This is a genomic window from Methylobacterium sp. WL7, assembly GCF_008040085.1.
Lineage (GTDB): Bacteria > Pseudomonadota > Alphaproteobacteria > Rhizobiales > Beijerinckiaceae > Methylobacterium > Methylobacterium mesophilicum.
The window spans coordinates 1-47,624 of sequence record NZ_VRVG01000031.1; the positions used below are offsets into that span (position 1 = coordinate 1).

The 47,624-nt window shown below is 69.3% G+C and carries 47 protein-coding genes and 1 pseudogene; 23 read left to right on the forward strand and 25 right to left on the reverse strand.

Features of this window, described 5'->3' with window-relative positions; genetic code table 11:
• Positions 1–218 precede the first annotated feature (218 nt).
• From FV233_RS10765 to ilvA, 3 genes and pseudogenes are all read left to right on the forward strand, one after another.
• Positions 219–1,277, forward strand: a complete 1,059-nt coding sequence (locus tag FV233_RS10765; RefSeq protein ID WP_147897476.1) for an AbrB family transcriptional regulator — start codon at positions 219–221, stop codon at positions 1,275–1,277.
• Positions 1,274–1,621 carry a diacylglycerol kinase gene (locus FV233_RS10770; RefSeq protein WP_147854338.1) on the forward strand — a complete coding sequence of 116 codons (348 nt, stop codon included), beginning with the start codon at positions 1,274–1,276 and terminating at the stop codon, positions 1,619–1,621. Before FV233_RS10765 ends, FV233_RS10770 begins: the two co-directional genes overlap by 4 nt.
• A gap of 69 nt (positions 1,622–1,690) precedes the next feature.
• A pseudogene (gene ilvA / locus FV233_RS10775) lies at positions 1,691–3,223 on the forward strand (threonine ammonia-lyase, biosynthetic); the annotation flags it as partial.
• 3 nt (positions 3,224–3,226) lie between these two features.
• Here the strand turns inward: ilvA and FV233_RS10780 are convergent.
• The 3 genes from FV233_RS10780 to FV233_RS10790 form a co-directional block, all read right to left on the reverse strand.
• Positions 3,227–3,886, reverse strand: a complete 660-nt coding sequence (locus FV233_RS10780; protein ID WP_147897478.1) for an MgtC/SapB family protein — start codon at positions 3,884–3,886, stop codon at positions 3,227–3,229.
• Between the two features lie 224 nt (positions 3,887–4,110).
• On the reverse strand, positions 4,111–5,049 hold the full coding sequence (locus FV233_RS10785) for an EcsC family protein (protein ID WP_147897479.1): 939 nt from the start codon (positions 5,047–5,049) through the stop codon (positions 4,111–4,113).
• Positions 5,050–5,074: 25 nt separating this feature from the next.
• Positions 5,075–6,457 carry an AmpG family muropeptide MFS transporter gene (locus FV233_RS10790; protein ID WP_147856174.1) on the reverse strand — a complete coding sequence of 461 codons (1,383 nt, stop codon included), beginning with the start codon at positions 6,455–6,457 and terminating at the stop codon, positions 5,075–5,077.
• A gap of 240 nt (positions 6,458–6,697) precedes the next feature.
• Between FV233_RS10790 and FV233_RS10795 the strand changes: the two genes are divergently transcribed.
• On the forward strand, positions 6,698–7,738 hold the full coding sequence (locus tag FV233_RS10795; RefSeq protein ID WP_147856177.1) for a histidine kinase dimerization/phosphoacceptor domain -containing protein: 1,041 nt from the start codon (positions 6,698–6,700) through the stop codon (positions 7,736–7,738).
• 154 nt (positions 7,739–7,892) lie between these two features.
• Positions 7,893–8,336: a response regulator gene (locus FV233_RS10800; RefSeq protein ID WP_147897480.1), complete on the forward strand. Its 444-nt coding sequence runs from the start codon at positions 7,893–7,895 to the stop codon at positions 8,334–8,336.
• Positions 8,337–8,512: 176 nt separating this feature from the next.
• Here the strand turns inward: FV233_RS10800 and mutS are convergent, their stop codons facing one another.
• The 4 genes from mutS to FV233_RS10825 form a co-directional block, all read right to left on the reverse strand.
• Positions 8,513–11,227 (reverse strand): DNA mismatch repair protein MutS, encoded by a 2,715-nt coding sequence (mutS, locus tag FV233_RS10805; protein ID WP_147897481.1) that lies wholly within the window; start codon positions 11,225–11,227, stop codon positions 8,513–8,515.
• Between the two features lie 149 nt (positions 11,228–11,376).
• A complete protein-coding gene (locus tag FV233_RS10810) occupies positions 11,377–11,667 on the reverse strand; it encodes a hypothetical protein (RefSeq protein WP_147897482.1) in 291 nt (96 codons plus the stop codon).
• A 333-nt stretch (positions 11,668–12,000) separates the two neighbouring features.
• Positions 12,001–12,861 (reverse strand): alpha/beta hydrolase, encoded by an 861-nt coding sequence (locus FV233_RS10815; protein ID WP_147897483.1) that lies wholly within the window; start codon positions 12,859–12,861, stop codon positions 12,001–12,003.
• 402 nt (positions 12,862–13,263) lie between these two features.
• A complete protein-coding gene (locus FV233_RS10825; RefSeq protein WP_147897485.1) occupies positions 13,264–14,997 on the reverse strand; it encodes a patatin-like phospholipase family protein in 1,734 nt (577 codons plus the stop codon).
• 199 nt (positions 14,998–15,196) lie between these two features.
• On the opposite strand from FV233_RS10825, the gene FV233_RS10830 reads away from it, so the two are divergent.
• The 4 genes from FV233_RS10830 (at position 15,197) to mmsB (ending at position 20,303) form a co-directional block, all read left to right on the forward strand.
• On the forward strand, positions 15,197–15,949 hold the full coding sequence (locus FV233_RS10830) for an SDR family oxidoreductase (protein ID WP_147897486.1): 753 nt from the start codon (positions 15,197–15,199) through the stop codon (positions 15,947–15,949).
• A 420-nt stretch (positions 15,950–16,369) separates the two neighbouring features.
• Positions 16,370–17,443 carry a multiple monosaccharide ABC transporter substrate-binding protein gene (chvE, locus tag FV233_RS10835; RefSeq protein ID WP_147897487.1) on the forward strand — a complete coding sequence of 358 codons (1,074 nt, stop codon included), beginning with the start codon at positions 16,370–16,372 and terminating at the stop codon, positions 17,441–17,443.
• Between the two features lie 98 nt (positions 17,444–17,541).
• Positions 17,542–19,077: a multiple monosaccharide ABC transporter ATP-binding protein gene (gene mmsA, locus FV233_RS10840; RefSeq protein WP_147897488.1), complete on the forward strand. Its 1,536-nt coding sequence runs from the start codon at positions 17,542–17,544 to the stop codon at positions 19,075–19,077.
• Positions 19,074–20,303, forward strand: a complete 1,230-nt coding sequence (mmsB, locus tag FV233_RS10845; protein ID WP_147897489.1) for a multiple monosaccharide ABC transporter permease — start codon at positions 19,074–19,076, stop codon at positions 20,301–20,303. Before mmsA ends, mmsB begins: the two co-directional genes overlap by 4 nt.
• Before the next feature lie 32 nt (positions 20,304–20,335).
• Here the strand turns inward: mmsB and FV233_RS10850 are convergent, their stop codons facing one another.
• Both FV233_RS10850 and FV233_RS10855 read right to left on the reverse strand, forming a co-directional pair.
• Positions 20,336–20,683, reverse strand: a complete 348-nt coding sequence (locus tag FV233_RS10850) for a hypothetical protein (RefSeq protein WP_147897490.1) — start codon at positions 20,681–20,683, stop codon at positions 20,336–20,338.
• 101 nt (positions 20,684–20,784) lie between these two features.
• Complete coding sequence (locus FV233_RS10855) at positions 20,785–21,756, reverse strand: polyprenyl synthetase family protein (RefSeq protein WP_238260303.1); 972 nt, start codon at positions 21,754–21,756, stop codon at positions 20,785–20,787.
• A gap of 144 nt (positions 21,757–21,900) precedes the next feature.
• On the opposite strand from FV233_RS10855, the gene mtgA reads away from it, so the two are divergent.
• Positions 21,901–22,563: a monofunctional biosynthetic peptidoglycan transglycosylase gene (gene mtgA, locus FV233_RS10860; RefSeq protein WP_147897491.1), complete on the forward strand. Its 663-nt coding sequence runs from the start codon at positions 21,901–21,903 to the stop codon at positions 22,561–22,563.
• A gap of 5 nt (positions 22,564–22,568) precedes the next feature.
• Here mtgA and FV233_RS10865 read toward each other — a convergent pair whose 3' ends face one another.
• The 3 genes from FV233_RS10865 to vapB are packed head-to-tail and all read right to left on the reverse strand — an operon-like array spanning position 22,569 to position 23,786.
• Complete coding sequence (locus FV233_RS10865) at positions 22,569–23,123, reverse strand: hypothetical protein (protein ID WP_147897492.1); 555 nt, start codon at positions 23,121–23,123, stop codon at positions 22,569–22,571.
• 7 nt (positions 23,124–23,130) lie between these two features.
• Positions 23,131–23,553 (reverse strand): tRNA(fMet)-specific endonuclease VapC, encoded by a 423-nt coding sequence (gene vapC / locus FV233_RS10870; RefSeq protein ID WP_147897493.1) that lies wholly within the window; start codon positions 23,551–23,553, stop codon positions 23,131–23,133.
• Positions 23,553–23,786: a type II toxin-antitoxin system VapB family antitoxin gene (vapB, locus tag FV233_RS10875; RefSeq protein ID WP_147854048.1), complete on the reverse strand. Its 234-nt coding sequence runs from the start codon at positions 23,784–23,786 to the stop codon at positions 23,553–23,555. Before vapB ends, vapC begins: the two co-directional genes overlap by 1 nt.
• Before the next feature lie 162 nt (positions 23,787–23,948).
• On the opposite strand from vapB, the gene FV233_RS10880 reads away from it, so the two are divergent.
• Positions 23,949–24,569 (forward strand): hypothetical protein, encoded by a 621-nt coding sequence (locus FV233_RS10880; RefSeq protein ID WP_147897494.1) that lies wholly within the window; start codon positions 23,949–23,951, stop codon positions 24,567–24,569.
• Positions 24,570–24,590: 21 nt separating this feature from the next.
• On the opposite strand, the gene FV233_RS10885 is transcribed toward FV233_RS10880, so the two are convergent.
• Positions 24,591–25,829 (reverse strand): argininosuccinate synthase, encoded by a 1,239-nt coding sequence (locus FV233_RS10885; protein WP_147897495.1) that lies wholly within the window; start codon positions 25,827–25,829, stop codon positions 24,591–24,593.
• A 202-nt stretch (positions 25,830–26,031) separates the two neighbouring features.
• Here FV233_RS10885 and FV233_RS10890 point away from each other — a divergent pair, with 202 nt between their 5' ends.
• The 7 genes from FV233_RS10890 to FV233_RS10920 all read left to right on the forward strand — a co-directional run bounded on the left by FV233_RS10890 (position 26,032) and on the right by FV233_RS10920 (position 32,926).
• Positions 26,032–26,658: a 2-hydroxychromene-2-carboxylate isomerase gene (locus FV233_RS10890; RefSeq protein ID WP_147897496.1), complete on the forward strand. Its 627-nt coding sequence runs from the start codon at positions 26,032–26,034 to the stop codon at positions 26,656–26,658.
• Between the two features lie 93 nt (positions 26,659–26,751).
• Positions 26,752–27,444, forward strand: a complete 693-nt coding sequence (locus FV233_RS10895; protein ID WP_147897497.1) for a DsbA family protein — start codon at positions 26,752–26,754, stop codon at positions 27,442–27,444.
• A gap of 216 nt (positions 27,445–27,660) precedes the next feature.
• Positions 27,661–28,233: a F0F1 ATP synthase subunit delta gene (locus tag FV233_RS10900; RefSeq protein WP_147854043.1), complete on the forward strand. Its 573-nt coding sequence runs from the start codon at positions 27,661–27,663 to the stop codon at positions 28,231–28,233.
• Between the two features lie 55 nt (positions 28,234–28,288).
• A complete protein-coding gene (gene atpA / locus FV233_RS10905; protein WP_147854042.1) occupies positions 28,289–29,824 on the forward strand; it encodes a F0F1 ATP synthase subunit alpha in 1,536 nt (511 codons plus the stop codon).
• Positions 29,825–29,986: 162 nt separating this feature from the next.
• Positions 29,987–30,877: a F0F1 ATP synthase subunit gamma gene (locus FV233_RS10910; RefSeq protein WP_147897498.1), complete on the forward strand. Its 891-nt coding sequence runs from the start codon at positions 29,987–29,989 to the stop codon at positions 30,875–30,877.
• A 42-nt stretch (positions 30,878–30,919) separates the two neighbouring features.
• The gene (gene atpD / locus FV233_RS10915) at positions 30,920–32,380 is read left to right on the forward strand and encodes a F0F1 ATP synthase subunit beta (RefSeq protein ID WP_147897499.1); all 1,461 of its coding nucleotides are present in this window, start codon (positions 30,920–30,922) and stop codon (positions 32,378–32,380) included.
• 144 nt (positions 32,381–32,524) lie between these two features.
• Positions 32,525–32,926 (forward strand): F0F1 ATP synthase subunit epsilon, encoded by a 402-nt coding sequence (locus FV233_RS10920; protein WP_147854039.1) that lies wholly within the window; start codon positions 32,525–32,527, stop codon positions 32,924–32,926.
• On the opposite strand, the gene FV233_RS10925 is transcribed toward FV233_RS10920, so the two are convergent.
• The 7 genes from FV233_RS10925 to hrpB all read right to left on the reverse strand — a co-directional run bounded on the left by FV233_RS10925 (position 32,916) and on the right by hrpB (position 40,140).
• Positions 32,916–34,175: a CCA tRNA nucleotidyltransferase gene (locus FV233_RS10925; RefSeq protein ID WP_147897500.1), complete on the reverse strand. Its 1,260-nt coding sequence runs from the start codon at positions 34,173–34,175 to the stop codon at positions 32,916–32,918. The genes FV233_RS10920 and FV233_RS10925 overlap by 11 nt on opposite strands.
• Entirely contained in the window at positions 34,172–34,429 is a 258-nt protein-coding gene (locus FV233_RS10930; protein WP_147897501.1) for a DUF6111 family protein, read from the reverse strand. Before FV233_RS10930 ends, FV233_RS10925 begins: the two co-directional genes overlap by 4 nt.
• Before the next feature lie 14 nt (positions 34,430–34,443).
• Entirely contained in the window at positions 34,444–35,103 is a 660-nt protein-coding gene (locus FV233_RS10935) for a CoA pyrophosphatase (protein ID WP_147897502.1), read from the reverse strand.
• Positions 35,100–35,684 carry a DUF1285 domain-containing protein gene (locus FV233_RS10940; RefSeq protein WP_147897503.1) on the reverse strand — a complete coding sequence of 195 codons (585 nt, stop codon included), beginning with the start codon at positions 35,682–35,684 and terminating at the stop codon, positions 35,100–35,102. The genes FV233_RS10935 and FV233_RS10940 overlap by 4 nt, the downstream gene beginning before the upstream one ends.
• A 235-nt stretch (positions 35,685–35,919) precedes the next feature.
• Complete coding sequence (locus FV233_RS10945) at positions 35,920–37,071, reverse strand: SMP-30/gluconolactonase/LRE family protein (RefSeq protein ID WP_238260330.1); 1,152 nt, start codon at positions 37,069–37,071, stop codon at positions 35,920–35,922.
• A gap of 139 nt (positions 37,072–37,210) precedes the next feature.
• A complete protein-coding gene (locus FV233_RS10950; RefSeq protein WP_147854033.1) occupies positions 37,211–37,636 on the reverse strand; it encodes a PaaI family thioesterase in 426 nt (141 codons plus the stop codon).
• A gap of 47 nt (positions 37,637–37,683) precedes the next feature.
• Complete coding sequence (gene hrpB, locus FV233_RS10955) at positions 37,684–40,140, reverse strand: ATP-dependent helicase HrpB (RefSeq protein WP_147897505.1); 2,457 nt, start codon at positions 40,138–40,140, stop codon at positions 37,684–37,686.
• 153 nt (positions 40,141–40,293) lie between these two features.
• Between hrpB and FV233_RS10960 the strand changes: the two genes are divergently transcribed.
• The 4 genes from FV233_RS10960 (at position 40,294) to FV233_RS10975 (ending at position 42,747) form a co-directional block, all read left to right on the forward strand.
• Complete coding sequence (locus tag FV233_RS10960) at positions 40,294–40,920, forward strand: carboxymuconolactone decarboxylase family protein (RefSeq protein WP_147897506.1); 627 nt, start codon at positions 40,294–40,296, stop codon at positions 40,918–40,920.
• A 149-nt stretch (positions 40,921–41,069) separates the two neighbouring features.
• Positions 41,070–41,303 (forward strand): hypothetical protein, encoded by a 234-nt coding sequence (locus tag FV233_RS10965; RefSeq protein ID WP_147854958.1) that lies wholly within the window; start codon positions 41,070–41,072, stop codon positions 41,301–41,303.
• Between the two features lie 107 nt (positions 41,304–41,410).
• Entirely contained in the window at positions 41,411–41,797 is a 387-nt protein-coding gene (locus FV233_RS10970; protein WP_238260306.1) for a hypothetical protein, read from the forward strand.
• A gap of 233 nt (positions 41,798–42,030) precedes the next feature.
• On the forward strand, positions 42,031–42,747 hold the full coding sequence (locus tag FV233_RS10975; protein WP_147897507.1) for a YoaK family protein: 717 nt from the start codon (positions 42,031–42,033) through the stop codon (positions 42,745–42,747).
• Between the two features lie 19 nt (positions 42,748–42,766).
• Here FV233_RS10975 and FV233_RS10980 read toward each other — a convergent pair whose 3' ends face one another.
• The 5 genes from FV233_RS10980 to FV233_RS11000 form a co-directional block, all read right to left on the reverse strand.
• Positions 42,767–43,015, reverse strand: a complete 249-nt coding sequence (locus FV233_RS10980) for a flagellar protein (protein ID WP_147897508.1) — start codon at positions 43,013–43,015, stop codon at positions 42,767–42,769.
• Between the two features lie 163 nt (positions 43,016–43,178).
• Positions 43,179–43,559, reverse strand: coding sequence for a hypothetical protein (locus FV233_RS10985; protein ID WP_147897509.1), 381 nt, complete (start codon positions 43,557–43,559; stop codon positions 43,179–43,181).
• Positions 43,560–43,562: 3 nt separating this feature from the next.
• On the reverse strand, positions 43,563–43,793 hold the full coding sequence (locus FV233_RS10990) for a hypothetical protein (RefSeq protein WP_147854962.1): 231 nt from the start codon (positions 43,791–43,793) through the stop codon (positions 43,563–43,565).
• Positions 43,794–43,896: 103 nt separating this feature from the next.
• Positions 43,897–45,486 carry a glucan biosynthesis protein gene (locus FV233_RS10995; protein WP_147897510.1) on the reverse strand — a complete coding sequence of 530 codons (1,590 nt, stop codon included), beginning with the start codon at positions 45,484–45,486 and terminating at the stop codon, positions 43,897–43,899.
• 94 nt (positions 45,487–45,580) lie between these two features.
• Positions 45,581–46,246: an SCO family protein gene (locus FV233_RS11000; protein ID WP_147897511.1), complete on the reverse strand. Its 666-nt coding sequence runs from the start codon at positions 46,244–46,246 to the stop codon at positions 45,581–45,583.
• A gap of 257 nt (positions 46,247–46,503) precedes the next feature.
• Here FV233_RS11000 and FV233_RS11005 point away from each other — a divergent pair, with 257 nt between their 5' ends.
• Complete coding sequence (locus tag FV233_RS11005; RefSeq protein ID WP_147897512.1) at positions 46,504–47,406, forward strand: MBL fold metallo-hydrolase; 903 nt, start codon at positions 46,504–46,506, stop codon at positions 47,404–47,406.
• The last annotated feature ends 218 nt before the right edge of the window (positions 47,407–47,624 follow it).

Here is a 47,624-nt window from a genome sequence, read left to right on the forward strand (position 1 = left end):
GATTGGGGGGATTGGGTGGGATTGGCTGGCTGGTGAGCCCTACGCGCTCGACATAGCTTCGCCTTGAGAGAAACGTATTCGTGCAACCCTGCATGAACACCGGACGTCGCCAGCCCCGACATCGACATTCCAGAAAATCTTTGCCGTGACAGGGCCTAGATTGCAGTGTAGCGCGCCTCCGCCCGGCAATCCGTGCGGGTGAATCCCCACCGGTCGCCTTGCCCTCCTCCCGCACCCTCGGCCTCTGGGCCGCCCTCGCCGTCGCGTCGGCGGCCGTCTCGATCGGTCTGCTGTATGCGGGGTTCCCCGCCGCGCTCCTGCTCGGGCCGATGATCGCGGCGATCGCCTTCGGGGTCGGTGGCTCCCGCCTGCATGTGCCGCGCTTCGCCTTCAACGCCGCACAGGCGATGATCGGCTGCCTCGTGGCCCATGCGGTCACCGGGCAGATCGCCCAGACCCTGTTCGAGGACGGGCCGCTGATCGTCGCCGTGGTGCTGGTCACCGTGGCGGCGAGCGGATTCGTGGGCTGGATCCTGACGCGGCTGCGGGTCCTGCCCGGGACCACGGCGGCCTGGGGTTCCTCCCCCGGCGGCGCCTCCGCCATGGTGGCGATGGCCGAGGATTTCGGCGCCGATCCGCGGCTGGTGGCCTTCATGCAGTATGTGCGGGTCGCCGCCGTGGTGTTCTCGGCCTCGCTGGCCGCCCGGTTCCTGATGGAGGCGCCGGTCCCGGGCGCCGCCGCCGGGGCGGCCGAGGTGACCGGATTGCTCTCGCTGCTGGCGACTCTGGCGGTCGCATTGGTCGGGGCCGGCGCGGCCCTGGCCCTGCGGGTCCCGGCCGGAGCGCAGATCGGCCCGATGGTGCTCGGCAGTCTCCTACATGCCAGCGGCCTGGTGCGGATGTCCCTGCCGGCACCGATCCTCGAACTCGCCTATGCCTGCATCGGCATCTATGTCGGCCTGCGCTTCACCCGCGAGACCCTGCGGCTGACCTTTTCCGCCCTGCCCGGCATCCTGGCGGCGACATTCTCGGTGATCGCCCTGTGCGCCGCCTGGGGCTGGGGCCTGACCTTCCTTCTGCCGATCGACCTACTCACCGCGGTGCTGGCCACCAGCCCGGGCGGGCTCGATTCCGTGGCGATCATCGCGGTCGGCTCGAAGGCGGACGTGTCTTTCGTGCTGGCGGTGCAGACCCTGCGCCTGTTCGTGGTGCTGCTGACCGGGCCGCTGCTGGCCAAGTGGATCAGCCGGTCGGTCCCGGAGGGCGCCGCCCGATGAACGCCCTCGTCCTCGCCTTCCTCAATTCCTGGCGCGGTCTGCGCCACGGCGCCCGCACCGAGCGGGCGGTGCGGCAGGAGCTGGTGCTGCTGGCGCTCGGCGTGCCGGTGGCCCTGCTGCTGGGCGCGACCCTCTGGGTCCGGGTCGCCCTGATGGTGAGCCTGCTGCTGATGCTGGCCGCCGAGTTCCTCAACACCGCCGTGGAGAAGCTCTGCGACCACGTCCACCCCGGCCACCACCCGATGATCGGCACCGTCAAGGACTTGGCCTCCGCCGGGACCTTCATGGCGCAGATGGCGGCCTTGCTGGTGTGGGTGGCGGCGCTCGTGGAGCGGGTGGGTTAGCAGGCGCCGCCCCCGCTCGCATCTCGCGGCGCGAAGGTCTATCTCCGGCCAACCGCGTCCCGCGCCCCAAGTCCCAAGAAAATGACCGACTACATCCGTAAGATCCTGACCGCCCGCGTCTACGACGTGGCGATCGAGAGCCCGCTCGATCCGATGCCGCGGATGACGCAGCGGCTCGGCCGGCCCGTGCTGCTCAAGCGCGAGGACCTGCAGCCGGTCTTCTCGTTCAAGCTGCGGGGCGCCTACAACAAGATGTCGGGGCTGACCCCGGACCAGATCGCCCGGGGCGTCGTCTGCGCTTCGGCGGGCAACCATGCGCAGGGCGTGGCGCTGGCTGCGGCCAAGCTCGGGGCCCGGGCGGTGATCGTGATGCCGCGCACCACCCCGTCGATCAAGGTCGATGCTTGCCGAGCCCGCGGCGCCGAGGTGCTGCTGCACGGCGACGCCTTCGACGAGGCCCTGGCCCAGGCCAAGATCCTGGAGGCCGAGCAGGGCCTGACCTTCCTGCACCCGTTCGACGATCCCGAGGTGATCGCCGGCCAGGGGACCATCGGCAAGGAGATCCTGGAGCAGCATACCGGGCCGATCGAGGCGATCTTCGTGCCGGTGGGCGGCGGCGGGCTGGCGGCCGGGATCGCGACCTTCGTGAAGTACCTGCGGCCGGGCACCAAGGTGATCGGCGTCGAGCCGGAGGATGCCGCCTGCATGGCGGCTGCGCTCGCCGCCGGCACCCGGGTCAGCCTGCCCTCGGTCGGGCTGTTCGCCGACGGCGTCGCCGTGCGCCAGGCCGGCGAGGAGACCTTCCGGCTCTGCCGGGAGCATCTCGACGAAGTCATCACGGTGGACACCGACGCCATGTGCGCGGCCGTCAAGGACATCTTCGACGATACGCGCGCCGTTTCCGAGCCGTCAGGCGCCCTGAGCCTGGCCGGGGCCAAGCTCTACGCCGAGCGCGAGGGCGGAAACGGCACCCTGATCGCGATCTCGTCGGGGGCGAACCTCAACTTCGACCGTCTGCGCCACATCGCCGAGCGGGCGGAGATCGGCGAGCAGCGCGAGGTCCTGCTCGGCGTCTCCATCCCGGAGCAGCCCGGCGCCTACCGGGCGTTTATAAGGGCGCTCGGGCCGCGGGCGATCACCGAGTTCAACTACCGCCACGCACCGGGCTCTGAGGCGCAGATCTTCGTGGGCATCAACATCGCCGGCGGCAAGCGCGAGAAGCAGGGGCTGATCGGCGACCTGCGTGAGGCCGGCTACCGCGTGCTCGACATGAGCGACAATGAGATGGCCAAGGTCCATGTCCGCTACATGGTCGGCGGCCGGGCGGTGGGCGTCGCGCACGAGCGGCTGTTCCGCTTCCAGTTCCCGGAGCGGCCGGGGGCACTGATGAAGTTCCTGGACGCGCTGGGGCCCGGCTTCGACATCACCCTGTTTCACTACCGCAACCACGGCGCCGATTACGGCCGGGTGCTCGCCGGCATCGCGGTGCCGCCGGCCGAGCGTGCCCGGTTCGATGCGGCGATCGAGGCGTTGGGTTACCCGGCCACAGACGAGACCGAGAACCCGGCCTACCGGCTGTTCCTCGACGGCGAGGCGGCCTGACCGTCAGCCGTCGACGGTATCGACCGAGACCACGTCCGCCGTCGCGCGCAGTTTCGTGGCGATCGCCTCGAAGCTCGTGCGCGACAGCCGGACGAAGGTGACGGTGACTTCGTCGAGATTCAGGTCGGAGGCCGGGCGGGTGGTGAACTGGCGAACCCGCGAGGCGCGCTCGCCCGTGACCTCATGGAGCGTGTCGATCGACATCGTGCCCCTGCGGACGGTCATGCGCAGGGTCTGCGACCGCATCCGCTCGCGCCAGCGCTCCTCGAACGGCTTGATCCCGGCCAGGATGCCGACCACCAGGGCCGTCGTGGCCAGAGCCGGCACGTAGAGCCCGCTGCCCACCGCCAGGCCAATGGCGGCCACGCCCCACAGGCTCGCCGCCGTGGTGAGCCCCTTCACGACCTCGCCGCGCAGCAGGATCGTGCCTGCCCCGAGGAAGCCGATGCCGGACACCACCTGCGCGGCCATGCGCGAGGGATCGAGCACGATGTCCTTGGTGCCGAGCACGTCGCTGAAGCCGAAGGCCGAGACGATCATGATCAGGCAGGAGCCGACGCAGACCAGCATGTGCGTCCGCAGGCCCGCCGCCCAGAGCAGCCGCTCGCGCTCCAGCCCGATGACGCTGCCGGCGAGCGCCGCCAAAGCGAGCCGGGCCACCATCTCCGCGTTGCTGATCAGAATCGCCTCCGTCTACCCGCCTCGCGCGGAAAGTTTCTGGAGAATCTGGCAGGGCGGATCAAGGCGGGTCCCGGGGTTCGATCGAGGTTCGATCGCGCACCCTGTCTTTCCGGACTCCGCTTCGCGGCGCCCCGGAATGACGACGCGGTTCGTTACGACGACATCGATCCTGCCGACCGCAAGGTTATTTCGCGATCTTCTCGCACTCAGGCGACCCCGAGCGCCGCCTTCTCGACTTCGTACGCCGCCCGCACGGCGGCCGCACCGTAGGCCCGCTCCAGCCGCCGGACCGTGAAATGCGCCCGGGCGGTCGACTGGAAGTGGCTCATGAAGGCGGTGTTCACCGCGGCGCCGCCGAAGGCGCCCAGCACGGGGACGGCCTGAGCCGCGACCTTCTGCGAGACCACGAGGCCGAACCGGGCCGCGATCTGCGCCGTGAACCGGATCAGGGCAGGAGCCGACTGGTCGAGCAGGGTCTTGCTTCCGGCGTAGCGGGCCGCCTCCGCCAGGGTCTTGGCCAGGGCCGCCCGGACCGCGAAGTAGCCGCTCTCGGTCAGTGCCGAGCCCGCCTGGGTCTCGGCCGCGGTGCGACCGCCCAACGCGAAGACCTGTACGCAGGCGAGCGCACCTTCCGGCGTTTCCAGGTCCTCGCCCTCGTCGCGGGCGATCTCGGCGATGGAGCGCAGCATCAAGGTGGTCGAGACCGGCAGCTCGACGGCCAGGGTCGCCAGCCCGAACGCGCCGCCCAACGCCCCGGACAGGGCCGCGAACGCCTTGTGCTTGGTGTCGCCCGAGCCGAGCAGACGGGTCAGCCGGCTGTCCGCCTTGGCGACGCCCGCTTCGATCTCGGTCCCGGCCGCGGGCACGACGTCCCTGCGCGGCAGCGTCGCCAGGGCGACTCGCAGGGCCCCACGCATCGCCGCCTCGGTGGAGCGGCCGACCGCCTCCGTCACCGGGGCGGGCAGCGAGCGGCCGATGATGTCGAGCGGAGCGCCGGCCGCCGAGGACAGGCGGGCGGCGAGGCTCGGCCGCTCCAGCACCGCCACGGCCCGGCGCAGGGCGGCGAGGTCCGCATCGCTCAAAGCGATTTCGGGGATCTGCGCCGGCATCGTCGCGTCGGCGCGAGTGAGGTCGCTCGTGCTCATCCGTAAATTCCTGGATCTGATCGCATCACGCGGTGCCGGAAGCCCGCGCCGTGGAAGGAAGGTCGGGCGCCGGGATGCGGTTCCCCGCCTCCTCGGCCGCCCGCGCCGCGGCTTCGTCCTGTCGCTGCCCACGCCGTCCGACCGCGAGGCAGAGGATCAGCACCGGGATCCCGACCAGGGAGGTCATCACGAAGAAAGCCGGATAGCCGATCGCCGCCACGACGAAGCCGGACGAGCCCGCGATCAGCTTGCCCGGCAGGGCGTAGAGTGAGGAGAACAGCGCGTACTGCGTCGCCGCGTAGGCCGGGCTGGTGAGGCTCGACATGTAGGCGATCAGCACGATGCCGGCGAAGGAGCCGCAGAAGTTCTCGATCGAGATCGCCACCGTCAGGCGCCAGATCTCGGGGGCGCCGGCCGACAGCCAGGCGAAGGACAGGTGCGAGGATGCAGCCAGGAAGGCGCCGAGCAGCAATGTCGGGAACAGGCCGAGCCGCGCCAGGGCCCAGCCGCCGGCGAAGCCGCCCGCGATGCCGACCCAGATGCCGTACAGCTTGGTGACGGTGGCGATCTCTTTCAGATCGAAGCCCAGCGTCCGGTAGAGGGGGCTCGCCATCACGCCCGACAGGAAGTCCGGCAGGCGGTAGAGCGCGACCAGCAGCAGGATGCCCCACAGCGCCCCGCCGAAGCGGCCGTGCAGCTCGGTCAGCGGCTCCAGCACGGCCCGGCGCATCGACCAGAACCGGGAATGCCCGGTGGCGTCGGCCTGCACCCGCGCGGGCGCGTCGAAGGCCGGTGCCAGCAGCGCCGCGATCATCCCGACCAGCATCAGGGCCGCCATGATCAGGTAGGCCAGCGTCCAGCCCCCGGAGGACGCGATGAACAGGGCCCCGGCGCCGGCCGCGATCAGCCCGAGCCGGTAGCCGAGGTTCGAGGTCGCCGCCAGGATGCCCTGGAAGTCGCTTCCGGCGGCGTCGATGCGCCAGCCGTCTACCACCACGTCCTGGCTCGCCGCGCAGAACGCCACCAGGAAGGCCCCGAAGCCGAGCAGCGCCAGGTTGGTCTTCGGGTCCGAGAAGGCCATCAGGATCAGGCACAGGGCGACAGCCGCCTGCGTGGTCACCATCCAGGCCCGCCGCCGGCCGAGCAGCTTGCTCAAGCCCGGCACGTTCAAACGGTCGATCGCCGGGGCCCACAGGAACTTCAGCGAGTACGGCAGCGCGACGTAGCTGAACAGGCCGATCGCCCGCACGTCGATATCCGAAAAGGCGAGCCGGAGCGTGAAGGTCCCGAGCACCAACAGGAGCGGGAGCCCGGAGGAAAACCCGAGCGCCAGCATCAGCAGGATTCGGCGATCCTCGACGATGTCGCGCAGGTGAAAGCGGCGCGCAGCCTGTGGCGGGTTGGCCATGGCATGGAACTCCTGAGCCTTAATGGCCTTGATCCCGCGAAATCGTGGCAGCCTTGCGCCGTTCGGGTCTTGGCTGAATCGGGGGGCCGTGCGCCTAAATCATGGTCGATGCCTGCTTAACGTGGTCTCCACGTCCTGCATGCGCGGGGCGTGATCGGTGCCGCCGCATCGCAGAGCCAGGTCGATCGAGTGTGGAATGATGCGTTGAGTGCCCGCCCCGAGCCCAGTCCGCCCCATGCGATGCTGGTCGATGCCTTTGCCCGTTCGCCATCCCCGATGGTGATCACGGACGCGCGCGCGCCGGACAACCCGATCTCCTGGGTCAACGACGCGTTCGTCGAACTGAGCGGTTTCGCCGTCCACGAACTCGTCGGACGCAATTGCCGCATGTTGCAGGGGCCGGGAACCGACAAGGCGGAGGTCGCCCGGATCCGCGCCGCCGTCGAAGCCGGCGATTCGATCAACTCCGAGCTGTTGAACTACCGTAAGGACGGCACGCCCTACTGGAGCGCGATGACGATCACGCCGGTCCACGACGCGGCCGGCCTCGCGTATTTCTACGCGGCGCAATCCGACATGACCCACACCCGCGAGCGCGAGTTCACCATGCGGGTGAACAACGACGAGTTGGAGCGCTTGGTCGCGGCCCGCACCCACGATCTGAGCGCCGCCCTGGAGCAGAAGACCGCCCTGCTCCACGAGGTCGATCACCGGGTGAAGAACAATCTTCAGGTGATCTCCTCGCTGATGCTGCTCAAGGCCCGGCGTACTCCGGAGGGGGAGGCCCGGGACGCACTCCAGGGCATGGCCGAGCGGATCGGTGCGCTCTCGACCGCGCACCGGATGCTCTACTCCGAGGGCGACTGCACCCACTTCAACCTCGGCGACTTCGCGGCCGAGTTCCTGTCCGACGTGAATGCCGGTCTCGATCACGGGACGCGACGGGTCGAGGCCGAGGTCGAGCCGATCTCGGTGGCGGCGGCCATGGCGGCACCGCTCGCCCTGCTCATCCATGAATTGACCGCGAACGCCCTGCGCCATGCCTTCCCGGATGCGCGCGAGGGCCGCGTCTCGATCACCGCCCGCCGCACCGAGGCCGGGATGCGCCTGACGATCCGCGACGACGGCGTCGGCATCGCGGCGGCGGCCCCGAACCCCGCCGGCTTCGGTCGCAATCTCGTGGAGATGGTGGTGCGCCAGCTGCGGGGCACCATCGCCTGGGCCGATGCCGGACCCGGCACCCATGTCGAGATCGATATCCCGCTCCTGGCGCCGGCTTGAGTCTTCGGCTCAAAGGCTTCAAGCTCAGCGCCCCTGAACACCATCCCGAAAGCCGGTGCCGGCTCTCGGACCACGTCGAGCCTCGATGAAGAACCTGGAGCCTTCCCGGATCTGCGATCCGCAAGTGGGCCCTGCAACGGGATGGGGACAGCGCATGAGGGGCGGGAACGCCGGCACGGACGCTGCGCTCCGCATCCTCGTGGTCGAGGACGAGGTGCTGATCGCCCTCGAACTCGAATGCCTGCTGGACGATCTCGGGCACGTCACCGTCGGCATCGCCGGGAGTTCGACCGAAGCCATCGCGCTGGGGCGCTCGGCCACCCCGGACGTCGCCTTCGTGGATATCCACCTGGTCGACGGCCCCACCGGCGTCGAGGTTGCCCGGGCGCTCTCGGCGGATCCGCGGATCACTGTGGTGTTCATGACCGCCAATGCGAAGCGCATCCCGGACGACTTCGCGGGCGCCATCGGGGTGATCGCCAAGCCCTATTCGGAGCGTGTCGTCGCCAGCATCTTGGACTGGGTCGCCGACCGCAGGGCCGGCCGCGCGCCGGAGCATGGCGCGCCGGACGGCTTTCATTTCGCGCCGGCGCCGTAATTTTTTGGAGACCCCATTCTCCCGTCAAACGCCCTCATCGTGAGGTGCCGGAGCGAAGCGGAGGCCTCGAAGGTATCTTCCTGGGATCGCGCGGGCGGCTGGAGGGCTCCTCGTGGCTGCTGCGCAGCACCTCACGATGCGGAGGGGGGTGGTGGGAGACGCCGGTTACACCGCGATCACCGCTTCTCCGCCCGCTCGCGTTTGAGCCGATAGAGCGCGTCCAGCGCCTCCCGGGGCGTCAGCGCGTCCGGATCGATGGTGTCGAGCAGCGTGCCGATCGGATCCTCGGCCGGCGGCTCAGGCGGCGGTGGCGGGGCGAGCGCCGCGAACAGGGGCAGGTCGTCGATCTTGGCCCGGGCCGGACGCCCGCGCTCGGCCTTCTCCAGGCTCTTCAGGATCGCCCCGGCCCGGGTGACCACGCTGGCCGGCAGCCCGGCGAGCCGCGCCACCTGGAGGCCGTAGCTGCGCTCGGCGATGCCGGGCACCACCTCGTGCAGGAAGACCACGCCGTCGCGGTGCTCGGCCACCTTCAGGGTCGCGTTGTCGAGCCGTGCCAGCCGGTCGCCGAGCGCGGTCAGCTCGTGGAAATGCGTGGCGAACAACGCCCGGCAGGCATTGGCCTCGTGGAGATGCTCCAGGCAGGCCCAGGCGATCGACAGCCCGTCGAAGGTCGCGGTGCCGCGGCCGATCTCGTCCAGGATCACCAGGGAGCGCCGGCTCGCCTGATTGAGGATCGCGGCGGTCTCGACCATCTCGACCATGAAGGTCGATTGCCCGCGCGCCAGGTCGTCTGCGGCGCCCACCCGCGAGAACAGGCGGTCGACCCGCCCGATCCGCGCCGACGCCGCCGGGACGAACGCGCCCATCTGAGCCAGGACGGCGATCAGGGCGTTCTGGCGCAGGAAGGTCGACTTTCCGCCCATGTTCGGGCCGGTGATCAGACGGATCCGGCCGCGCGTCTCGCCCGACAGGTCGCAATCGTTGGCGATGAACGGTTCGCCCGCCCGACGCAGGGCGGCCTCAACCACCGGGTGACGACCGCCGACAATCGCGAAGGCCAGGGAATCGTCCACCTCGGGCCGCCGCCAGTCCAGCTCGACCGCGAGTTCCGCGTTGCTGGCCGCGACGTCGAGAGACGCCAGAGCTTCGGCGACGCGCGCAGTCTGCGAAGAGAGTTCGACGATACGGCCGGCCAATTCTTCGAAGATCGCGGATTCGAGCGCCAGCGCGCGGTCCGAAGCGCCGGAGATCCTACGCTCCAGGTCGCCCAGTTCGACGCTCGTGAAGCGCATGGCATCGACCATGGTCTGGCGATGCACGAACTCCCGCTGAAGGCCCTTGAGGCAGGCCTCCCCCACCGATTGCGGAACCTCGATGAAATAACCGAGCAGGTTGTTGTGCTTGATCCGCAGCGTCCGGCAACCGGTCTCCTCGGCGTAGCGGGCCTGGAGTGCCGCCACGACCTTGCGCGAGTCCTGGCCGAGCAGCCGGGCCTCGTCCACCTCCGCGGAAAACCCCGCCCTGACGAAGCCACCGTCCCGCCGGGACAGGGGCAGCTCGTCGGCCAACGCGGCCTGCAGCGACGTCGTCAGGGCCGGATCGGCCGCCGCCAGGGCCTCGGCGATCTCGGCGAGTTCCGTTGTGGCCGCGGCGGCCTGCGTCAACACCGCCCCGAGCCCGGCGGCGGCCGTCAGCCCGTCCCGGATCGCGGCGAGATCGCGGGGGCCGCTGCGCCCCAACCCGACCCGGGAGAGCGCCCGCGCCAGATCGGGGGCCCGGGCCAGCGTCTCGCGGATCGCCTTCCGGAGGCCGTGGTCCTCGGCAAGATACGCGACGGTCTCGTGCCGGCGCGCGATCCGCTCGAGGTCGGTGAGCGGCCCAGCCAGGCGCTCGGCCAGCAGGCGGGCGCCGTTGGCGGTGACGGTCCGATCGATCGTGTCGAGCAGGCTGCCGGTACGCTCGCCCGAGAGCGTTCGGGTCAGCTCCAGGTTGGCGCGGGTGGCGGCGTCGATGGCGAGCGTCGACCCGGCCTCCTCGCGGCTCGGCACCGAGAGGGGCGCCCGGGCGGCGAGTTGCGTGCGGGCGATGTACAGGAGACCGGTCCCGGCGGCCTGGATCTCGGCCCGGGTGAAGCTGCCGAAGCCGTCCAGGGTCGAGACGCCATATTGCTCGCGCACCCGTCGCTCGGCCGCGGCGGGCTCCAGTTCCGCCTGGGCCAGGGGGACGATCGCGGCCCGGCTCTCCTGCCAGATCCGCGCCAGCGCCTGATCCGCGTAGATCGCCTCCGACAGGACGATCTCCCGGGGATCGTGCCGGGCGATGGCGCCAGCGAGATCGCCACCCGAGACCTCGCTCAGGGAGAAGCGGCCGGTGGAGATGTCGATGGCGGCGAGGCCGTACGCCGTGGCCCCCTCCCCAGTCTTGCGTCGGCCGATCGCCAGCAGGAGGTTGGCGCTGGCCGGATCGAGCAGGCGATCCTCCGTGATCGTGCCCGGCGTGACGAGGCGGACCACCTCGCGGCGCACCACCGATTTCGGGCCGCGCCGCTTGGCTTCGGCGGGATCTTCGGTCTGCTCGCAGACCGCGACCCGGTTGCCCAGCGCGATCAGGCGGCTGAGGTAGTCGTCGGCGCGGTCGACCGGCACGCCGCACATCGGGATCTCGGCGCCACCGTGCCGGCCTCGCTTGGTCAGCACGATCCCGAGGGCCCGCGAGGCGATTTCGGCGTCGCCGAAGAACAGCTCGTAGAAATCCCCCATCCGGTAGAACAGGAGGCAGTCGGGGTTGGCCGCCTTGATCTCGATGTACTGCGCCATCATCGGCGTAGCGCCGGCCGGATCGAGGCTGGCGGCAGGCGGCGTGTCGGGGAGGCGGACGGCGGTACGAGCCATGGCGCCTCTTAGCAGAGTGCGTCTGCCGAATCAGGCCGTCCCGGGCGATGCGCCTGGGGAGAAGCCATCATCGCCGTGGATGCCGTCGCGCGGAACAAAAAACCCGGCGCTTCACGCGCCGGGCGGTGGTTCGGGTTGCGTGGACTAACTCAGTAGCGCGGGCCGTTCGTGGTGCTGCCCAGGTTCTGCTGATAGCCGCGCAGGGCCGGATTCTTCGCGTTCGGATTACCGTGGCGCATCGTGTTCATGCGGCGCATCCGGCGATGGTGGCGCGTGGTGTGATGACGGTGCATCCGGTGATGATGCATCGCGACGGTGTCGATCATGTCATGCCCGGCCAAGCCCGATTGCGGCATCGCGGGGGCGGCCTGCACGGCCGCCGTCCCCGCGACCAGGCCGCCGAGGACCAAGCTGGCAGTCAGCAGTGAACGAAAAGACATTTGTAAAATACTCCATCCGACTTCAAGAAGGCACTGCACAATGTTTCGCGCCTCGGGAGGTTCCCGAGACTCATTCATAAAAAGTTGTGTGCAAACCAGGAACAGATCGGATTAACCCGACATCCAGTCCGTGTCGGGGAGAGTGTCGACTTTAAGAGATGATGAAATTACGCAGCTACAACTTCTAAGACGGAAGCATCGCTCAACCGAAGGGGTCGTGCACCGAGATTAGGCGTGGCAGGCACGATACCGCATCGGACGCATGGTTACCTGGCGAGTTGCCGTCAGCACACGGTCGTACCGGACAACGAGCGGGTTCGCCCCGGCGACCGTTCAAGCGAGAAACTGGCGCAACGCGGTGTTGACGGCCGCGGGCTCTTCGTGGGCGAGCCAGTGCGTGGCATTCGGGAACCACGCGATCCGCCCGTCCTCGCAGAGATCCAGGCTCGCCTCCGCGAGGCCGGATTGCAGGGCGGTGTCCTGTTTTCCCCAAAGGATCAGGGTCGGCACGCGGACCCGCGGCGGCGCCGTCCGCGGCAACTGCGCCAGGGCACGGTACCAGTTCAGCATGGCGGTCATCGCGCCCGGTTGCAGCCAGGCCTCGACATAGCGATCGAGGTCCGAAGGCGCGAAGGCCCCGGGCCGGCTCGTGCGGGTCAGCGCCTGCCGCAAGGCACGGCACCGATCCGCCGTCAGCAGCCGCTCGGGCAGCACGGGGATCTGGAACAGGCCGACATAGGAACTGCGCAGCCACTGACCCGGGTGGCGGCGGATGTACGACCCGACGATGCCCGGATGCGGCGCGTTGATGATCGCGAGCCGGTCGATCCGGTCGGGATACTGGCTTGCGACCCACCAGGCGACCAGCCCGCCCCAATCGTGGCCGACGAGGCGGATCGTCCGGAAGCCGCAGGCGTCGGCCAGGGCGATCGCGTCACCGGCCAGCCGATCGAGGTGGTAGGCGGCGATGCCGTGCGGCTTGTCGCTCAGGCCGTAGCCGCGCTGATCGGGCACAACGAGCCGCAACCCGGCCTCTGAGAGCGCTCCGATCTGATGGCGCCAGCCGTACCAGAACTCGGGGAACCCGTGCAGGAGGATGGTCGGCGGACCCCCCTGCGGGCCGGCCTCGGCCACGTGCAGAGTTACCTCCGGCAGGTCGATCCTGCGCAACGCAACGCCCACCACCTCGCTCATACGATCCCGTGCTCCGTCATGTCCGACGGCTCACGCGGCGTGTTGGCCGCGCATCCGTCCCGTCAGAAGCCTAGGGCGGAACAGGCGCCCGCCTCGGTCGCCAACTGATCCCTGAGCCGATCCGGAGATGTCCGCGTCCAGAGACAGAGCAGGACGAAGGCGGCACCGTGCAGCAAGGATCCCGAGGCGGGGACATAGGGCGAGCCGTCGCCATCCCGTAGGCTTGGCGCGCGCTCGGTATCGGCCCGATTGCGGGGTGTTGCAGAATGGGTGGTCATCGTCTTCAAGCCCAGAGCGTCTTCGTCTCAGGGAAGATCGTCGGCGGAGGCGTCTGGTTACCCCCTGCCCGTCGCCACGGTGCGCTGGCACACGCGCGACCGCTCTGCCCGATCCGGCGAACAATCAGCGCATCGGATCGAGCCACTGCGCCAGGTGTCCGGCCTCGATGTTCGCGCGGGTGTCCCGGTAACCGAGTTCGGCGGATTCCCGGAAGCTCGACCATGCGCGCAGGTCGATGCCGGCGAGCGGCGGCCTGAGCAGGGCCGTGGCATGGGCCGCCGCCATCATGGTCTGCGCGTCGCTCGATACGGTGGCCGCCCGCAGCAGGAGCGGCGCCAGGCTCGGCATCGCCGCCGGCGAGCCGATCAGCCGGCGCAGGAGCCGGCCGCGCCAGCCCCGGATGGGCATGTCCTGGAACGCGCGGTCGCTGCCGACATCGACGGCCAGGACCGGGCCGCGCTCCAGTTCGGCGGCGACGTCCGCGGGCACGTTGTTCATCATGCCCCCGTCGACCAGCACGCCCGCGTCGCACAGCACCGGGGGCAGCAGCCCCGGGATCGCGATGCTCGCCCGCAGCGCCTTGGGCAGGTCGCCGGCGCGGTGGATCATCGCCCGCCCGGTCGTCAGGTTCGACGACACGCAGAAGAACGGCAGCCACAGGTCCTCGATCCGCGCGCCGCCGTAGCGCTCGGCGAGACCCGCATCGACCTTGGCGCCCCGGGTCAGGGCGTGGATGGGCAGCGTGTAATCGTTGATCAGACTGCGGCCGGCGAACGAGGCCTCGGTCTGCGCCTCGATCTCGGCGAGGCTCCACCCCATGGCGAGGCTGGCGGCGATGATCGCCCCCATGCTGGTCCCGCCCACGAAGTCCGGCAGGCAGCCGGCTTCCTCCAAGGCCCGGAGCACGCCGAGATGGGCGAAGGCGCGCGCGCCGCCGCCGCCGAGCACCAGTCCCCGCCCGACCCCGCTGGCCAGCCGCGCCAGCCGCCGGATATCGTGGTTCCGGCCGGGGCGGACCTGCACCCGCATCGCGACCGGCAGGCCGGCGACGTCCGGGTGCAAGGCCTTCGGGCGCGATGCCTCGGGATCCTGGCGCACCACCAGGTCCATGCGGATCCAGTCCGACCGCACCCGTTCCAGATAGGCGGTCACGCCAGGGCGCGGCGGCGCGCCGGGCTGGGCGAGCAACAGAACATGGTCGCCGAGGCGCTGGCTCAGCCGCGACCACGCGTCGCCGATGTCCCGTGCGACGAAGACCGTCCGCGCATGCCGGGCCTCGAAGGCGTGGACCCATGCCTCGTCGGCCCCATCCGGCAACCGGCTCAGGCAAGCGGTCTCCCCCGGCAGGATCGCATCGAGGGCGGCGGCGAAGTCGTGGGCGAGCGGTTCCGGATCCGGGCCGTCCGTCACCGCCAGCACCACGAAGGTGCGCGGCGCGTGATGCACCGAATGGCCCTCGTAGAGCGTGCGCAGGCGCTCGGCGAGCATGCGGGCGAAGTAGAGGAGCGTGTGCGGATGCTCCGTGATCACGGTCTCGAAGGCGGCGCGGGTCAGGCACAGGAACTGCGAATCTCGCAGCGCCATCACGGTGGCCGCACGCGGCGCCTCGGACAGGAGCGCCATCTCGCCGAAGGTCTCGGGCGGGCGCAGCCGGGCGATCCGGGTGAAGATCCCGTGGCGGTCGCGGGTCGAGACGCCGACCGCGCCGGAAACCAGGGTATAGAGTGCGTCGCCGGCATCGCCCTGCCCGAACAGGGTCCGGCCGGCCGGCACCGCCATCGAGACCATGCGGGCCCGGACGGCCGAGACCGCCGCCGCGTCGAGGCCGGCCAGGAACGGGATCTCGGGTGCGCTCATCCCTGCTCCGTCGCGGCTGCGTTCGCACCCGCTTCCCGATAAGCCCGCATCCCGCCGCTCCCAATCCCGCGTCCCGCCACGATCCACCATAGCGTGTTGCCGGTCGCTACGGTCCCCATGCAACTGAAACGGATCGCCCTTCGCGCCGCCGCGGCGGTCCGGTACAGCCAGGGCAACGTCATGGAACAGGGAGGCGGCGATGTCGGTGGCTGGTCGGATCGCGATCGTGACCGGAGCGGGGACGGGGGTCGGCAAGGCTTCGGCCCTGGCGCTCGCCGGATCCGGGTGGACCGTCGTGCTCTCCGGGCGGCGGCAGGCGCCGCTCGACGAAGTCGCGGCGCAGATCGAGCCCGGCCGCGCCCTCGTGGTGCCCACCGATGTGACCGACCCGGATTCGATCGCCAACCTGTTCGCGCAGACCAAGGACCGGTTCGGCCGTCTCGACCTGCTGTTCAACAATGCCGGGATCGGTGCGCCGGCGGTGCCGCTGGAGGATCTGCCGCTCGAGACCTGGCGCCAGGTGATCGACACCAACCTCACGGCGTTGTTCCTGTGCACCCAGCACGCTTTCCGGATCATGCGCGACCAGGATCCCCGGGGCGGCCGGATCATCAACAACGGCTCGATCTCGGCCCATGCCCCGCGGCCGAACTCGATCGCTTACACGGCGACGAAGCACGCCGTCACCGGCCTGACCAAGGCGACCTCGCTGGACGGGCGCGCCCACGACATCGCCTGCGGCCAGATCGATATCGGCAACGCCGACACCCCGATGGGCGGCAAGATGAAGGCCGGCGTCGCGCAGGCCGACGGCTCCACGCGGCCTGAGGCGGTGATGGACCCTGACCATGTCGGCGACGCGGTGCTGATGATGGCGAACCTCCCCCTGGAGGCGAACGTCCAGTTCATGACCGTGATGGCGACCAAGATGCCGTTCGTCGGCCGCGGCTGAAGTCCCGGGCCGGCGCCCGACGGCCCGGCCCGACCCGCACGGCACAACCGCCTCCGACAGCATCCACGCTTTTTCCGTGTGCTCGGCGCGGCGGCGATTAACGCCCGGATTTATAACTCATACAAATCGCTCAACAAAAACGGCCGGGGTGCGAACTCGGCCGCGCACGGGGCGAGGGCCCTCGTAAGCCGTGCGCTGCAATCGTCAGCTCTATCGCCGGACGATCGAGCCGGCAGTGCCGGCGTGGAAGACTAACGATCGTCCCGCAGCTCCGGGATCGGGTCGCCAAGGACGTTCTTGCGTAGAACCGGCCGTATCGCGCCGGTCTGTCGATGACGTCCACCAATCAAGAAAAGCATTCGCACACTGCGACGGGTGCCGATTCGGCGCGCGGGACGACGATACGACCGGGGGGACTTGATGATCACCAAGCAGTCATTCTTGAGGCTTGCGCTCGCCGCCACGCTGCTGGCCGGCGTCGCCGTGCCGGAGGCGCTCGCCGCCAGCGGCGACCTGATCGGCGTCGCCATGCCGACCAAGTCGTCCCAGCGCTGGATCGACGACGGCAACAACATCGTGAAGCAGCTGTCCGCCAAGGGCTACAAGCCGGACCTGCAATACGCCGACGACGACATCCCGAATCAGCTCGCCCAGATCGAGAACATGCTCACCAAGGGGGCGAAGGTCCTGGTGGTCGCATCCATCGACGGGACGACGCTCAGCGATGTGCTGTCGAAGGCCAAGGAGGCCGGCGTCAAGGTCATCGCCTACGACCGCTTGATCAAGGGAACCCCGAACGTCGACTTCTACGCCACCTTCGATAACTTCCAGGTGGGCGTGCAGCAGGCCAACTCGATCGTCGACGCGCTCGGGCTCAAGGACGGCAAGGGGCCGTTCAACATCGAGCTGTTCGGCGGCTCGCCGGACGACAACAACGCCTACTTCTTCTACGACGGCGCCCTGTCGGTGCTGAAGCCGTATCTCGACGCGAAGAAGCTGGTCGTGCGCTCCGGCCAGGCTGGAATGGACAAGGTCTCGACCCTGCGCTGGGACCCGGCCACCGCGCAGGCGCGCATGGATAACCTGCTCTCGGCCTATTACGGCAGCGCCAAGCTCGACGCGGTCCTGTCGCCCTACGACGGCATCTCGATCGGCATCATCTCGTCGCTCAAGGGCGTCGGCTACGGCTCCGGCAGCCTGAAGATGCCGGTGGTCAGCGGCCAGGATGCCGAGCTGCAATCGGTCAAGTCCATCATCGCCGGCGAGCAATACTCGACCGTGTTCAAGGATACGCGCGACCTGGCCAAGGTGACGGTGGCGATGATCGACGACATCGAGAACGGCCGGCAGCCGGAGGTGAACGACACCAAGACCTACAACAACGGCGAGAAGATCGTCCCGTCCTTCCTGCTGAAACCGGTCGTCGTCACCAAGGACAACTGGAAGCCGGCCCTGGTGGACACGGGCTACTACACGCTCGACCAGCTGAAGTAACCGCGACGGGGCCCCGTTCCGGTCCCGATCGATCCTGGCCGATGCCGGCACCCCGGCATCGGCTGCCGATATCTGAACGACGAGCCGGAATTGGTCGCATGCAGCCCGTCCTCGAAATGCGAGGGATTACGAAGACATTTCCCGGCGTCAAGGCGCTCTCCGACGTCAACCTGACGATCCGGCCCGCCGAAATTCATGCCCTGGTCGGGGAGAACGGTGCCGGCAAGTCGACGCTCATGAAGGTCCTGAGCGGCGTCTACCCGCACGGAACCTACGAGGGCGAGATCCATTACGAGGGCCGCCTCAGCGCGTTTCGGGACATCTCGGACAGCGAGCGCGTCGGGATCGTTATCATCCATCAGGAACTCGCGCTGGTTCCGTTCCTGTCGATCGCCGAGAACATCTTCCTCGGCAACGAGCCGGCCCGGTTCGGGATCATCGACCGGGACCGGATGTTCACCCGGGCGGTCGAGCTCCTGAGGACGGTGGGGCTGGAGGAGAACCCCGATACGCTGGTCACCCATCTCGGGGTCGGCAAGCAGCAGCTGGTGGAGATCGCCAAGGCGCTCTCGAAGAAGGTCAAGCTGCTCATCCTCGACGAGCCGACCGCGAGCCTGAGCGAGAAGGACAGCGACGCGCTCCTGCGCCTGCTCGTCAGCTTCCGGGAGCAGGGCATCGCGTCGATCCTGATCTCCCACAAGCTCAACGAGATCTCCAAGGTCGCCGACCGGATCACCGTTCTGCGCGACGGTACCACGGTCGAGACGCTGGATTGTCGCGACGGCACCGTCGACGAGGACCGGATCATCCGGGGCATGGTCGGCCGCGAGATGGCGAACCGGTATCCGGCCCGCGAGCCGCGGCTCGGCGACGTGATGCTGGAGGTGCGCGACTGGACGGTGCACCACGCCGTCCACGCCGACCGGGCCGTGGTGCGCAACGTCAACCTCACCGTCCGCAAGGGCGAGATCGTCGGGATCGCCGGGCTGATGGGCTCGGGCCGCACCGAACTCGCCATGAGCCTGTTCGGCCGCGCCTACGGCCAGGGCATCTCGGGCCGCGTCCGGATCGAGGGCCGGGACGTCGACGTCTCGACCATCGGCAAGGCGATCGCGGCGGGCATCGCCTACGTCACCGAGGACCGCAAGCAGCTCGGCCTCGTGCTCGACGAGACCATCACCAAGAACACGACGCTGGCGAACCTGCCGGGCGTGTCCACGGCCTCGGTGATCGACGAGGACAGGGAACGCGGCGTCGCCACCGATTACCGCACCAAGATGCGGATCCGCTCCTTCGGGGTCGCGCAGCAGACCGTGAACCTGTCCGGCGGCAACCAGCAGAAGGTCGTGCTGAGCAAGTGGCTGTTCACGCACCCCAAGGTGCTGATCCTGGACGAGCCGACACGGGGCATCGACGTTGGCGCCAAGTACGAAATCTACGCGATCATCAACGAGTTGGCCGAGGGCGGCCGGGGCGTCCTGATGATCTCGTCGGAGATGCCGGAACTGCTCGGCATGTGCGACCGCATCTACGTGATGAACGAGGGGCGCTTCGTGGGCGAGTTCCAGCGCTCGGAGGCGAGCCAGGAGGCGATCATGCGCGCGATCATGCGCTCGAAGGAACTGAACGGATGACCGAGACCTCTGCGGCCAAGACGATGCCCCCCGGTCCCGATTCCGTCCCGGACGCCAAGCCCGCTCCCGACGCGCGCGCCAAGCGCGGCTTCCTGGGAACCTCGCAGTTCCGGGATTACGGGCTGGTGATCGCCCTGCTGCTGATCACGCTGTTCTTCGAGTACACGACGAACGGCGTGCTGTTCCAGCCGCTCAACCTGACCAACCTGATCCTGCAGAACAGCTACGTCGTCGTGATGGCGCTGGGCATGCTGCTGGTCATCGTGGCCGGCCATATCGACCTGTCGATCGGCTCGATCGTCGGCTTCGTCGGCGCCCTGGCGGCCCTGCTCATGGTCCATTACGGCATCGACCCCTTCACCGCGACCATCGTGTGCCTCGCGGTCGGCGCCGCCATCGGCGGCCTCCAGGGCGCGTTCGTGGCGTATTTCGGGATCCCGAGCTTCATCGTCACCCTCGCCGGCATGCTGGTATTCCGCGGTCTGACGCTCGCACTGTTGCAGGGCGCCTCGATCGGGCCGTTCCCGGAGGTGTTCCAGCTCCTCGCCAAGGGTTTCCTGGTCAACTTCGCCGGGCCCTGGACCGCCATGCTGATGGGGCTCGTGCTCGCGCTCCTCCTGCTCGGCATGAACTGGCAGCGCCGCGCCGTGCAGGTCCGCCACGGCAGCCAGCCCGACAGCCTCGCCTCGTTCATCGCCCGCAACGGCATCGTCACCGCGGTGATCCTGGCCTTCGCGTACCAGATGAGTTCGTATCGCGGCCTGCCGAACGTGTTGCTCGTCATGTTCGTGCTGGTGATGATCTACCGCTTCGTCACCACCCGCACGACGATCGGGCGGCGAATCTATGCGTTGGGCGGGAACATCAAGGCCGCGCGCCTGTCGGGCATCAAGACCGAGCGGCTCACCTTCCTGACCTTCGCCAACATGGGCGCGCTGGCCGGGCTCGCCGGCATGATCTTCGCCGCGCGCCTCAACACCGCGACTCCGAAGGCCGGCGTCGGGTTCGAACTCGACGTGATCGCGGCCTGCTTCATCGGCGGCGCGTCGGCGGCCGGCGGCATCGGCAAGGTCTCGGGGGTCGTCATCGGGGCGTTCATTATCGGCGTGATGAACAACGGCATGTCGATCCTCGGGATCGGCATCGACTACCAGCAGGTCATCAAGGGTATCGTGCTGCTCGCAGCGGTCTGCCTCGACGTCTACAACAAGAAGAACCGGGCCTGACGCCAGTAGACGGCCGGTCCGTCGCCGCCGATCTACGAGATCGGTTTGGGCTGCCGGTCGTCTCTGCGCTGCCGCTGGCTCCCCAACTCTGGGAGCTCGGAGGCGGGCTGCACGATCTTCGTCATGAGCAGCCGATGCGGCTGCGGACCCGGTAGAAGCGGAATCGGCCGAGCCTCGGGCGCCGGCGGTGGCGGGACAGGTGCCCGATGCTTCGGCGTCTTCGGTGCCGGCATCGCCGAGAAGCCGACACACAGCACCAGGCACGACAGGCCGGTCATGACGTCCTCCACGGACGGATCCGGCTGGGTCATCATGTAACCGAGCCCGCCGAGCCCCGAACCGGCGGCCAGGATGCGGGATAAGGACGGATAGGCGGGCATGCCCGACACTTGGGGCTGCACCCTTGCGGGCCGGTCAAACCGATCCGCTCAATTGACGCAAATCCGGCCCTGCCCTGGGCCTATGTCCTGCGCCGATCCGCTCAGGTCTTGCGCGCGACCGTGAAGCGGGCGGCGTCCCGCAGGGTCCGGGCGCCCTCGCCCCAGAGCGCCACGGCATCCTCGCAGACGCCGACCAGGCGGTCGCACTCCGCCCGGGCGCCGTCGAGGCCCAGCCGATCCACCAGGGTCGCCTTGCCGGCATCCTTGTCCTTGCCGGTCGCCTTGCCCATCGCCTCGGGTGAGGCTTCCCGGTCGAGGATGTCGTCGGCGATCTGGAAGGCCTGGCCCAGAGCCAGACCGTAGCGCAGGAGCGCCGACCGTTGTGCTTCGTCGGCTCCACCGACGATCGCGCCGGCTTCCACCGAGAAGGCCAGGATCGCGCCGGTCTTCATCGCCTGCATCCGCAGGGTGTCGTCCACGTCCATGTTGGCGGCGCCGAAGCGCCCTTCGGCGGTGAGGTCGAGGAGCTGGCCGCCGACCATCCCGCCGAGGCCGGAGGCGCGGGCGAGCCCGAGCACGAGGTCGGCGCGGATCCGCGCATCCGGCTGCCAGGTCGGGTCGGCGACGATCTCGAAGGCGAGCGTCTGCAGCGCGTCGCCCACCAGGATGGCGGTCGCCTCGTCGTAGGCCTTGTGCACCGTCGGCTTGCCGCGGCGCATGTCGTCGTCGTCCATGGCCGGAAGGTCGTCGTGCACGAGGCTGTAGCAATGCACCAGCTCGACCCCGGCGCCGGCCGCGAGGGCCGCGGCCTCCGAACCGCCGAGCATCCGGGCGGTCTCGATGGCGAGGAACGGGCGCAGGCGCTTGCCGCCGCCCAGCACCGCGTGGCGCATCGCCTCCATCAGGCGCGGCGGCCGGGCGATCTCGCCGGAGCCGACCTCGGGGCCGAGGCGCTCGACCAGGAAGGTCTCGACCGTCTCGGCGACCTGCGTCAGCCTGTGGGAAAACCCGGCGGCGGGAGTGGCCGTCTTGACCGAACCGGTCTGAGCCTGCGTTGAGGGTATCGAGGTCATCGGGCGCTGCGTCCGGTCTTGGCCTGGCGAAATCAATCGGGCGTCGCTTTGCGCGGAGATGAAATCAAGATCAACCGACCCGGACCCAGGCGGATCGCGGCGGAGCGCGCCTTGCCACGCGCTCGCCCAAGGCGGTCCCGCCGTGTGCGCCGGATCGTGGGAGCGCTCCTGCTGCTCCCCGCCGTCGGATTCATCTCCACGCTCACGCTGGCGCTCGTCTATAGCGCGGTGACGCCGCCGTCGACTCTGATGCTCGGACGCTGGTTGACGCTACAGCCCGTCAGCCGGGACGCGGTATCGCTCGCTGCGATCGCGCCGGCGCTGCCGCAGGCGGTGATCGCCTCGGAGGACCAGCGTTTCTGCCTCGATTACGGTGTCGATTTCGGCGCGATCCGCGAGGTCGTGGAGGACGAGGATTCGCCGAGCCGGGGCGCCTCGACCATCGCCATGCAGACGGTGAAGAACGTCTTCCTGTGGCCGGGCCGGTCCTACATCCGCAAGGCGTTCGAGATCCCACTCGCGCTGGCGCTGGACGCCCTCTGGGGCAAACGGCGGATGATGGAGATCTATCTCAACATCGCCGAATGGGGCGACGGCATCTACGGCGCCCAGGCGGCGAGCCGCCACTGGTTCGGCAAGGACGCGAGCCGGCTGAGCCGGGGCGAAGCGGCCCTCCTGGCCGCCGTGCTGCCGAACCCGATCACCCGCAGCGCCGGCCGCCCCTCCCCCGGCGTGCGCCGGCGCGCCGCGCAGATCCAAGCCATGATGGGCCAGATCGAAGGGCTTACGGGCTGCCTGCGGCGATAATTTTTTTACGATCCGGTGCTCGCTGGCTGCTCGCTGGCGCTCTTGATCGACGCGAGGGTACGGCGGCGCACGAGACCGCTGACCGGGCGGATCAGGAGCCAGTAGGGCGTGAATTTCAGCCGCGCCGCGCGGCTCGCGCAGGACACCCGCGTCTCGGTGACGAGCCGGGTCCGGCCTTCGGGATCGCACCGCGCCGTGAAGGCCAAGGCGAGCTTGGCGACGTGGGCTGCATCGAACGCGAGGAACGCCGCACCGTCGGCGATGGGCTCCAGGCCGAAATCCGGGCGCCAGAACCGGCCGATCAAGCCGTAGACGATCTCGCTCTCGCTCCGGGCGAGCAGCGTGAAGTCGTGGAATCCGAACGGCGCCCGCTGAGCCTCCGGCTCGCCGAAGAGGCGCATCGGCAGCTCCCGTAGGCCGATCATGAGCCGAAAGAACCGGTCCGAGTCCGGCCGATAGGCGACGACGCTGTCGAGGATCGCGGCGGGTTCGGCAGCCACCAGGCAGGCATGCGTCTCGCTGAACTGGTAGGTCGGCTGGTATCGGTCGAGGAGGCGCATGGCGGGGTTAGGCGGCCGGTCCAATCGGCGCCGTCAGCCAATTTTCCGACCTTACCCCGGGCATGCGGCTGAACTCCCGCATGTTGTTGGTCACAACGATCAGTCCCTCACTGCGAGCGTGAGCGCCGATCTGCATGTCGTGGATACCGCACGGTGTTCCGGCCCGCTCAAGTTCGGCGCGAACCTGCCCATAATGGGCCGCTGCCTTATCGGTGAAGAGCAGCACTTCCAGCCGCGCTACGAAGCGAGTGATATTCGTTAGATTCTCGGCGCGGCGCACCGATTTTTCCGCCCCATAATGCAATTCGCCCAACGTAATGCTAGAAATGCAAAGCTGCTCCGCGAGCGCATTGAATTTTTCACGGATTGCGGCCGGATGCCTCTTTATGACGTAGATGCAGATGTTTGTATCAAGCATGTACGTCAACATCAGAACAACTCGCGCGTCTCTGCTGCTGGCTGCACGCGTTCGTTCATGAAATCTTCGCTCGCGCACGGCTCATTCAAAAAAAAATCGTCCCATCTCTGCCCCTGTGGAACGATCACACGGCTGCGGCCGATCTTCAAGACGTCGACCTGATGCACGTCGGCGGGGAAAGCGACCGCCTTGGGCAGCCGCACCGCTTGGCTACGATTGCTGGAAAACACCGTGGAACTGGCCATGCGCAACCTCCTGGAGATATCTCAATCGAAATATGGGATATCCAGCTGGGATATACGTATGACCAATCACGTGGAGGCACAAGGCCGTTCCGGACGGTAGCAGCCTCCGAATCGGCTCTGTAAGAGGGGCGCCAGAACCACGACATCCGGGATCGACTGACCATGAACGACGCCGTCTACGACCTCACCCTCGAGCGCATCGCCTTGATCCGCCGGATGGTGGTCGCCTGGAACGGCGCCGAGCCCGGGGCGCCGATGATCCACCCGGAGGCGCCCTACGGCAGCCACGACCGGGACGGCGACATCGCCAACGTCACGGGGGACGACGACGGCGCCGAGGAGGAGCACCGGGCGCTGGAGGACGGGATCGCCGTGTTCTCGCAGAACGCCAAGCTTAAGCCCGGTCGCTACCAGTACCACAACCCGCTCGCCAAGCTGGATTGCGCGGCGATCACCGACGTGTTCCGGGATGCCGCCACCGGCGAGACGCCGGAGCACATCACGTTCGCGGTGACGGACGCGCATCTCGCGCTGATCCCGCAGCTCAACCACGTCTGGGACGCAGGGCACGGCGTGCCGCGCATCGACCTGGACCGGCCCTATGGCGGGACCGGGCCGTACACGCTGGCCATGGGGCGGCATATCGGCGGCGCCACCGACGAGCACAGCCTGGCCCGGCTCCACCGCGAGATGCAGCCGGCCTTCCAGATCTTCCTGCGCTACGCCGATCTCGGGCCCGGCCTGTTCCGCCGGAACGCAGCCTCGGTCTGGGAACCCGCCTGAGCGCGGGCCCCCGGGGGACGCTCAGGCGTCCCGCTTCTTGCGCTGCGCCAGGGTGCGCAGCCGCAGGGCGTTGAGCTTGATGAAGCCCGCCGCGTCGCGGTGATCGTAGGCGACGGCGCCCTCCTCGAAGGTCACGAGGTCCTGGTCGTAGAGCGAGTGCGGGCTCTCGCGGCCGATCACGTGGACGCCGCCCTTGTAGAGCTTCAGCCGCACCGTCCCAGTGACCTTCTCCTGGCTCTTGTCGATCAGCGCCTGGATCATCTCGCGCTCGGGCGAGAACCAGAAGCCGTTGTAGATCAGCTCCGCGTATTGCGGCATCAGCTGGTCCTTGAGGTGGGCCGCGCCGCGGTCCAACGTGATCGATTCGATCGCCCGGTGGGCCGGCAGCAGGATCGTGCCGCCCGGCGTCTCGTACATGCCGCGGCTCTTCATGCCGACGAAGCGGTTCTCCACGAGGTCGAGCCGGCCGATGCCGTTGTCGTGGCCGAGCTGGTTGAGCTTGGCCAGCAGGCTCGCGGGCGACAGGGCTTCGCCGTCGATCGAAACTGCGTCGCCCTTCTCGAACCCGATGGTGACGATGGTGGGGGTGTCCGGCGCCTGCTCCGGGGAGATCGTCCGGGAGAAGACGTAGTCGGGCACCTCGACGGCCGGATCCTCCAGCACCTTGCCCTCGGAGGAGGCGTGCAGCAGGTTGGCGTCCACCGAGAACGGGCTCTCGCCGCGCTTGTCCTTGGCGATCGGGATCTGGTGCTGCTCGGCGAAGGCGATCAGTTGCTCGCGGGAGCGCAGGTCCCATTCGCGCCAGGGGGCGATCACGGTGACATCGGGCTTCAGCGCGTAGTAGCCGAGTTCGAACCGGACCTGGTCGTTGCCCTTGCCGGTGGCACCGTGGCAGACCGCGTCGGCTCCGAGCCGCTCGGCGATCTCGATCTGCTTCTTGGCGATCAGCGGCCGCGCGATCGAGGTGCCGAGCAGATACACGCCTTCGTAGACCGCGTTGGCCCGGAACATCGGGAACACGTAATCCCGCACGAACTCCTCGCGCAGGTCCTCGATGAAGATGTTCTCGGGTTTGATGCCGAGCAGCTCCGCCTTGCGGCGGGCCGGCTCCAGTTCCTCTCCCTGGCCGAGATCGGCCGTGAAGGTGATGACTTCGCAGCCGTAGGTGGTCTGCAGCCACTTCAGGATGATGGACGTGTCGAGGCCGCCGGAATAGGCCAGCACCACCTTCTTCACGGGGCTCTTCGCGGGATCGGACATGCTGGTTCCGGAACTGGTGCAGGGTGTCGGCGGCTTATCGCGGGCATCATCGGCCTGCAACCGGCGTGCCGCCTCGCGCGTAGCCTGTTCCGGACGATCGACAGCGTTTCGCCTCATGACGGCCTTGCGGCCGTGTGAGGCACGGCGCGGCGCGGGCATTGCCTGATCCCCGCCGCACGAGAGCATCGGAGAAGCGAAATCTATGGCGCGCCAGCCAACCTTGGAGTTCTGGTACGAATTCGCCTCCTCGTATTCCTATCTGGCGGCGATGCGGATCGAGGCGGCCGCCGCCGATGCGGGCGTGACCGTGCGCTGGCGACCGTTCCTGGTCGGGCCGCTCTTCGCGGCGCAGGGCTGGACGACCTCGCCGTTCAACCTCTACCCGGCCAAGGGCAAGAACATGTGGCGGGACGTGGAGCGCGAGGCCGCCCGACTCGGCTTGCCGCCGCTCACCCGGCCGGCCCAGTTTCCGCAGAACAGCCTTAGCGCGGTGCGGGCGGCGGTCTACGGGCACGACCAGGATTGGCTTGTGCCGTTCTCGAAGGCGGTCTTCACCGCGAGCTTCGCCGAAGGACGCTCCATCGCCGAGCCGTCCGCCGTGGTCGAGATCCTTGATTCGCTCGGTCTCGACGGCACACAGACGGTGCGCGCTGCCGCCGGCGAGGCCAACAAGACCCGGCTCCGGGTCAGCGTCGAGGAGGCGCGGTCTCGCGGCATCTACGGCGCCCCGACCTTCCTGGCCGACGACGGCGAGCTGTTCTGGGGCAACGACCGGCTGGAGCAGGCCCTGGCCTGGGCGGTCGGCGACCGCCCGGCCGGGATCCGGTAGGGCGGCGTTCACCAACCGGCATCATCTGTCGGCGCAAGTTCCTGTTCCGGCCCCACTCCGGCCGAACGATCCCCTCTGTCCCGGACGGATTCCATGGCGCTGTCCCGTCGTCACCTCATCGCCGCCGCGGCCGGCGCGTCCCTGGGCGCCGGGCTCGGGCGTGCGGCCGCGCAATCCTACGGCCAGCGCGTCGCGGTGACGGGCGATGATGGCCGGCCGGTCGCGAACTCGATCCTGCCTGGTGAGATCACCGGGCAGATCCCGGGCCTGCGCGGGGTCACCTATGCGGGACCGCGCGAGGCGCAGACCACGCTGTACGAGTTCTTCGACTTCAACTGCCCGTACTGCCGCAAGGCCGCGGCCGATGTGATGGCGCTGCACGAATCGGATCCGGACCTGCGCATCGGCCTCGTCAACAACCCGATCCTGTCGCCGCAATCCGCACAGGCCGCCAAGGTGATGCTGGCGGTTCAGCGCAAGCTCGGCGCTGCGGCCGCCTGGGGATTCTACCGGACGCTGCTGAGCAAGCCCGGCCGCATCGACGGGCGCGGCGCCCTCACGGCCGCGGCCGCGCTCGGCATCGCGCAGGCGGACATCGAGGAAATCGCCGACAGCGAGGAGGTCCGGCTGGCGCTCAAGAGCCAGATGCGGATGGCGGCCGATCTCGGCCTCTACGCGACGCCCTCGTACGTCCTGGGCAACAGCGGCATCCTCGGTCACCCCGGCGCCAACGCCATGGCGAAGATGATCGCCAGCACCCGGCGGTGCGATCGCCTCGCCTGCTGAGGCCGGCTGCGTCACACTTCCGCCGCCGTGGCGCGCAGAGCCGCGCCGGTCCGTGTTGCGTGCGGCCATGCTGGCATGCTAGGCGGTCGCCGCGCCACAAGGGCTGGTTCTCGACCCTTCCCTCCGCTGGCGCGATCCCACGTCCCGAACGGTATCCGCACCGTGCTCCCGGCCGGAGCGCGCGGATCGGGCGGGCAACAGAGAAGAGAGCGACGGGTGGCGCAGAACGGTTCCGAGGCTGGTCCCCTGGTCGCAGGCGTGGCGGGCCGGTACGCTTCCGCCCTCTTCGAGCTCGCGCGTGACGAGCGCCAGGTCGACGCAGTCGCCGAAGCACTCAATCAATTCGATGCCCTGCTGAAGGAGAGCGCGGACCTGCGCCGCCTCGTCCGCAGCCCGGCCTTCACCCCCAGCGAGCAGGTCGCCGCCATCGGGGCCGTCCTCGATCGCGCCGGGATCGGCGGACTGGCCGGCAACTTCATCCGGCTTGCGGCCTCGAACCGGCGCCTCTTCGCCCTGCCGGGCATGATCCGCGCCTTCCGGTCGCTGGTCCAGGACTCGAAGGGCGTCGTGCGCGCCGAGGTGCGGGTGGCCGAACGGCCGTCCGACGCGCTGATCGAGGAAATCAAGGCGTCCCTTCGCGACATCGCCAAGTCCGATGTGGACGTCGATCTGGTCATCGATCCGAGCCTGATCGGCGGCCTCGTCGTCCGGATGGGCTCGCGCATGATCGACGCGTCCCTGAAGACCAAGCTCAACGGTATCCGCCTCGCGATGCGGGCCGCGCGGTAAGCGCGCCCTCATCCGATCCGAACATGCACTGACGATTTAGCGACAGAGGCCGAGTATGGACATCCGCGCCGCCGAGATCTCCGCGATCCTGAAGGACCAGATCAAGAACTTCGGCGAAGAGGCCGAGGTTTCCGAGGTTGGGCAGGTCCTGTCCGTCGGTGACGGCATCGCCCGTGCCTACGGTCTCGACAACGTCCAGGCCGGTGAAATGGTCGAGTTCGAGTCGGGTGTGCGCGGCATGGCGCTCAACCTCGAGCAGGACAACGTCGGCATCGTGATCTTCGGCTCCGACCGTGAGATCAAGGAAGGCCAGACCGTCAAGCGCACCGGCGCCATCGTGGACGTGCCGGTCGGCAAGGGCCTGCTCGGCCGCGTGGTTGACGGCCTCGGCAACCCGATCGACGGCAAGGGCCCGATCGAGTCGACCGAACGGCGCCGCGTCGACGTGAAGGCGCCGGGCATCATCCCGCGCAAGTCGGTGCACGAGCCGATGGCCACGGGCCTGAAGGCGATCGACGCCCTCATCCCGGTGGGCCGCGGCCAGCGCGAGCTGATCATCGGCGATCGCCAGACCGGCAAGACCGCCATCGCCCTCGACACCATCCTGAACCAGAAGCCCGGCCACGCCGCCGGCGGTGACGAGAAGGCCAAGCTCTTCTGCATCTACGTTGCCATCGGGCAGAAGCGCTCGACGGTCGCCCAGTTCGTGAAGGTGCTCGAGGACCAGGGCGCCCTGGAATACTCGATCGTCATCGCCGCCACCGCCTCGGACGCCGCGCCGATGCAGTTCATCGCGCCGTTCGCCGGCTGCGCCATGGGCGAGTATTTCCGCGACAACGGCATGCACGCCGTGATCGTGTATGACGATCTGTCCAAGCAGGCCGTGGCCTACCGGCAGATGTCGCTGCTGCTGCGCCGTCCGCCGGGCCGCGAGGCGTATCCGGGCGACGTGTTCTACCTCCACAGCCGCCTGCTCGAGCGCGCCGCCAAGATGGGCGACGCCGCCGGCAACGGCTCGCTGACCGCGCTGCCGGTCATCGAGACCCAGGCCAACGACGTCTCGGCCTACATCCCGACCAACGTGATCTCGATCACCGACGGCCAGATCTTCCTCGAGACCGACCTGTTCTACCAGGGCATCCGCCCGGCGGTGAACGTCGGCCTCTCGGTGTCGCGGGTGGGCTCCTCGGCCCAGACCAAGGCGATGAAGAAGGTCGCCGGCAAGATCAAGGGCGAGCTGGCGCAGTACCGCGAGATGGCGGCCTTCGCGCAGTTCGGCTCCGACCTCGACGCCTCGACCCAGCAGCTCCTGAACCGCGGCTCGCGGCTCACCGAGCTCCTGAAGCAGCCGCAGTTCTCGCCGCTGAAGATGGAAGAGCAGGTCGCTGTGATCTACGCCGGCGTGAACGGCTACCTGGACAAGCTGCCGGTGAACAAGATCCGCGCCTTCGAGGACAGCCTGCTCAGCACGCTGCGCACGAAGCACCAGGATCTGCTCGGCGCCATCGCCACCTCGAAGGACCTGTCGGACGAGAGCGCCGGCAAGCTGAAGAGCGTGGTCGAGGGCGTGGCGAAGTCGATCGGCGCCTGATCCGACACGAACCTTGCGACCTCCCCGCCTGCGGTGGGGAGGGCTGGGGTTGGACGCCGGTGCTGACCGCACTTTCGGGCCCTTGACCCGGCACCACCCCCACCTTCGGCTCCTCCCCACATGGGGGAGGAGAGGCCCTGGAACGGATCTGGACGCGGCCCGATGGCGAGTTTGAAGGACCTGCGCAACCGCATCACCTCGGTGAAGGCGACGCAGAAGATCACCAAGGCCATGCAGATGGTCGCCGCCGCCAAGCTGCGCCGGGCGCAGCTGGCCGCCGAGGCCGGCCGTCCCTTCGCGGAGAAGATGGCTCAGGTGCTCGGCAACCTCGCGGGCAACCTCGTCGGCGGCGTGGGCGCCCCGAAGCTGCTCTCCGGCACCGGCGCCGATCAGACCCACCTGCTGGTCGTCTGCACCGGCGACCGCGGCCTGTGCGGGGCGTTCAACTCCTCGATCGTCCGCCTGGCGGTCCGGGAACACATCGTGAAGCTCACCGCCGCCGGCAAGACCGTCAAGATCATGACGGTCGGCAAGAAGGGCAACGACCAGCTGCGGCGCCTGTATCGCGACCAGATCGTCGAGAGCATGGATATCCGCGGCAACCGCCCGGTGGATTACGAGTTCGCCGCCGGGATCGCCAACAAGATCCTGACACGCTTCGAGGCCGGCGAGTTCGACGTCGCGACCCTGTTCTACTCCGAATTCCGGTCGGTGATCTCGCAGATCCCGACCGCGCAGGGGCTTATCCCGGCTGAGCTGCCGGCGGTCGACACCACTGCGAAGGCCGGCATCGGCAATGCCGCGCTGGAATTCGAGCCGTCCGAGGAGGCGATCCTGGAGACGCTTCTGCCGAAGAACCTCACCGTGCAGGTCTATCGGGCACTCCTGGAGAACGCCGCGTCCGAGCAGGGGGCGCGCATGAGCGCCATGGACTCGGCCACCCGCAACGCCGGCGAGATGATCAAGAAGCAGACGCTGATCTACAACCGCACGCGTCAGGCCATGATCACCAAAGAACTCATCGAGATCATCTCGGGCGCGGAAGCTCTCTGAGGCACCGCGACCTGAACGCACAGCTTGAAGGGTAGGTTTACAATGGCGAACACCGCAATCCCCGGCGCCGGCTCCAACAAGACCGGCAAGATCATCCAGGTCATCGGCCCCGTGGTCGACGTGCAGTTCAGCGACGGCCACCTGCCGGAGATCCTGAACGCCCTGGAGACCAAGAACAACGGCGCCCGGCTCGTCCTCGAGGTCGCCCAGCAGCTCGGCGAGAGCACCGTCCGCTGCGTCGCCATGGACACGTCCGAGGGCCTCACCCGCGGCCAGGAGTGCACGGATACCGGCGAGCCGATCAAGGTGCCGGTGGGTATGAACACGCTGGGCCGGATCATGAACGTCATCGGCGAGCCGATCGACGAGGCCGGCCCGGTGGTGTGTGACACCTACCGCGCCATCCACCAGCCGGCCCCGTCCTACGCCGACCAGTCGACCGAGGCGCAGATCCTCGTGACCGGCATCAAGGTCGTCGACCTGCTCGCCCCTTACGCGAAGGGCGGAAAGATCGGCCTGTTCGGCGGCGCCGGCGTCGGTAAGACTGTGCTGATCATGGAACTGATCAACAACATCGCCAAAGTGCACTCGGGTTATTCGGTGTTTGCCGGCGTCGGCGAGCGCACCCGTGAGGGCAACGACCTTTACCACGAGATGATCGAGTCCAAGGTGAACCTGGACCCGAAGGAGAATGGCGGCTCTGCCGCTGGCTCGAAGTGCGCCCTGGTCTACGGCCAGATGAACGAGTCGCCCGGCGCCCGCTCGCGCGTCGCGCTCACCGGCCTGACCATCGCGGAGCAGTTCCGCGACGAGGGCCAGGACGTGCTGTTCTTCGTGGACAACATCTTCCGCTTCACGCAGGCCGGTTCCGAGGTGTCGGCGCTTCTGGGCCGCATCCCGTCGGCCGTGGGCTATCAGCCGACGCTCGCCACGGACATGGGCGCGCTGCAGGAGCGCATCACCACCACCAACAAGGGTTCGATCACCTCGGTTCAGGCGATCTACGTGCCGGCCGACGATCTGACCGACCCGGCGCCCGCCGCCTCGTTCGCGCACCTTGACGCCACCACGGTGCTCTCGCGCTCGATCGCCGAGAAGGGCATCTACCCGGCCGTGGATCCGCTCGACTCGACCTCGCGCATGCTGTCGCCGGCCATCCTCGGCGAGGAGCACTACGACGTCGCCCGCCGGGTGCAGCAGACCCTGCAGCGCTACAAGGCCCTCCAGGACATCATCGCGATCCTGGGCATGGACGAGCTGTCCGAGGAGGATAAGCTCACCGTCGCCCGCGCCCGCAAGATCGAGCGCTTCTTCTCGCAGCCCTTCTCGGTGGCCGAGGTGTTCACCGGTTCGCCGGGCGTGCAGGTGCAGCTGGAAGACACCATCAAGGGCTTCAAGGGCCTGGTGAACGGCGACTACGACGACCTGCCGGAGGCCGCCTTCTACATGGTCGGCACGATCGAGCAGGCCCAGGAGAAGGCCAAGAAGCTGAAGGCCGCGTAAGGCCCCCATCCCCTCCCCCTCGTGGGGAGGGGCCGGGGTGGGATGGCCGTGGCGAGGCTCGCCGGTGCCGTCCGAACCACCCCACCTCCACCTTCGCCACACGATGGGGCGAAGAGCGTGTTGCGGTTCCGGGATCGTCCTGAGATGGCCACCTTCCACTTCGATTTCGTCGGCCCCGAGCGGACGCTGTATTCCGGCGAGGTGACGGCCGTTCAGCTGCCCGGCACCGAGGGCGAGATGACCGTGATGCCGGGCCACGCCCCGGTCCTGACCTCCCTGCGGGTCGGCGTCATCGTGATCACCGAGAGCCAGGGCAGCGGCAAGCGAATCTACGTCCGCGGCGGCTTCGCCGATATCGGCCCGACCGCTGTGACGGTGCTCGCCGAGCGCGCCGCGCCGATCGAGGAGCTGACCCACGACTCCCTCGACCGGGATATCGAGGCGGCCGAGTTGCAGCGCGACGCCACCGAGGATCTCCAGAAGCGCGAGGAGCTGAACGGCCAGATCGTCCAGCTCCAGGAGACCAAGGCGCTCCTCAAGCTCTGAGAGAGGGCGCGCGGGCGCTCGCCAGCGCGCGTTCCAGCAGTTCGGCCCGCGCCGCAGCATCTGTCGGGCAGCCGCGCTCCAGCCAGAGCGCCCGGGCCGCGGCCAATCCGCGGCCGATGGCCGGACCGGCCGAGAGGCCCGCCACCACGAGATCCGCCCCCGCGAGCGGGAAGTGCGGCGCACCACCCGCCTCGCTCATCGCGTCCAGCGCTTGCCGCGCCTGATCCGTCAGGACGGGCCGAGGCTCGCCCGCCAAGATCGTCAGCGTTTCCCGCAGGAGCGGCAGCCCATGCTCGGCCACGAGCGCCCGAGCCGTGAGCGGATCGATGTCGGCGCGACCGTGAAGGTCCGCCAGCGCGTCTGCATAGCCGCTGAGCAATGCGTGCTCCTGCTTCGACAGGCGCAGCCGGTCGCGCAGCCGGTCCGCATCGTGCCGCCCGCTGACCGAGAGCGCCGCCAGGCGCATCGCCGGCGAGAGCGCTGCGGCAACCGCCCGATTCAGGCGCCCGAGCTCGGCGGCACCGCCGGTAATCCGTTGCAGCAGCCCGGTGGCGCTCAGGATCGCGACCATTTGGGTGCCGCCGCGGGCAGCCAACAGCTTCAGCAACTCGGCCCGGACGCGCTCGCGGGACAGCCGGTCCAGGGCGTCCCGGGCGGCGACGCAGGCGGCGAGCGCCGCATCATCGGGCGGGCCGGCGCCGAACCGGGCGTGGAAGCGGAAGAAGCGCAGGATCCGTAGGGCATCCTCGCGGATCCGGGTCCCGGGATCGCCGATGAAGCGTACCCGCCCGGCCTCCAGGTCGGCGAGACCGCCGACGGTATCGTGCAGGCGCCCGTCGGCTCCCAGTGAGAGCGCGTTGACGGTGAAGTCGCGCCGCTCGGCATCCCGGGCGAAATCGGCGCCGAACCGCACCACCGCATGGCGGCCATCGGTCTCGACATCCTCGCGCAGGGTCGTCACCTCGATGGGGCCGTCCTCGGTGACCAGGGTGATCGTGCCGTGCTCGATCCCGGTGGGTACGGCCTTGAGGCCTTGCGCCTTCCGGGCGGCGTCCATCACGGCGTCTGGCAGCAGCGTGGTCGCGAGGTCGATGTCGGCGGACGGGCTGCCCAGCAGCGCGTCGCGCACGCAACCGCCGACCAAACGCGTCTCGGCGTGCGGCACATCGAGGGCCGCGAGTGCCCGCCGCACGCCCGGCTGGCCCAGCAGGGCCGCGAGCGCACCGTGGTCGAGGGCGGCCTGGCTCACTTGAAGCCGCCCGGCACGAGGCGGCCGTTCTCCATATGGGTCGGCACGTAGCCGCCGGCCCTACGCTCCGAGAACAGGCCCTCGTAGACCAGCGTCCCGATGACGATGGCGAGGCCGGCGAGCACCAGGCGGACGAGGTGCGGGTCCCAGTGCACCCGGTGCAGCGGATTGCGGCCCACGAGCACCAGATAGACCATGAACAGCACGAACGGGATGAGGAAGAGGCCGAACTCTTCGATGAGGCGGCGCAGCATGATGGTCGGTAGCCTTATCCCGCAGGGTGGGGGCCGGTTTCCGGGTAGAGGCGCTCCCGGAGGTTGTTCAGGATCCCGGCGGTGACGCCCCAGATCAGCCGGTCCTCGAAGGTCAGGGCATAGTACCGGCGGGTGCGTCCCTGCCAGACCCGCGCCTGCAGAACGTACCGCTCCCGGTTCATCAGCACCGGCAACGGCACCTCGAACACGTCCGCGACCTCGGTGGGGTTCGGCGTGAAGGCGGCGTCGGACGGAACCACGCCGATCACCGGCGTGACGAGGAACCCGGTGCCCGACAGGTAGGGGTCGAGATAGCCGAGCAGGCGGACTGATTCGGGCGCGAGCCCGATCTCCTCGTGGGCCTCCCGCAGGGCGGCGTCCGCGGGTCCGGGATCGGCCGGGTCGATCTTGCCGCCGGGCAGCGCGACCTGCCCAGAATGGTCACGCAGGTTGGCCGCCCGCTGGGTCAGGACCAGCCTCAGGCCGTCCCTCCGGAACACCACCGGCACCAGCACTGCGGCCCGCCGGTGCGGCGGCGGCGGGATCACCGCGCTCCCGTCCGGGTCGAGACTATGGTCTCCCCGGGGATTCGAGGTCGGATCGTCCGGGCCCGGTGGGTCCGGGGATAGGTGGGACGCGGCGCGGGCGAGGAATTCGGCGAGCGGGTCGCTCACGCGGCCTCGGCCGGGGCGATCCTGTGGAAGGTGCCGCCGGCCCAGAGGCCGAGCCACGGCTGCCCGTCGATCACGCGCTCCTCGGCGAGGTCCACCAGATCGTAGGTGAGCGCGCGGGTCACCAGGGCCGAAAGTCCGCGCCGGACATGAAGATAGGGCTTCAGAGCCCCATCCGGGTCCTGCTCGAAGCGCAGGGCATGCTCGGAGTCGACGCTCACGAGATCGTCGACATTGGTCCGGAACGAGATCCGCCGGTCCTGCCCGATACCGTCCACCGCCATCTCGACGGCTACGAAGGCGGCGTCGTCGACGGTGATGCCGACGCTCTCCACGGGGGTGACCAGCACCGTCCGCCCATCCGGCTCGCGCCGCAGGATGGAGGCGAACAGCTTCACCATCTTCTCCCGGCGGATCGGCGAGCCGTTGTGATGCCAGGTGCCGTCCGCGGCGATGCGGATATCGATGGGGCCGCAATAGGGCGGGTTCCATGTCTCGACCGGCGGTAGCCCACGCTTAGGCAGGTCGCCCAAGGCGGCGCCGAGGCGGCTCAAGGTCGGGTCGGGGGCGGGTTCCTCACTCATGCCCGTTACAGATAGCGCCTTGGGGGCCTGGCAACCACGGTTGCTTTTCCGCCTTTCGCCGCCGTCCGTCGCCTTCGTCGTTCGGGCGAGCGCCAGGACCCATTGGGCCGAGGGCTGTTGACTCCTCGTCCGCGTCCCGACGCCTGCCGGAGCGCGGGCTTCAGGATCAGGTGGCGAATGGGAAATCCGGCTTCAATCAATTCCGCGTCTGCGTTGTGTTGGCCCTTCCACGCATTCAGGCCGGCCCGGCCCCCTGCGTGTTCACATAGACCGCATACAGCGACTGGCTCGCCGTCATGAACAGGCGATTCCGCTTCGGGCCGCCGAAGGTGAGGTTGCCGCAGGCCTCCGGCAGGCGGATGCGGCCGATCAGTTGGCCCTGCGGCGACCACACGGTGACGCCGTTGTAGCCGACCGCCCGGCCCGCGTTGCTCGCGACCCAGAGGTTGCCGTCGACATCGGCCCGCATGCCGTCCGGTCCGCACTTCACGCCGTCCACGACGCAATCGGAGAACAGCCGCTGGTTCGACAGCTTGGGGCCGTCCCCGACATCGAAGGCGTAGATCTCGCCCTTGCCGCCGGCTCCGGTATCGCCGGGGCCCTTCCCGGTGGAGGACAGGTAGAGTGTCTTGCGGTCTGGCGAGAAGCAAAGTCCGTTCGGATTCGGCACCTGCGCGTCCGTCAGGACCTGGTCGATCCGGCCGGTCGGGTCGATGCGGTAGAGTGCGTTGGGGAGTGCGCGTTTGCCCACGGCGATCCCGGCCGGCTGGCCGAGCCGCGGATTGATCCGGCCCTGCGGGTTCGAGGGGCCGCCCGCCTCGTCCGGCATCCCCTCGTACAGGAGACCGCCATAGGGCGGATCCGTGAACCAGTACGATCCGTCGGCGTGCTGCTCGACGTCGTTGGGTGAATTGAACGGCTTGCCGTCGAAGCGGTCGGCCAGGATCGTGGCCGAGCCGTCGAGCTCATAGCGTACCACCCGCCGGGTGACGTGCTCGCAGGAGATCTGGCGGCCCTGGCGATCGAAGGTGTTGCCGTTCGAGTTGTTGCTGCGGCTGCGGAAGACGCCCACATGCCCGTCCTCCTCGAGCCAACGCATCTGGCGGTCGTTCGGGATGTCGCTCCAGATCAGGAAGCGGCCGAGGCTGTTCCAGGCCGGCCCCTCCGCCCAGAGTGCGCCGGTCCAGAGGCGGCGGATGGCGCTGTTTGGGACCACGTAGGGGCCGAAGGCCGGATCGACCGTGATGACGTCGGGATCGTTGAAATAGGTGGTCGGGGCTGCACTGGGACGAAAGTCGCGGGGCGGGTTGGTCACGGTGCTGGGCGGCTCCGGCTGGCCGAGAGCCGCCGTGGTCGAGGCCAGGGCCGCGCCAGCACCGACGAGCATCGCGCGACGGGACGGCAGCGCGAGTCCAGTTCCGGCCGCGTCATTCTGCGGTTGTGACATGGCAATCATCCCCGTATGCCGACCGATCGTCGATCTAACTCTTGCCGATCTCGGCAGTATGACTGGGACCGTGGTTCGATCAACCGGGCTTGCGTCGCAGGATCTTCCAAACGCCGTCCGCTGTCGCCACGAGGCGCGTGCCCTGGCGAACCTCTCCGCGCATGAACACCAGGGAGCCGGTGCGTTTCACCACCCCGGGATGCACGGTGAGCCAGTCGCCGAGGCGGCCGACATCGACGAACTTCATCTCGAGCTGGATCGTGACGCAGTTGGCGCCGTCGGCGGCCCGCATCGCTGTCTCGCCCAGGGCGCGGTCGGCAAAGCTCATCAGCATGCCGCCATGGACCACGCCGATCAGGTTGGCGTGCTTCTGCTCCGCACGGAACGCGTAGGCGCCGTCCGCGGCGCGGATATGGAGGGGGCCGACGTGGGCGATGAAGCCCGCATCCTCCACCAACGCCCAGCCCTCGGATGCAGGATCGATGGGTGTCGGGTCAATCGCCATCGGGTCTCGTCCATCTCGTCGTTGACGGGCATCGGGCTTGCCGAAGCTCACGTGCCGCGGGGCTTGGCGCGCCGGGTCGGCGCCTCGGCCAGCGGGTCTTCCGGCCAGGGATGGCGCAGGTAGCGCCCGCGCATCTCAGCGCGCACCGCCGCCCAGGAACCGCGCCAGAAGCCCGGCAGATCCCGGGTGATCTGAATCGGGCGATGTGCCGGCGACAACAGGTGCAGCACGAGGGGCCGGCCGCCCGCGGTGGGATGGCGGTCCAGGCCGAACAATTCCTGCACCCGGACCGCCAGCACAGGCTCGGCCTCGGTGTAGTCGATCGGGATGCGCGAGCCGGTCGGCACCTCGACATGGGTCGGCGCCTCCGAATCCAGGCGGCTGCGAAGTTGCCAGGGCAGCAGGCCCTGGAGGGCGCCGCCGAGGTCGTCCGGGGTGATCGCCGCGAGGGAATTGCGTCCGACGAGCGCCGGCGCCAGCCAAGCTGCGGCACTCGCCCCGAGGGCGGCGTCGGAGAGATCCGGCCACGTCGTATCGCCCTCGGCGGCATGTAGGAACTGCACCCGGGCCCGCCATTGCGACAGGGCCGGCGTCCAGGGCAGGCGGTCGAGTCCGAGGCCGACAAGGCCGCGGGCGAGAATCTCGGCGGACGCGATCTCGGCCGGGACAGTCAGCGGCCGCTCGCCGAGGCTGACCGCACCCAGGCGCCGGACCGCTCTGGCGCGCAGAGCGGCGGCCTGCGGATCGAAGGTGACCTCGGTGCGCGCCTCGATCCGGTCGGCGAACAGCCGCTCGATCGCGTCGGCACCGATGGCCGCCGCCGCCAGGATGCGGGCGTTGCCGGCGGCGCCGGCCAAGTCGGCGATGACCACGAAGGTCTCCCGGGCGAGCGGACTCGCCGGGTCGAGTCGGCCGGCGCGGCCGCTGGCCATCACGAACTCGCCCTCCCGTCCCCGGGCGCGGGCGACCCGGTCCGGATAGGCCAGGGCGAGCAGCAGGCCGGCGGTGCTATAAGCGTCCGTCTGCGGCCCGCCCGCGATCCGAGCCCAGTTCTGGGCCAGGCGGCGCATATCCGCGGCCCGGGCGCCGCGGTCCCTGCGGAAGCGCTCGACCCGCTCGTCGAGGTCGATGCCGTCGCCGCCCAGCCCACGCTCGACCAGAACCGCCGCGAGATCCGCGGCGGCGCGGGCGTGGCCGGTTCCGGCCGCCACCGTCACCATCCGGGCGAGCCGGGGCGGCAGCGGCAGGGCGCGCAATCGCGTGCCGACCTCGGTCAGGCGACCGTCGGCGTCGAGCGCCCCGAGGGCGGCCAGCATGGTGCGGGCCTCCGTGAGCGCCGGGGCGGGCGGCGGATCCAGGAAGGCAAGCGTGCCCGGGTCGGTCACGCCCCAGGCGGCACAGTCGAGCAGCATTCCGGCGAGGTCCGCGGACAGGATCTCCGGACGGGTGAACGGTTCCAGCGCATTGGTGCCGGCCTCCGACCACAGCCGCCAGCACAGACCCGGCTCGGTCCGCCCGGCCCGCCCCCGGCGCTGGTCCACCGAGGCCCGCGACGCCCGGGCGGTGACCAGCCGGGTCAGGCCGAGCCCCGGCTCGTAGACCGGCACGCGGGCCAAGCCGGAATCGACCACGATCCGGACGCCCTCGATGGTCAGCGAGGTCTCGGCGATGCTGGTGGCCAGCACGACCTTCCGGGTACCGGCCGGCGCCGGCGCGACGGCGCGGTCCTGCTCGGCCGGGGTGAGCGCTCCGTAGAGCGGGGCGAGCTGGACTTCCGGCCCGACCTTGTCGGCCAGGAGGTCGTGGGTGCGGCGGATCTCGGCTTGTCCCGGCAGGAACACCAGCACCGAACCCGGGTCGGCCCGGAGCGCGCGCAGCGTGACCTCGGCCACCGAATCCTCGATCCGCCGGTTCGGGTCGCGCTCGGCGTACCGGGTCTCCATCGGGAAAGCCCGGCCCTCGGACGCGACCACGGGGGCGTCGCCGAGCAGCCGCGCGACGCGGGCGCCATCCAGGGTCGCGGACATGACCAGGATCCGCAGATCCTCACGCAAACCGCCCTGCGCGTCGCACGCGAAGGCCAAGCCCAGATCGGCGTCGAGGGACCGCTCGTGGAACTCGTCGAACAGCACCGCGCCGATGCCCGCGAGTTCCGGGTCTTCGAGGATCATGCGGGTGAACACGCCCTCGGTCACGACCTCGATCCGGGTCCGCGCCGAAATCTTCGAACCGAGCCGCACCCGCAGGCCGACCCGTTCGCCGACCGGCTCGCCCAGGGTCTGCGCCATCCGGGCGGCGGCGGCTCGGGCCGCCAGGCGGCGCGGCTCCAGGAGGATGATCTTGCGTCCCTCAAGCCAGGGGGCGTCGAGCAGGTCGAGGGGGACGCGCGTGGTCTTGCCGGCGCCGGGGGGCGCCACCAGGACGGCGGCATTCCGGGCGGATAGCACCCGACGCAGTTCGGGGAGTGCGGCCTCGATCGGCAGCGCGGAGGTTGGACCGGCCATCGCCTCCGCTGATGGCCCGGTCCGGCGCGGGGCGCAACCGCCCGGCGCTCACACGTGACGCCGAGGCGCGATCGACACCGATCGGCCGCCCCCTGCCCTGGCCGGCGCCGCAGGCAGGGGTGAACGTACGCGCAACGATCCGGGAGTGAAACGATGCGCATCCGCCCCGCCGCCCGCGCCCTGGCGCTCGCGGCCCTGTTCCCCACCCTCTCGATCGCGGCCGAGGAGCGCCTGCCGACCATTCCGCCGCAGGCTTATACGCCTGAGCAGAGGCAGGCCGCCGAGGCGTTCGAGCAGGCCCGCGGCAAGCCGCCGTTCGGCCCTTTCCAGCCGCTGATGCACTCGCCCGAGGTGATGACCTTCGCCCGCGCGATGGGCGACTACCTGCGCTTCAAACCGAAGATCGGCACGACGCTGTCGGAACTGGTGATCCTGCTCACGGCCCGGCGCTGGACGCAGGATTACGAGTGGTATGTCCACGCACCCATCGCCGAGAAGGCCGGCATCGCCCCGGAGATCGTCGCGGCGATCCGCGATGGGCGCCGGCCGGCCCGGATGAGCGAGGACGAGACGATCGTGTACGACTTCACGACCGAACTGCAGGATACCCGGCGCGTCTCGGATGCGACCTACGCCCAGGCCGAGGCTCGGTTCGGGAACCCTGGTATTGTCGATCTGGCCGCCATCTCGGGTTACTACACCTTGCTCGCCATGGATCTGAACACGGCGCGCTACCCGATTCCCCAGGACGGCGAGCGCCTCCCGCGCCTTCCGGAATGAACAGGGTTCTCCACAGCGCCCGGGCATCCTGATCCCCGTTATCCACAGGGTTTGCCCAGGCTCATGACCGTGCTCCTCTTGGCGTTGACGAAGCGTTAACCCTTATGAATTGTTCTCTCTTCGTTCCAGGGCGTGACGAAGGAGCCCCGATGCTGTCCCAGGCGCTTGCCGCACAGAAGGACCATGCCTGCCCGGTCGACGCGATCAGCCGCGCCTATCTCGGCTTTGCCGGCGGCGATGCCGGCATCGCGCTCCGCTGCGCCATCGCCGACGCCCTGTCCGACCTGATGGATGCCGAGCGCCGGACGCGCGAGCGCAGCCGCCTGATCTCGCGCGGCTACGTCCGAGAGGCGCCGATGATCACCGCGGAGGCTGAAAGCTGAACGTTGGCTGCAGCCGGACTTCAGCGCCGATGCAGCGACGCCGAGGCATTCTGTCCTCCGTGATCGGGATCGCCCCGGTGATCCCGCGCTTCATTCGGAGTCAGATCATGAAACGGATCGCTGTGCTTTCGGCCGCCGCGCTGATCGGCGCGGGGACCCTCGCATCCACGGCCGCCGAGGCGCGCGGCGGTGGTGCCGTCGTGGCCGGGATCATCGGTGGCTTGGCGGCCGGCGCCCTGATCGGTGCGGCTGCCCAGGCCGCGCCGGGGTACGGCCACGCGTACGGCATCCAGGAGGAGGGCTACGGGCCGATCCCCGTGGTGGTCCGGCCGCGCCCGATCTACCGCGCCTACGACGCCGTCGAGCCGGTCTACGCCACGCGGCGCGTTGTCACCTACGAGCGCGTCCCGGTGGGCTACGGTCACCGCCGCTGGCGAGACGAGGCGGATTGCGACGACGAAGGCGGCTACGGTCGGTACGACCGCGGCTGGTGAGGATGGGACGGTGCGACGATCCCGGCGGGCGACCCTGACGGTGATGTCGGGATCGTTTCGTGTGCAATGGCATCGGAATGGTCTCGTCCCGCTCGGTCGGCCGTCTACGATGGCGCTTGGTCCGGAAACGCGACGCAGGGCACTACTGCGCCGCGGTCGCGTACCCGATCGCGGGCGGGTCGGGTACGATCACCGACTCAATCCGGACTGATCCAAACGGCATCGGCGATTCCATGCTTGTCCATGAAGGCGAGACGCGCACCCGCGATGCCGACCTGACCCTGTCCTGGTCCCTGGCGGCTGTGGCCGGCGCCCTGAACACGGCGGGCTTCTACGCGGTCGGATTCTACGCCTCGAACATGACCGGCAACGTTTCGGCGATCTCGGACCGAGCCGGGACCGGCGACCTGATCCTCGCCGCCCAGGCGCTTCTCCTCGTCGTGCTCTTCGTGCTGGGCGCCGCGACCTCGACCCTGCTGATTCGCCGGCGCCGGCGCCACGCCCCCTCCGGGGCTTACGCCTACGGCATCCGGGCCGAAGCCCTCCTGCTTGCGGCGATCGGTCTGATCGCACTCCCACTGGCCGAGCCGGCGCGGGGCGAGGCTCTGGTGTTCGGCCTCAGCTTCGTCCTGGGCCTGCAGAACGCCGTGGTGACGAAGATCACGGATGCCCGGGTGCGGACCACACACGTCACGGGAATGATCACCGATATCGGGATCGAACTCGCGCGCTGGCTGGACCGCAGGGCCGGCGACCCGTTGGCGAAACGCCATGACCCCGACAAGCTGCGGCTCCACCTGATGACGGTTGGCGCGTTCCTCGGCGGGGGCCTCCTGGGCGTGGTCGCGTACCGCGCGATCGGCGTCGGGCTGCTGTTCGCCGCCGCCGCGATCCTGGCGCTCCTGGCGGCCCCCGCGATCGGCCCGCGCCGTTCGGCACCGGCCGAGTGAGCGCGTTGTCGCACGGCCCTCAGGCGGTGATGTCGAGCAGTTGGCCGCTCATGCGGTCGGCGGTGCGCGCCACCGCGGCGTTCAGCGCGAAGGATGTCCGCGACCCGATCAGATCCGCGACGGTGCTCGACAGATCGACCTGCGCGGCGGGCGGCAGCGCGGCATCCCCGGCCGGCACCCCGATTTCCGCGATGCGCTGCGCGGCATTCCCGAGGCGGTCGGTGGCCCGGGTCATGCCGGCGGTCGCGGTCTGAAGCGCGTCGATCATCGTGGGCTCTCCTCCCGCGGAGCATCGCACGAACTCGAGAGACAAGGGTTTCGCGGATCGATCAAATGCAAGGTATGGCGCCGATCTCATCCGCGCGGATTCAGCGGTCGATCGGCCGATACCGATTCGTGTGGGGGCGTCCGACCTGAGCCGGACCGGCGTGTCACCATCCGCAATTGGGCATGGGCGGCTGCGGCTTGGCCAAGGCGGCCTTCTCGATCGCAACCACCGGTCCCCAGGCGTATTTCTGCGCGTGCGGCGTGACGTTGGCGAACAGGCAGCCGAGCTGGAAGTGGCTGGCGCCCATTTCGCCCGAGAAGCCCATGCAGTCCAGGAAGGTCCAGGTTTTCGGGGCCGGGATCATCGAGCGCCAGCGCGGCATCGCTACGGGCGCGCAGACCTTCACCGCCCCGGTGCCGTCATCGGCGTTCAGGGCGCTCTCGGGCGTCTGCCCCCGGGCCGGCACGGAGGTCAGGCTCGCCGCGAGCAGGACGGACAGGATGGCGCGGCGTGATCCGGGCCGGGTCGACAGGAATGCGTTCATCGGTCAGTGCATCGTCCGCCAGAGGGTCGCGAGGATCGCGAAGCCGATCACATTGTACAGGATCGCCCAGATCCAGACGCCCAACACGGCCCCGCTCGGTTGCCGGGGCCGCTGGCGACCGAGGCGCAGGCGATCCCGATCCTCGGGCGTCGGCCAGATCGCGCTCTTGGGCGCTCTCAGCAGCCGAGTCAGGGCGTCGGGCAGATCGGTGCCGGGCGGTCGTTCGCCGTTCATGACGGCCTCGGATGCGGGCGATGGGACAAGCCGGCGGGTGCGGCCGGGGCTCGACCTTCTAGAGGCAGCCGGCCTGCGCCGGCAATGCGCCCGGTCGCGCCGCCTACAATACGGTCCCGGGCGCCTCAGGATAATACTGGTATGCCCAGGTCTCTGAGAGAAGGCGGTCCCCACTCTTGAGTTGCAGCCGCATCTCGATCGGCTGCGGCCCTTCGGCGTAGACCTTCAGGAAGACCCGCCAGGGGCTTGGCTTGCCGTAGGGCGCCCAGGTCGCCCCGACCTCCTCGGCGCTGCCCCGGGACAGCGTCAGGGCCACCTGCGCCTTCTCCGGGTCGAGACCGGCCAGGGCCGCACCCTCGAACTCCAGGACGAACTGGCGCACGAGGTTCGCCCGGCCCGGCCGCCGGTCCGCGTCGGACAGCCAGGACGCCTTGGTCGCCCGGGTCGCGACGCAGCGGGCGAGATCGGTGGCGACCGGCTCGGTCACCGGCCAGTGCAGGCGATAGGCAAAGCTGCGCTCGGCACCCGCGGCGGGTGGGTCGGCCGGGACCCACATGGCGCCGATATTGTCGTCGGTCTCCTGGTGCGTCGGAATCTCGATCAGCTGCACGCTGCCCTTTCCCCAATCGCCCTGCGGCTCGACCCAGATGTGGGGGCGGTTCTCCTCGAAGCCGTCGTCGATGTAGGTGTCGAACGCCCGGTCGCGCTGGAGCAGCCCGAAGCCCTTCGGCGACGCATCCGCGAAGGCGCTGACGCTGAGGCGCGGCGGGTTGTTGAGCGGGCGCCAAATCATCTCGCCGGCGCCGGTCTGCATCAGCAGGCCATCGGAATCGTGCACCTCGGGCCGCCAGTCGCTGGCGAGGAACCGGCTCATCCCCTCCGAATACCAGAGCATCGAGGTCAGGGGCGCAACGCCGAACCGCTCGACCGCCTTGCGGATATACAGAGTGCAGGCGACGTCGATCACCACGTGCGGCTCCTTCCGGGCGGTGAACCGGTAGGCCCCGGTCAGGCTCTGACCTTCGAGAAGCGCCAGCACCGAAACCGCCCCGTCCGCGGCGGGGGAGACGTAGAAGCGCGTGAAGACCGGGAATTCTTCCGTTTTCCCCGGCCCCGCTGCCGTATCGATGGCGATGCCCCGAGCGGAGGCTCCGTACTGCGCGCCGTCACCGGCGGCGCGGAAATAGGAGGCGCCGAGGAATGCCAGCCAGTCGCCGTCGTCACCGGGCCGGCCTGCCGCGACCTTCTGGAAGCGAACGCCGGCAAAGCCCGAGCCGTCGGGCAGGTCCTTGCCGGGATTGCCGGGCGGGTAGGCGAAGAGATCGCGGGAATACAGCACTTCCCGGGCTTGGCCGCCTTCCAGCGCAAAGATCTTCACCGGGTGACGGAAGAAGTTGCCGAGGTGGAAGAAGGTGACCGGGTACGGGCTCTCCGGGAACAGTGCGTGCGCTGGCGGGTAGCGGATCTCCTGAAGCGGTCCGTAGGTCAGCGCGTCGAGGGTCGGCGACGGGGGGGTCTCGGGGGGCAGCATGTAGGGACGATCGCGCAGCGTGCGCGCCAGATCCTTCAGGCGTTCGAAATCCATCGGCTCCGGCGGCGCCAGGCGCGGACCGCCTGGTGCGGCCTCGGCGGATCGCGCCAGCGGCGAGAGGGCCAGCAGGCCTACGGCGGTCAGGGCGCGTCGCGTGATCAAGCTGAAACCTCCGGGAATCGCCCCTCCGACGACCCGCCGCGTCCTCTAGTCACGCTGGAATGAGCGCGCCATTGACGGCTCAGCCGGCTGAGGTTCAGCTTCGCGGGCCGCAGGCGTTGGTCGGACCGTTGGTCTCCCACAGCGCCGCGCCGCCACCGGGAGCGCACTGGCCCGGCAGGGCCAGCGTGATCAGCTTGGACAGCGTGCGGTCCTCGTCCTCCCCGTAGCCGATCTCGCCGACCATGCGGCCGGTCTTGTCGAACAGGCCGACTGTGGCGGAATGCTCCATCGTGTAGTCGCCGCCCGGGACCGGGACGCGCTTGTAGGCGACGTGGTAGGCGTCGGCCATGCGGGCGACCTGGTCGGGCGTGCCGACGAAACCGCGAATCCTGGGATCGAACGCGGTGAGATAATCCCGCAGGCTGTCGGGCGTGTCCCGCTCCGGGTCGAGGGTGACGAAAACCACGTTCAGCCGGTCTGCGTCACGCCCCATGCGGCCGAGCGCACCGGACAGGGTGGACAGCGTCGTGGGGCAGACCTCCGGGCAATGGGTGAAGCCGAAGAACAGGGCCGAGGGCTTGCCGCGCAGGTCCGCCTGGCTCACCGGGCGCCCGTCGAGATCCGCCATCGCGAAGGCGCCACCGACGCGGCGCGGATGGCTGAACTGCGATCCCTGTTGCAGGACGATCGCCCCCGTTCCCGTGGCGACCAGGGTGACGATGGCGGCGGAGGCGATGAGGGCGACGGGATTCGGTGCCATGCTCGAACCTGCGACGGGTGCGTCGATCGTTGCAATATGGGGTACGCCAGGCCGTGCGCGAAGCCGCTGCGGCGAGGGGGACGCCACAGCGGACCGGGAACCTGCCTCGGGAACCCCGGTTTGCGATACAGGAGCGGCCGACGCATCCGACGCCCGAGCCGCTGAGGCCGCAGCGTGAGAATCGTTGCCGTCGCAATGACTTGAGCGGGTCCCTCGATGCCGGCCTGCTCGGGCACCTGGCAGGGGAGCCGCCCGACATGGCCCAGCAGATCCCGGTCGATCCCAAAGCCCGCGCCGATGATCCGGCCCGTGATGCCGAGCGGGACGATTTCACCCACGCCGTCACGGGCGACGTGGCATATCGGCGGCTCGTGCTGGTCAACACCGTGTTCGTCGGCGCCCCCGGGTCTGGCGACCGCGGTTGGGTGCTGGTGGATGCGGGCGTGATGGGCGCGAAGGGCTCGATCAAGGCCGCCGCGGAAGCACGGTTCGGTGCGGGCGCACGGCCTGCCGCGATCGTGCTGACACACGGCCATTTCGACCATGTCGGCGTGCTGGAGGATCTCGCCGCGGAGTGGGACGTCCCGATCTTCGCGCATGCGCTGGAGCGCCCGTATCTCGACGGCAGCGCCTCCTACCCCACCCCGGATCCGGGCGTCGGCGGCGGATTGTTGGGCCGCCTGTCGCCGCTGTTCCCGACGCGGCCGGTCGACGTGTCCGATCGGTTGCAGGATCTGCCGGCTGACGGGTCCGTTCCACCGATGGCTGGCTGGCGCTGGATCCACACGCCCGGCCACGCGCCGGGTCACGTCTCGTTCTGGCGGGAGGCCGACCGCACCCTGATCGTCGGCGATGCCTTCGTCACCACGGCGCAGGAATCGGCCTATGCGGTGGCGATGCAGGAGCCGGAGCTGCATGGGCCGCCCATGTACCTGACCCTCGACTGGAAAGCTGCGCGCCACTCCGTCCGGGCGCTCGCCGCCCTCGAACCCGAGCGGGTCATCACGGGTCACGGCCGTCCTTTGCAGGGAGCCGAGATGCGGCGGGCGCTCCACGCCCTGGCCGACACGTTCGACAATGTCGCCGTTCCCAAGAACGGGCGCTACGTGGACGAGCCGGCCCGAGCCGCTGACGGTTCGGCCTACGCTCCGCCGGACTGATCGCCCGAACGCGCGAGAACAGCGACGTCGCGGACCCGGATGCTTAAGGATGTTGCCCCGCGTGCTCGTATTCGCGATGGGCGAAGCCGATATGGTCGGAGTGGCCGGACTTGAACCGACGACCCCCTGTCCCCCAGGCTGATCCGGGGCGTTGATCTGAAAAGAGAATTTTGCAAATGGCCCGGCTGAGGCCGGTTGCAAACTCAACGGCTTAGGCC

Bases quoted from the DNA above. Each gene is read 5' to 3' on its own strand.
- FV233_RS10780 (WP_147897478.1), bottom strand. From the start codon at position 3,886: ATGGTGGCCCGGCTCGCTTTGGCGGCGCTCGCCGGCAGCGTCATCGGG.
- FV233_RS11005 (WP_147897512.1), top strand. From the start codon at position 46,504: ATGGCCCAGCAGATCCCGGTCGATCCCAAAGCCCGCGCCGATGATCCG.
- FV233_RS10770 (WP_147854338.1), top strand. From the start codon at position 1,274: ATGAACGCCCTCGTCCTCGCCTTCCTCAATTCCTGGCGCGGTCTGCGC.
- FV233_RS10920 (WP_147854039.1), top strand. From the start codon at position 32,525: ATGGCCACCTTCCACTTCGATTTCGTCGGCCCCGAGCGGACGCTGTAT.
- hrpB (WP_147897505.1), bottom strand. From the start codon at position 40,140: ATGGCCGGTCCAACCTCCGCGCTGCCGATCGAGGCCGCACTCCCCGAA.
- FV233_RS10980 (WP_147897508.1), bottom strand. From the start codon at position 43,015: ATGATCGACGCGCTTCAGACCGCGACCGCCGGCATGACCCGGGCCACC.
- FV233_RS10945 (WP_238260330.1), bottom strand. From the start codon at position 37,071: ATGCTCGTCGGTGCTGGCGCGGCCCTGGCCTCGACCACGGCGGCTCTC.
- FV233_RS10880 (WP_147897494.1), top strand. From the start codon at position 23,949: ATGAACGACGCCGTCTACGACCTCACCCTCGAGCGCATCGCCTTGATC.
- FV233_RS10815 (WP_147897483.1), bottom strand. From the start codon at position 12,861: ATGAGCGAGGTGGTGGGCGTTGCGTTGCGCAGGATCGACCTGCCGGAG.
- FV233_RS10965 (WP_147854958.1), top strand. From the start codon at position 41,070: ATGCTGTCCCAGGCGCTTGCCGCACAGAAGGACCATGCCTGCCCGGTC.
- FV233_RS10785 (WP_147897479.1), bottom strand. From the start codon at position 5,049: ATGAGCACGAGCGACCTCACTCGCGCCGACGCGACGATGCCGGCGCAG.
- FV233_RS10790 (WP_147856174.1), bottom strand. From the start codon at position 6,457: ATGGCCAACCCGCCACAGGCTGCGCGCCGCTTTCACCTGCGCGACATC.
- FV233_RS10930 (WP_147897501.1), bottom strand. From the start codon at position 34,429: ATGCTGCGCCGCCTCATCGAAGAGTTCGGCCTCTTCCTCATCCCGTTC.
- FV233_RS10910 (WP_147897498.1), top strand. From the start codon at position 29,987: ATGGCGAGTTTGAAGGACCTGCGCAACCGCATCACCTCGGTGAAGGCG.
- atpD (WP_147897499.1), top strand. From the start codon at position 30,920: ATGGCGAACACCGCAATCCCCGGCGCCGGCTCCAACAAGACCGGCAAG.
- FV233_RS10975 (WP_147897507.1), top strand. From the start codon at position 42,031: ATGCTTGTCCATGAAGGCGAGACGCGCACCCGCGATGCCGACCTGACC.
- mmsB (WP_147897489.1), top strand. From the start codon at position 19,074: ATGACCGAGACCTCTGCGGCCAAGACGATGCCCCCCGGTCCCGATTCC.
- FV233_RS10855 (WP_238260303.1), bottom strand. From the start codon at position 21,756: ATGACCTCGATACCCTCAACGCAGGCTCAGACCGGTTCGGTCAAGACG.
- FV233_RS11000 (WP_147897511.1), bottom strand. From the start codon at position 46,246: ATGGCACCGAATCCCGTCGCCCTCATCGCCTCCGCCGCCATCGTCACC.
- FV233_RS10800 (WP_147897480.1), top strand. From the start codon at position 7,893: ATGAGGGGCGGGAACGCCGGCACGGACGCTGCGCTCCGCATCCTCGTG.
- FV233_RS10895 (WP_147897497.1), top strand. From the start codon at position 26,752: ATGGCGCTGTCCCGTCGTCACCTCATCGCCGCCGCGGCCGGCGCGTCC.
- FV233_RS10985 (WP_147897509.1), bottom strand. From the start codon at position 43,559: ATGAACGCATTCCTGTCGACCCGGCCCGGATCACGCCGCGCCATCCTG.
- FV233_RS10890 (WP_147897496.1), top strand. From the start codon at position 26,032: ATGGCGCGCCAGCCAACCTTGGAGTTCTGGTACGAATTCGCCTCCTCG.
- mmsA (WP_147897488.1), top strand. From the start codon at position 17,542: ATGCAGCCCGTCCTCGAAATGCGAGGGATTACGAAGACATTTCCCGGC.
- FV233_RS10830 (WP_147897486.1), top strand. From the start codon at position 15,197: ATGTCGGTGGCTGGTCGGATCGCGATCGTGACCGGAGCGGGGACGGGG.
- FV233_RS10960 (WP_147897506.1), top strand. From the start codon at position 40,294: ATGCGCATCCGCCCCGCCGCCCGCGCCCTGGCGCTCGCGGCCCTGTTC.
- FV233_RS10795 (WP_147856177.1), top strand. From the start codon at position 6,698: ATGCTGGTCGATGCCTTTGCCCGTTCGCCATCCCCGATGGTGATCACG.
- FV233_RS10950 (WP_147854033.1), bottom strand. From the start codon at position 37,636: ATGGCGATTGACCCGACACCCATCGATCCTGCATCCGAGGGCTGGGCG.
- FV233_RS10970 (WP_238260306.1), top strand. From the start codon at position 41,411: ATGAAACGGATCGCTGTGCTTTCGGCCGCCGCGCTGATCGGCGCGGGG.
- FV233_RS10810 (WP_147897482.1), bottom strand. From the start codon at position 11,667: ATGTCTTTTCGTTCACTGCTGACTGCCAGCTTGGTCCTCGGCGGCCTG.
- atpA (WP_147854042.1), top strand. From the start codon at position 28,289: ATGGACATCCGCGCCGCCGAGATCTCCGCGATCCTGAAGGACCAGATC.
- vapC (WP_147897493.1), bottom strand. From the start codon at position 23,553: ATGTTGACGTACATGCTTGATACAAACATCTGCATCTACGTCATAAAG.
- FV233_RS10865 (WP_147897492.1), bottom strand. From the start codon at position 23,123: ATGCGCCTCCTCGACCGATACCAGCCGACCTACCAGTTCAGCGAGACG.
- FV233_RS10885 (WP_147897495.1), bottom strand. From the start codon at position 25,829: ATGTCCGATCCCGCGAAGAGCCCCGTGAAGAAGGTGGTGCTGGCCTAT.
- mutS (WP_147897481.1), bottom strand. From the start codon at position 11,227: ATGGCTCGTACCGCCGTCCGCCTCCCCGACACGCCGCCTGCCGCCAGC.
- chvE (WP_147897487.1), top strand. From the start codon at position 16,370: ATGATCACCAAGCAGTCATTCTTGAGGCTTGCGCTCGCCGCCACGCTG.
- FV233_RS10990 (WP_147854962.1), bottom strand. From the start codon at position 43,793: ATGAACGGCGAACGACCGCCCGGCACCGATCTGCCCGACGCCCTGACT.
- FV233_RS10850 (WP_147897490.1), bottom strand. From the start codon at position 20,683: ATGCCCGCCTATCCGTCCTTATCCCGCATCCTGGCCGCCGGTTCGGGG.
- vapB (WP_147854048.1), bottom strand. From the start codon at position 23,786: ATGGCCAGTTCCACGGTGTTTTCCAGCAATCGTAGCCAAGCGGTGCGG.
- FV233_RS10940 (WP_147897503.1), bottom strand. From the start codon at position 35,684: ATGAGTGAGGAACCCGCCCCCGACCCGACCTTGAGCCGCCTCGGCGCC.
- FV233_RS10825 (WP_147897485.1), bottom strand. From the start codon at position 14,997: ATGAGCGCACCCGAGATCCCGTTCCTGGCCGGCCTCGACGCGGCGGCG.